This window comes from Mesorhizobium montanum, assembly GCF_033977145.1.
GTDB classification, from domain to species: Bacteria; Pseudomonadota; Alphaproteobacteria; order Rhizobiales; family Rhizobiaceae; genus Mesorhizobium; species Mesorhizobium montanum.
Genome location: NZ_JAVIJF010000007.1, coordinates 109916 through 166906 on the forward strand (window position 1 = coordinate 109916; position 56991 = coordinate 166906).

Consider the following 56991-nt stretch of genomic DNA (forward strand, 5'->3'; position numbering starts at 1 on the left):
AAAAATTCATCGAAGAACATGGCGGGCGGCGGCACGACATCGCCGTCTATGGACAGGAAATCAACCATACCACATGGCGGCTGGCCAAGATGAACCTTGCCGTGCAGGGGATCGATGCCGATATCCGCTGGAACAACGAGGGCAGCTTCCATCGCGACGAACTGCCTGACCTGAAAGCTGATTTCATACTCGCCAATCCGCCCTTCAACATCTCGGACTGGGGCGGTGAGCGATTGGCGGACGATGTCCGCTGGAGATACGGCACGCCGCCGAAGGGCAATGCCAATTTCGCCTGGCTCCAGCACATTCTGCACCATCTGGCCCCGCGCGGCACGGGCGGAGTGGTGCTGGCCAACGGCTCCATGTCGTCTCAGCAGTCTGGCGAGGGCGACATTCGCAGGGCGATGATGGAGGCCGACGTGGTGGACTGCATGGTCGCGCTGCCGGGGCAGTTGTTCTTCTCGACGCAAATCCCGGCTTGCCTGTGGATATTGGCGCGCGACAAGAGCGCCAACGGCCATCGCGACCGGCGCGGCGAAATCCTGTTCATCGACGCTCGCAAACTCGGCTTCATGGTAGACCGGGTGCGCCGCGAGTTCAGCGCCGACGATATCGACAAGATCGCTGGGGCCTATCACAGATGGCGCAACAACACAGGTGCCCATGCCGACGAGCCGGGTTTCTGTAAATCGGCCACGCTCGCCGAGGTTCGGGAACATGGATATGTGCTGACACCGGGACGCTATGTTGGCGCGGCGGATGCCGAGGAAGACGGGGTATCATTTGCCGAGAAATTCGCAGCGTTGCGAGAAAAGTTGCAACGGCAATTCGTCGAGGGACGAGCGCTGGAGGAACGTATAGTAGCGGCGCTCGATGTGGTGGCCGCGAATGATTGAGTGGCCAACAGTAAAATTGGGAGACGTGGCGGACTTCCTGACGGGGTTCCCGTTCAAGAGCGCAAGCTATTCCGACGCTGGTTCCGACCCACGGCTTCTTCGAGGGGACAACATCGCTCAAGGAACCCTTCGGTGGGATAATGCAAAGCGGTGGCCCCTGACTTTGACCGACGATGTCTCATCCTATCGCCTAGAACGGGGGGATATCGTCTTGGCAATGGACCGGCCTTGGATCGACGCTGGGCTAAAATACGCGACGGTTATGCCGGACGATCTGCCAAGTTTTCTTGTTCAGCGAGTTGCAAGGCTGCGCGGTACGCGACATCTCCGCACCCGCTTTTTGAGATACGTCATCGGCAGCAGGGCTTTCACCGACTACATTCTCGGCGTCCAGACCGGGACTGCCGTTCCGCATATCAGTGGCGGTCAAATCAAGGGGTATCAATTCCGACTGCCTCCTATCCCGGAACAGGAGCAGATTGCCGAAGTCCTCGGCTCTCTCGACGATAAGATCGAACTGAACAGGCGGATGAACCAAACTTTGGAGGGGATGGCGCAGGCGATCTTCCGCGACTGGTTCGTCGATTTCGGCCCAACCCGGCGCAAGATCGGGGGCGCAACCGATCCGGTCGAGATCATGGGCGGACTTGTCACCGATCCCGACCGAGCACGGACGCTGGCTGATTTTTTTCCGGCGGCGTTATCGGACAATGGGCTGCCGGAGGGGTGGCGGGAGAAAGGGCTGGACGAGATTGCGGAGTTCCTAAACGGCTTGGCACTCCAAAAATATCCGGCGAAGGACGATACTGACAGCCTGCCCGTCATAAAGATTGCGGAGTTGCGAAACGGCGTATCGGCCAACACTGGCCGGGCCTCGCGTGATGTTCCCTCGAAGTATGTCGTGCGCGACGGCGATTTTCTATTTTCTTGGTCGGGCAGTCTTCTCGCAAAATTCTGGACTGAAGGCGAAGGCGCTTTGAACCAGCACTTGTTCAAGGTGTCGTCCGACCAATACCCGGCGTGGTTCTTTTCCCTGTGGGTCCATCATCACATGGAGAGTTTTCGGCACACTGCTGCCTCCAAGGCCACGACGATGGGGCACATTCAACGAAGTCATCTCAGAGCCGCCAAGACAGCCTGTCCCCCGGACCATGTCGTAAGCGCGATGACTGCTACCCTCGGCCCGATTTCCGAGAAGGCAGTGCAGAACAGCCTAGAGAACCGCACCCTCACGGCAACCCGCGACCTTCTCCTGCCCAAGCTGATGTCAGGTGAACTTCGGTTGCGCGACGCCGAGGTAGAACTGGAGGCCGCCCAATGAATGTCGCCCCTCTTGGTCGCCTAGAAAAGGTCAGCGTGCGCGACGTCTGGCAGACAGAGGCCCAGCATTTCACCCCCTGGCTAGCGCGACCCGACAACCTCGCCGTTCTTGCCGAAGCGCTCAACATGGAATTGGAAATCGAGGCACAGGAGAAGAATGTCGGTCCATTTCGCGCCGACATACTGTGCAAGGACGCTGCCGATGGTTCCTGGGTTCTCATTGAAAACCAGCTTGAGCGAACGGACCACGGACACCTTGGGCAACTACTGACCTACGCGTCCGGGCTCCAGACTGTAACGATTGTTTGGATCGCCACCGAGTTCACCGAGGAGCACCGGGCGGCACTTGATTGGCTGAACGTGATTACCGACGAGAAGTTCAAGTTCTTCGGTTTGGAGGTGGAACTTTGGCGTATCGGCGACAGCCCGGCGGCCCCGAAGTTCAATATGGTCTCGCAACCTAACGAATGGTCCCGCTCCGTCGGACAGGCCGCTCGCCGGATTGAAGCGGAAGCGCTTACCGAGACAAAAGCCCTTCAACTCCGGTTCTGGACGCAACTGCAAGAACGGCTCAGAAATCACCCGAGCCTTCGACCCCAGAAGCCGTTGCCGCAGAACTGGTACGTTTTCCGCATTGGTAGGTCGGGTTTCCATCTTGGATCTTCGATCAACACTCGTGAAGAACGGATCGGGGTTGAGCTTTACATCCATCACGACAGCGCGAAGGCGTTTTTTGGTCTGCTCAAAAAAGACAAGGAAAGGATCGACGCGGAGATCGGCTTGGAGCTGGAATGGCAGGAGCTTCCGAACCGGGCGGCGTGCAGAATTGCCCATTATCGGAACGAGATCGATCCATTCGATGAAGCTAGATGGCCTGAGTATCTGGATTGGATGATCCATACGCTAGAGCGGTTTCATGCTGTATTCGTGGCGCGTGTTCGGGCTCTTGACGCGGATCAGTTCGATCCTGAAGCACCGGGGCTCTGATGGCCGATCTCGATATTGTTTATCAGAAGATAGAGACCGACTACTCGCGATCCGGCTTCCGCGAGGAGATCATCGAGGATGCCGCCATCGGCATTTTCGAGGAGCTTGGCTACATCTACGCCCCCGCTGGCCAGATTGCACCCGACGGCTCCGCTCCGCAGCGTGACGCGTACTCCGACACGATCCTGACATCGCGGCTGACGGCTGCGGTCGAACACATCAATCCAGCCATTCCTGCCGAGGCCCGGGCGTCCGCCATCAGGCAGTTGTTCGTGACGGAAACGCCGTCGTTGGTCGAGGAGAACCGGCGCATCCACCGGCTGCTCACGGAGGGCGTCGATGTCGAGTTCGTCGTGGCCGATGGCGAGATCAAGGGCGACAAGGTCTGGCTGATCGACCTCGACAACGTCGACAACAATGACTGGCTGGTGACCAACCAGTTCACGGTGGTCGAGGGGCGTCACAAGCGCCGCCCTGACATGGTCGTGTTCGTCAACGGCCTGCCGCTCGCCATTATCGAGTTGAAGAACGCGGGGGCGGAGGCTGCCGACATCGGCGCTGCCTTCAACCAACTTCAGACCTACAAGGCGCAGGTGCCGTCGCTGTTCCGAGCGAATGCCGTCCTAATCGCCTCTGACGGCGTGCTGGCGCGCATCGGCTCGCTGACGGCGGACGAGGAGCGCTTCATGCCCTGGCGCACGGTGACGGGCGCGGACGGCGATTTCACGCCGCATGGTCCGCGCGAGATGGCGACGCTGCTGCGCGGCGTGTTCGACCGGCAGCGGTTCCTCTCCCTTCTGCGCGACTTCATCGTCTTCGGTGACATGGGCGAGGGGCCGTTCAAGATCATCGCCGGCTACCATCAGTTCCACGGCGCGACCAAGGCGCTTGCCAGCGCCATTGACGCGGCTCGCCCCGGTGGCGACCGCAAGATCGGCGTCATCTGGCATACGCAGGGTTCGGGCAAGAGCTTGCTGATGGCGTTCTTCGGCGGCCTCATCGTACGGTCGAAGGAGTTGCAGAACCCGACGGTGGTCGTGCTGACCGACCGCAACGACCTCGACGATCAGTTGTTCTCCACCTTCAGCCTGTGCCGCGACTTGATCCGTCAGAAGCCGGAACAGGCCGACAGCCGCGACGAACTGCGCCGCCTGCTCAATCGAGCGTCAGGCGGCGTGATCTTCACCACGGTGCAGAAGTTCTCGCCCGAGGCCGGGGAGGAGAGCTTCCCGATGCTGACCGACCGGCGCAACGTCATCGTGATCGCCGACGAGGCGCACCGTAGCCAGTATGGCTTCGACGCCAAGCTCGATAAGGCGACGGGCAAGCGCCGCTACGGCTATGCGCACTACATCCGGCAGGCCATGCCCAACGCCTCCTTCATCGGCTTCACCGGCACCCCGATTGAGGCCGATGACGTGAACACCCCGGCGATCTTCGGCGAGTATATCGACGTTTACGACATCAGCCGGGCGGTGGAGGACGGCGCGACTGTTCCGATCTTCTACGAGAGCCGTCTCGCGCGCATCGAACTGGACGAAGACGAGAAGCCGCGCATCGACGCCGAGATCGAGGCAATCCTCGAAGACGACACGCTGTCGGAGCAAGAGAAGCAGAAGGCGAAGTGGACGACGGTCGAGCGGCTGGTCGGGTCCGAGAAACGGTTGTCGCAGATCGCTGTCGACTTGGTCGAGCACCTCGAAGCCCGTACCGCCGGGATGAACGGCAAGGCGATGGCCGTCTGCATGAGCCGCCGCATCTGCGTCGACCTCTACAGGCAGATTGCCGCGCTGCGGCCCGAGTGGCATTCCGACGATGACGACAAGGGCGCAATCAAGATCGTCATGACCGGCTCCGCGTCCGACCCGGTCGATTGGCAGCCGCATATCGGCAACAAAAAGCGGCGCGACGATCTCGCCAAGCGAGCACGCGACCCCGATGATCCACTCAAGCTGGTGATCGTGCGTGACATGTGGCTGACCGGCTTCGACGCGCCCTGCATGCACACAATGTACATCGACAAGCCGATGCGCGGCCACGGGCTGATGCAGGCCATCGCCCGCGTGAACCGGGTGTTCAAGGACAAGCCGGGCGGCCTGATCGTGGACTATATCGGCATCGCCCAGAACCTGAAGAACGCGCTCGGCCAGTACACCAAGTCCGATCAGGAAAAGACCGGCATCGACGAGGAGGAGGCCGTTGCCGTCCTGATGGAAAAGTACGAGGTGGTGCGCGGCATGTTCCATGGCCACGACTACAGCCTCGGGATTAGCGGCCAGCCCCAGCAGCGGCTCGTCGCCCTGGCCGACGCCATAGACTGGATCTTGAAATGGCAAGAGCAGGAAGCGGCCAAGGCTACAAGTATGGACGATAAGAAGAGGGCTCACAGGCGCTTTTCCGACGCGGTGCTCGAACTCAGTAAAGCCTATGCGCTTGCGTCGGCCAGCGACAAGGCACGCACCATTCGTGACGAGGTCGGCTTCTTTCAGGCGGTTCGGGCGGCATTGGTCAAGACCACGGCCACCGGCAAGATGTCGGACCGGGCTAAGAGCTTTGCGGTCGAGCAGTTGCTGAACGAAGCCGTCGCCAATGCCGAGATCGTCGACATACTGAAGGCGGCAGGCATACAGTCGCCGGACATCTCGATCCTGTCGGACGAGTTCCTTGCTGACATCCAGAAGCTGGAGAGGAAGAACCTCGCTCTGGAGGCCTTGAAGAAGCTCCTCAACGGCGAAATCAAGAGCCGTTCTCGGTCCAACGTGGTGGAGGCAAGATCGTTCTCGCAGCGGCTGGAAGAGGCCGTCTCGCGCTATCATGCCAACGCCATCTCGACGGTCGAAATGATCCAAGAACTGATCGCGTTGGCGAAGGAGATCAAAGCGTCGGCGGCGCGGGGCGAAGAGCAAGGCCTGTCCCCGGAGGAGGTGGCCTTCTATGATGCTCTCGCGGAGAATGAGAGTGCTATCGAAGCGATGGGCAGCGAGCAATTGCGCGTCATCGCCCATGAGCTTGTCGAGCAGATGAGAGGGTCAGCGACTGTCGACTGGCAGCATAAGGCGACGGCCCGCGCTCGCATGCGCGTGCTCGTCAAGCGCATCTTGAAGAAATACGGCTACCCCCCGGACCTAGAGCAGGAGGCAGTACAGACGGTACTGGCCCAGGCCGAGGTGCTGCTGCGTGAAATTGCGTAGAAGCCCATCCCCTGCGCCGCCTCGCAATCGCGTCTACTCATCCCGCCAGATGACCCGTTTCTCCCAGCGGATTTCGACGAGCCGTCTGTAACGGATGGTGTGCGCCTGCTCGCCCGTGGGATGGAAGAGCTGGGCGCTCATCCACTCTCTGCTCTTGCACTCTTGGCAGCGTACCTTCTCCCGCACCTCGTCAATCGTGACGTTCCCGATCACCTCCCGAAGTTCCGCCGGCTTGTAGTAGCGCGTGACGTTACAGCGGGCGCAACGGATGCCGGCCGCCTGCCCTGCGTCGTGGGCATGCGTCAGGGTCCATGCGGCACCTCTCGGCCACTTCTCGGGTTGCTCGGGCATGACCTGAAATGAGGAACGGCGGAGGCTCCGGTCAAGGGGGCACTTGACAGTTTTGTTCTCATTTCGTTCACTGTTGCGGATGAGCGACGAAATTCGACTGCCGAAACCTGAATATGGCACCCCGCCCGGTGTCCAGCATCATGTCTGCGAGCACGACCGCTGCGCTAAGGACGCCGGCTGGGGCTTTGCCAAGCCGAAGCAGGCACCGCACTGGTTCTGCTTTGAGCACAGGGCCGAGGGCGAGCACTGCCTATAGCTGGAGGGCCGACCATGAGCCGTCATGACATCGCCGCCGATCTGGAAAGCGCGGCCAATCAAATCGCCGAGGTGTCCCGCGCGGACCTTCAGGTGATGCTCCGACGAGCAGCCTTGATGCTCCGCAACGTAAGCGGGCTGGCTCTTGAGCCGAGCGTCCAAGAGCCCTTGTCGTACGTAGCGGAAGAAATGGGGCTCACGAGAGCTGATCTCATACGAACCATCGTGAGCGATTGGCTTGTGGCAAATGCCTATCTGCCGGTTCCGCATGCATTGGACGAGGACAGCACAGTGGAAGGCAACGCATGATCAGCGCACCACGCCATGACCGCGACTACCCCGACCGCGAGATTGACTGTCAGGAGGCGATGGAACCGGGCTTTCAGGCTGTTGTGGATTGCATGCGAGAGGCTGGGTGGCAGCGCGGCGAGGTGATGCGTTCACTTCGAGGTCGAGGCCGAGTTGGCGTTTGCGCGAGCAATGATCCGGGCCGGAAGATGATCATCCGGGTTGGGGGCTTATTCCAGACCCTTGGCCCGTGCGTAAGGCGAATGGCCGTGGGGCGTGTTGGCCAGATAGCACGTGAACTGGTGCTCTAGCTGAACCATGGCTAAGCCCTTGTCATGTTCACGGCCGCGCGGACCCTCGTCGTTGCGCCATCGACCGTCGTTGGTCGAGATCGACCAGCGCCAAGTGCCCTCCCTCAAGCCCCTCAACTTGTCGCGGTGGATGCGGCCAATGCTATTGGAGCCGAGGAAACTGGCGGAGAAACCGCTTTCGGCCGGGTCAACGGTCCAGTCGAGCCAGAACCGCGCCGCGAAACTGCGCACATACTGGGCCGCGTGGACTATGGTGGCACAAATGGCGATGGGCTGTCCGTCGTAGTCGAGGACTTCATAGCCCTCACCGCCGGCATCGCGAACTCTCAATCGTTCGGCTGTCATGACCTTCTCCAATTCGTCCTTGAGGCCGCAAACGCCCGTAGAGCGGGCGGCGAGCCGGATTGTTGAGTAAGGAGTTATGTCGGGCAGCCGTGCTGCTTCTTACTTCTCTTCGACGTAAGGGCTCACCCGTCGTCGGTTATCACGCGGCTTATCCAAAACGTGCCAAGGGCCGCTTCTCTCAAGGCACTTGCGAAGGGTGGCGTAGAGCCTTCGCGCAGTCAAGAGACTGTCACACGCTCAATCTTCCTCGCGAAAGTCCCTCAAGGACGCATGGCGCAGCTTTTCCTCGCCCTTCAGAAACTTGACCCGACCCACGAGACCCGGCTTGAGCCACTCGGCCTTTTCTTTGGCGAGCCCTTCAGGTGGCGGAGCGCCGGCCTTGCCCTGAACGCGGTCCCATAGGGCCTGCCGCTTGTCGGCTTTGAATGTGACGAATGCCCCGCCCATGTAGTGGCCCTTATCAGCCATAAGCACCATGGCCGGCTTTCCGGTCTCCCGCTTCACCCCGATGATTTCCATCTCCTTCTCAACGTAGCACTTTATCTTGCGCCAGTTCATGGTCGAGCCGCTGCGGTAGAGGCTGTCGAGACGCTTCGACACGATGCCTTCAAGGCCAGCTTCACAGGCGAGATGGTAGACGGCTTCGCCAGTGCCAGGCAGCGTCTCACTGAACTGGATACGACCCCCGGCCGGGATCACCGCTTGCAAGATTTCGCGCCTGTCCTTGAGCGGCATGTCGCGCAGATCATGGCCGTTGAGGTCCAGAAGGTCGAAGGCCACGAGGTAGAGGTCTTGGGGCCGTTTCGTGATGGCCGAGCGCAGTGCGTGGAAGTCGGAAAGTCCGGCCTCGTTGGTGACGATTGTTTCGCCCTCGATGATGAAGCTTTCCGCGTCTATCTCCTTGGCCTCGTCGGCGAGTGGCCGGTACTTGGTCGTCCAGTCGAAGCCGTTCTTGGTGTAGAAGCGAATGCCCTCAGCGTCCTTGATGACTTGGGTCCGGTAACCGTCGAACTTGATCTCATGGCCCCATTCGCCACCCTTAGGCGGCTGTTCGACGAGCTCGGGCTCCATAGGGCGGATGAACGACAGCCGAACGTGGCCGGAAGGCTTACGCATAGGCACTCCATGCAACTCGCATTTTATTCAATATGGCACACCCGTAAGTGTTCCGTTAGCTGGCGCTTATGGAACAATCGAGCGCGGACGCTGTTCTCCTTGGCCAAGGAGGAGGAAACGAGCATGGCAGACGACAAGAGCAAGCGCGGGGGCCGCGACCGGGACAAGGTGTCGGCGGAAGAGGACTACGAGGTCCGGCACTTCGCCAACAAGGTGGGCCTGACGGTTCAACAGGTCCGTGAACTGATCAAGCAGCACGGCAACGACCGCAAGATGCTGGAACGCGAAGCCGACAAGCTTAGAGGATGACCAAGCTATCGGATCTTGGGCCGCCCATCATAGGCCGGCAGCACGGCGGGATGTTGAAGGAAGGTGACCAATTCTACGCCTGCCCCGCGTGTGGTCAGGTGGTTGACAAGCGCGACCTTCGACAAGTGCTCTGGCATGAGCAGCCGGGACACCAGCGGCTCGAAATGGACGCGTGAACAATTGAACCACACACTGGCCCCCAGGCTGGCGTTCCATTTAGGTGTATACAAATCTGACTACGCCCCGGCCAAGTGCGGGGACTTTCTTCTGCGTTGTCGTCTAGCGCATCCTCAACGGCTACCCACCGGACATCTGAACAGGCGGCCTTCCAAACGGTACTGGCGCAAGCCGAAGACCCGCTGGGAGAGGTGACGCGGACCGCTCCTTCCCGGCGCAGCGATAGGATGCCACGGCGCCGGGAGAGGGCACGGATCAGCTTCAGAGCATGACCACAGCGTGAGACGCGACGCCCCAAATATCCCATTCCGCCGGGACTTTCACCTCCGCACGAATGACGAGCCGCCTGAGCATATCGATCATCGTTGCGTCCTTCTGGCGCGCGCCATCGAGGAGCAACTCAAAGCCGAGGTCGATGTCGCCTTGGCGTGCACGATCAACGTGCTGCTCGGTTGGGTCCGGAAACACCATCATTGTTGGCACTGCCATTCCCGACCTATCTGGGCTCTCGGTTAACAACGTCACGATCAAAAGACGCTCACTGACAGATGACGCCCCACCATGTGGGGCTGACGAAGAAAATCCCCGTTCGCCGGCCGATGCAGTCAGGCCATCCAGAAACGTTTTGCGGTCAATCACCCGGTAGCGGAAGGGCAAATGGCGGTTCCTGGCGAACCAGCCCGCGTCCTCCAGCAGCAGGTCGTTGATCGACGTGACTGGTTGGCAATCTTCGCTGCGTGCGATGCGCGTTGGCATTTCAACTTCTCCTTCTCCCCTCATACACTTGCGGCGACAATCGCCGCAGCGCCGGGTGATAAATTCAAAAGTTGGCAATCTCCTTTCTCGTGGTTGCGGGTGGACCCATTCCAGGACCGCCAAGGCGTTTGTCTCACCTGAACAACGAATTCCTGGAAACGCTGAGCGAGTGATCAGCGCCGCCGTGCAGAGAACATTCCCGGCTGCTTCCGCATTCTTTTCTGGGCCAGATATCTACCTTCCCGGATACCGAGCTAGTCAAGTGAGACATTTGAGACATATTCTTAAAAACCCCTTTCGTTTCATCTACTTGAGATGCCTCACCTGACGAGGATGTCAGATGAGCGCGTCACAGTGCCGGATGAGACGCGGGAACATATTCAGTCGACATCGCACGGCTTCGTCTCGGCTGCCGGAGCCGGCGTCTCGGGCCAAACCGGCATTTGCCTCGCCCGAGCCGAGACGACCTCCTGCCGGTGCAGGTCTCCCTGTTCTTTCGGTGTTAGGCCGACAAGCGCGGCGCGACGGGTTGGCGGTACATTCGCGCCGATCCAGAGACGTGCCCGTTCGCGGCCGCCGATACGCACCTGGCCAATGCTGGTGCATCCTGCGGCGTTCATGCCGTCGCGGACCGCCCTCGTCGTGATCTGCTGCCGGACCCGGTTGCTATCGCTGCCGCTACCCGCTGCCAAAACTTCCTCGATCGTAAGGAGTTCGCGATCCTTGAATTGCCCTTCACGGCATTCGTCGTAGGTCCAGCGCGCTGGCTCGGCGAGTGTTTCGGCGATCATCGAGGCTTTGGTTCCCGCGAAATCTGGAGCCGGGGCGCTTGGGTTGTAGTCGCGAATATCAAGGCGGGCCAGAAGCCCGTGGACCCGTTCAATCTCGGCACGGTCTGTCAGGTGTTTGGCCGTCTCGCTATAGAAGGCGATGGACCCAGCAACCTTTGGGCCAGCGTTCGGGTCCGGATGCCGGGCGGCGTCCGAATGATACATGGCCCAGCGCCGGTCGTCGCCTTCGACACCGACGATGGCGTCGGCATGATTTGACATCGCGATAAAGTTGATCCGTGGCCGGATCATATAGGGGCGTTTGTTCTTTTCGTTGATGGGGATCAGACGCTCGTCGACCGACGATGCGTCCTTCAGGCGGTTGTAGGCCCGTGCATCCCCAGTCAATTTGAGTTCGGAAAGAACGACGATCTTTGACCGCATCCAGTCGTTGAAGGGCGATGCCAGCCGTTCTGGCGTGACGGTCTCGACGTTGTGCCGTCCCATGATCTGGATAAACGGTCCCAGCGACATGTCCTTGCCGGTGCCTTGGCCCCCAATGGTAAGCGGGATTTGGGACGTGCGCTTTTCTGGATGCTGCACATTGAACGCCATCCAGCGGATCAGGAACCGGCGAAACTCGCGATTGGGATACACGAAGCGCATGAGGCGCAACCATGCGCGCGGGATGCCGTGACTTTGCCCGACATCAGAGCCAACCCAGATGTTGACGCACGGAACGCGCCTGCCATGCTCGTCCTCGTCGTCCACCACCGCCGATGAGTTCCCTGGCACATAGGCGATGCCATACACGCGCCGCACGATACCGTGGTTCAGAAGGTAGTTAGACGCGCGACGGTAGCCGGTCCCTCCGGCGGGAAACAAGGAAACCACTGCCTCATGGCGATCAAGTTGCTTGTCGGACAAGAACACGCGGGCCAGTAGGTCGTAGAACTCGTCGCGGGATGCGACATAGATGAACCGCAGGCCTAAGGCCGTGATCGCCGCAGCCTTGGCCGCGTCGTGTTTTTGGTCTCGGTCCGAAAGCTCCTGCGCCTCACGGGCGATCCGCTCCTGCACTTCCTCGACCGGCACGCCCAGCGCTTCCGCTTGGACCTGCTCGCTCGCGAGGAACACCTGCCGGGCGATGAAATTCGCGCCGGTGACTGGCACAGGCTCCCCGGTGAACACGTCCGCCAGATGCCCGGACCCGTCATCGACCAGCGCGCCGGACTTGCGCCGGTCCTCGACCTGGCGCTCGTACTCTGCGTACATCAGGCCGTGCATGTCCTTGACGGTCAGGTGGCCGCATTCGCCGTGCTGGCACTTCACGATCCCGCCGCCGAGGAAGGCGAACCCGCTCTCCGGCCGCTGCGAGTGTGCCGCCATGTTCGGGCAGTTGGCGTCCACCTTACCGGGGCCGGAGCCGCGCCGAGGATCGCCGCCGACTTCCGCCCAAAGCTTGATGAGCGGGTCTGAAAAATCCGCGGTGCCGGACCCGTCACGGACGTTCGCCATGGACAGGAAGTTGCCAGACCTAGCGATCGTCCAGAAGTCCGGCCCGAGCAGGCGCTCGCCAAGGGCCTCAAGGTCAATCGTGTTGGTGGGGTTCCACTCGATCAGGCCGCAGGACGGGAACGAGCCGTCGAACGGGTTCTGATAGGCTTCCTTGGTGTTGGTCCCCACGTACAGGCGAATGAGCCGGACCGGATCGGCGGTGCCGGGATCGGTCAGGTTGTGGTGCTTCATGTAGTCACGGCTCGCGGCGAGCAACTGCACGCCGTCCGTGTCGGTGGGATCGACGGGCTTGTTCAAGACCCAGCCCCACGTCTGATTGCCGGGGGAAGTCTCAATCTTGAAGGTGGGCGGGCAACCCATCGCCTGCATCAGCTTGATCGGATCGACCTTGGTCCCCACGTCGTCCGCGACGATGAGGACGTGGCGCATTACCGCGCCGAGGGTCCGCCCCATGCCGGGCTTGAGCGGGGCAATCGTGAAATAGTTGTTGAAGCCGGGATCGAACGGAATGCCATTCCAGCGCCGGCCGAACCACTTGGCTTGTCCAAGCCCCGGCTCCGGGCCGAAGGTCACGACATGGATTGAACTCCGGTCCACGCGCGGCCCAAAGATGGTTTCGAAAAACCGTTCAATGCTGAGCACGGCGGAAGGCGCCGACGGGTTGTTTTCATTGGCGGGCTTGGAAATGATGGCGCCCGCGACCAAAGCGCGAGCTTGATTTGCCAAAGCGGTCAAGGTATTAATTCCTATCCAAATTTTCTTCGCTGGCGCTCGTGTGGGGTTGCCTGCGTCGAAGAGAATGAATGTTTCAGCGGCCTGCCATCGTTTGGCGGGCCGTTCTCGTTCTAGGCGGCGATGTTTGAGACCTGCAGCGCGATCCACGCCTGAACATGGGCGCGTGACCAGCGCACCGCTTTGCCGATCCTCGCGGGTTTTGGAAACCTATCTTCTTTCATCAGGCGATATATCGTCGTCTTTCCCAAGCCAGTGTCGGTAGCAACCTCTTGGCAAGAGATAAGCTGGTCACGGTCGTTCTGGTTCGCGGGCGGGTGGGGCATAGCGTTCTCCTTGGTTCGATGGGGCTGTAGCGAACACCACATGAACCTGCCCGGCGGACAGAGGCAAGCAAAATTTTGGTAAGCTTTTGATTTAGTTGACAAAACAGGCAGATTTGCGCTGCGAACCGCAGCACAAGCAGCCGGCAAGGCCATGCAAATAAAAGCCCGACCTCTCCCCTAGCAAGGGAGAAGTCGAACGTTCTGAATATGAGGAAATCGCTTAGGCGGCCAAGGCGATTGGAACAACATTTGCCGGCTTCGAAGGCGGCAAGCAGAATTCTGCCCATGCTGACATGAGCGCTGCGCGCTTCTTGATGGCAGTGTTGCGACGGTAGGCGGCAACCGTTTTGTCGCGAATGACGTGCGCCAATGAAGCCTCGATCGTCTCGTGAGTGAACTCGGTCTCGTCGCCGGCCCAATCGCGGAACGTCGAGCGGAAACCATGCGCTGTAATATCTGCACGCTTCATCCGGCGCAGAACGGCTGTCAGCGTCATGTCGGAAAGCGGCCTGCTCTCGCCCTTGGCTGCTGGCTTGCCCGGAAAGACAAGGCCGTGCCTTTGATCGGGGTCGGGTTGCGTGCGCCGCAAGAGTTCGACCGCTTGCGTGGACAACGGTACGATATGCTCGCGAGCGGACTTGGTGCGCTCGGCGGGCATTGTCCAAGTCGGGATCGCAGCATCAAGATCGAATTCCGCCCAGACCGCGCCCCGAACCTCGCCGGACCTCGCGGCGGTCAGGATCAGTAGTTCCAGCGCACGCGCGGCGGTTCCCTCTCGGGCGCGCAGCGCGGTCATGAACGCAGGCAGCTTGTCGTGGTCGAGACGGGCGAAATGGCCTTTGCTGGGTTTGACGCTGTCGTTGAGGCGATCCAACCGCACGGAGAGGTCTTTGGATAGTGCAGCCGGGTTCTCGCCCGTCCGATAACCGTCAGCCTTTGCATGAGCGAGGATGTCTTCCAGCCTCCCACGCAGCCGACGCGCGGTTTCTGGCACCGCCGCCCACAAGACGCGACTGCCGCCGCGCTTCGCTTCGGACTTCGGCACCTGCTTGAAAACCGTCAAGATGTCATCCTGGGTGATATCCGCAAGCGGGATACCGCTTAGGGGCTTGGCATAGTCGCGCAGGGTCATTTCCCATTGCTTCTGATGCTTCGTGTTCTTGAACTGGCGTTTGATATCGGCCAAGACCTTGTCCGCGTAGTCGCCGAACGTCATCGAGGCCTTGGCTTGTTCCTCCTGCTGGACTTGTTGTGCCACAGCAGCGGCCTTCTCAGCCTCGATGGGATCAATGCCTGCGCGGACCTGGCGCATGATGTCTTCGGCCCTTTCGCGCGCCTCCAGTAGGCTCAGACTGCCTGCCTTCTCCTTGTCCGCGCTGCCAACGCCCATTACGCGCCGCTTTTTCGTTGTCGGCGACGTGAACCGAACGGTCCAACTGCGGGCGCCTATCGGATTGCCCTTGGTGGGCTGGCCGACCGTCAGATAGAGGCCGTTGCGATTGTCGCTATGCTCGCCGCTTCCCAATGTTTCGACTTCCCTTGCGGTCAGCGGGCGGCGGTTCCTTGATCGAGTGGTGTTCATGGTGCGCTCTCTCGTTGCGAGTTGATGTCGCCATCACCTCCCTTGCCCTTCCCACCAGTTTTCCCACCACCTTCGGTGGGATCGCAAAGACCTACTGGGTCCAATGGCGAACCGGCATGAACGGGCACGTGAAATTCTAACTCACCCAACTACCTGAATTCAAAAGATAAATTTGGTAGATTTGGGCCTGTCAGACACCACAGGGAACTCTGGCGAACGCAACGAGTGTTAACGCCTCCCTCTCCGCCATCCTGCTTCGCGCTTCGCGCTGCGCAGGACAAGTCTGGCGAATTCTTCTCAGCGCCAAGCAAAATGCCCTCCGAAGCCTTGGCGAAGGCGGGCGGCTCCGTGGAAGACCTATCCCAGCGTCGCCAGGCGTTCGATGAAACGGCCTTTGCCGGCATGGCGATCCCGGATCGATTGAAGCCGGAGGCGGAATTCCTCGCCACGGCCCTGTTTTTCGGCGAGCGCCAGGAGATCTGAAAGCAGGGCCGCCGCCTTGTCATATCCGGCGGGATTGCGCCGCCCGATTTCATCCTCGACGTCTGTCCAAACGCTTTCGCCCCGCCGGCGGATGTCCTCAAGCCGTACTTCACGTGCCTTCTCGGCCGCCTCCGCCTCCAGTCGCCGCCGCGCTTCCGCCAGTTCGGCCTCGGCGCGATCCCGGGCAAGGCGGATCTCGCGGGCGCGGGTCAGCAGATCGGCAGCTGTGCGCGGAGCTCCGGGCGAGGTTGCCGCCTGGGGTTCGGAGCGCGCCCGAACCAAGGCCCGCAACTCGGCGGACACATGCGGCTCGCTATTGAAAACCCGCACAAGCATGCTGCTTTTCTCAGCATCACTCATCGCCCCGATGACCCGCTCAGGCATCTCGGGAAGCGCCTCGTCCGTTGCCGCGCTTCGCTCCGCAGCAGCCCGGAGGAGATCCTGGTTGATGCAGAAGAAGTCGGCGAACGCTTCGAGCGCGTCGGTCAACGGTCCTATTCCGGGCATCGGCTCCGGTTCGTCCGGCTCGATCGCTTCGGCTTCAACGTCCAGGAGCCAAATCAGATAAAACAGCCTGAGGTCGCCCTCGAGCACATCGGCCCGAAGCGGCGACAGCATCGCTAGCCAACTCTCGCCGTCATCCCAATCACCGGGCTCCAGCTCGTCGCGCCAGATGCTCAAGATGACGTTCTCACCGGCAGTCCTGAGCGTGGAATAGTCGTTATTCCCGAGGAATGCGCCGAGGCGCTCCCCGTCGACCAACCGGGTCGGCAGCTTCATCATCAGGCGGCGCGAGCCCCAATTCGCCAGATAGAGATGGAGATCGAACCAGCGCTCCATGAGTTCGTCCGGATCGCCTTTGAAATCGCCCCACTCGTAGGAATTGGTGAAGCTGGTGGCCGTGATCCGCGCCCGTGACGACAGCTCGCGCAGGGCCCGGCGATCCGCGTCGCCAAGGGGCCGGTCGATCGCCTGGAATTCGTAGTATTGATATTCGCTCATTGCCGCTCGCACCGGATGCAGGAGACCGTCTGCTTCAAGGATTCGCAGGGCTTCAGCAAGACTTTTGATCTACGACGCCGCGGTCGCGCACCAGATTATTCTCACGCGAGCGAGAGACCTGCAGGGCCCACGGGTCGCCGTGAACGCCAACCGTTCGCCCCCTTCAAAAGCATGGCTTAAACGCAAAAACTGCTTGAAAGGCGGACCGTCCCAGGTAGCTTTGGCAGGCAAGAAGCGCGCGAGGATGACATGAGGAAGGAAGAAGTCGAGAGGCTTTTTGGCGGCGGCAGGGACGATTTCGACCTTGGTCCGATCGAAGACTACCTGCATGCCGTGGCGACCGAGCGTGAGGTGCCCGACGCCGCAATCGGGCTCTGCACGATGAGGATCGAGGAATCCGCACCTCCGCTGCGCGCGGTCCTTGAACGCGCGGCCGACGCACAGCCTTTGTCGGACGATGAAGAGATGCTGCTCTTCAGGGGCCTGTATATTCTCGGCGGCGCCCGGGACAGCCAGGCATGCCAACCCTTGCTGCGTCTGTTGCGCCGCCCGGGAAAGGAAGCCGACCGGCTGCTTGGCGATGCCATAACCGAAACCCTGTCGCGCATCATCGTAGGCGTCTTCGACGGCGACGCCGACGCGCTGTTCGGCATCATTGCCGACCGCTCCGTCGATGAATTCATCCGCGACGGTGTATTTGGCGCGGTGACCTTCTTGACCTGGGAAGGGCGCATCGAGCGCGACCGGACACGGGATTTCGTGGAGCGGTTCTACAAGGAGAGGCTTGCCGACGACTGGGATTATGCGTGGGTCGGCTGGCTGCAGGCCATCGCGATGCTTGCCCTGCGAGACCTCGTTCCGCTTGTCTACAGCGCCTGGGACGAGGGCCGGATTCCGGAAGATGTGCTTGAACGCAGCGATTTCGAAAGCGACCTGCGGGAAGCCGAGCAGCAACCCGGCGACATTGGCCGGTTCGACCGCGCCAGTCTGAGTTACATCGAGGATGTCATTGTGGCGCTGGATTGGACCCGCGGCCTTGGCGACGACGACGGCTTCGAGCTTGACGAGGACGATTTGGAACTTGGCGACGATGATTTCGAGCTCGGCGAGGACGATGGCTGGCAGCCCTCATTGCCAGACTCGGTCTGGTCGAACGCAACGCCGGTCACGAACCCGTGGCGCGATGTCGGACGCAACGATCCGTGCCCTTGTGGCAGCGGCAAGAAATTCAAGAAATGCTGCCTCGTCGACTGAGGCGCCGAATTTCCAAGACAGTTCGATCTGATATTGCCGTGTCATTCGGTGGCGTGCGCGGCGATCGCGCTCAGAAAACCTGGCCGAATTCCTTGAGCTTGGCGCCCTACTCATGCATGTCGCCCAAAAGTGCGCAGCGGTTTTGGGACAACGACATGCATCAAAACAAAAACTTAAAGCGCGTCGCCTGAATCCGTTTCATCGCGACGCGCTTTCGTCCCGCGAGCAGCCGTGCAGGCATGGCTGCGGCTACGGCGTGGCGACCTGGACAGAGCGCGGTCGGCGGGGCTGCTGCTGGCACTGCCGCCTGGCTTCGGTAAATTCAATACAACACGCCTGGCCGTGAGGCCTGGCTCAGGTCGCCCATGGTGAACCAACCCGAGGACTACGCGCTCGGCAGTTGGCCGGTCCGCCGGACATTGCGTGCTACCAGCTGATACCGACCTTCGCCTTGCCGGCATAGCTCTGGACATTGCCCGAGAATTCGCCCTGGAAGCCCAGCGAAGCAAACAGGCCGGAGCCGGATGTGTACGTCGCGCTGGCCTTGAGAAGGGCGGCGTTGGTGTCCGGCTCGGCCCCGTCGATGGTGAATGTCGCGCCGGGCAGGCTCTGGAACGTCGCTGTCACCTTGCGACCGGTGCTGCCGTTGATCGCCCAGGCGGCGCGGCCCGACAGCGTCAGCTTCGCTCCGTCCTGCAGCGCTATGTCCCTGTCGAGATTGAGGCCCAGCTCGAAGCGCGTGGCGGTGGTCGTCTGGGATCCGTAGCCGAGCGCGAAATCGCCGGAACCGGCGCTGGTTTCGGAATAGCCCGGCAGGCGATAGGCCGTGGCCTGGAAGGCGGCGTAGGGCGTCAGCGCCGCGACCGGTGTGTCGAACCGGTAGCCGCCCTCGACGCGTCCCGACCAGGTCTGCGCGTTGAAGGAAGCCTTCGGCGTATCGCCCGGCACCACCCGGCTGGTGTTGGTGTCGTTGAACCCGTAGGCCAGCACGCCGGCGATATAGGCATCGCCAAAACCCTGCCGGCCGAACACGCCGACATTGAAACTGTTGGCATGGCCGGAGCCGAGATCATCCGACAGCGAGAAGCTGGATGAGCCGCCGCCGATGGCGATGCCGAGGCGGCTGTCGCCCCAGTTCCTGACGATGCCTCCGGCGACGCCAAAAGTGTCCGAATTCGTATCGTGCGAGCCGACGCCGGCATCTCCGCCGATCTTCTCCGCACCGCCATAGACGGCGCCCCATGCCTGCCAGCGGCTGGCAAAGACTGATCCCACCAGGTCGGCGTCGTGGCTGGCCTTCATGCCGAGCGAGGCGAACTGGTCTTTGCCACCGGCCGCCTCGTCTTCGGCGTAAGCCGTCGCCGTGCCGCCACCGGCCGTCGCCGCCCCACCCTGACCTGCCTGGACATCGAGCGCATCGACGAACTGGTCGGCGCTCTCGATGCCGGCATTGATCGCGCCACCCGCCACCTCGCCGGAGAGTTGTGTCAGCCCCGCCGCCGTCAGGCCGCCAAACACCAGCGGAATGCTGCCATTGGTGTTGAAGGCGTCGATGATGGCGTTGCCGACGGCTTGCTGGTTGTTGGAAAGCCCCGTACCGGGTGGCGGAATGAACACGAGCGACAGATCGAGATAGGCGTGGGTGCCGTCGTAGCTCAAATCCGTCTTGAACCCAGATGGCAGGTTGGTGTTGACGAGCGAGTCAAAGGCCCCGCTGACATTGGTTGCGGTCAGGATGGTGTATTGCTTGGCGACATAACTGCCATTGGCGTAGGAGGCATTCACCGTCGCACCGACGAGCGTCGCCTTGCCGGTGACGTCGGCGAACGACGAGGTCGCGGGATTGAGCTGCACCACATATTGCGAGCCGGACTGGAACGCGAGATCGCCCGATATCGTCATCGACGTGCCCGGCGTGCCGTTGCCGGGTGCCAGTGTGCCGCCGGACGCGATGGTCACGGTGTTCGGAGGATCGACAAGGCCGGTGCCGGTCAGGGTGCCGCCGTCGTTCACGGTCACGCTCGAGGAGCTGGTGATCGCGCCATCGACTTCCAGCACGCCGCCGTTGATCGTGGTCGCACCGGTATAGGTGTTGGTGCCGGAAAGAATGAGCGTGCCGGTGCCGGTCTTGGTCAGCGAGCCGCCGGCGCCGCCAAAGGAGCCACCGTCCTGGATCGCGCCGGAAAAAATGGTCGAGAGATTGTTGCCGCCGACCGAGAGATTTTTCGCGCCAAGAAAGACATTGCCGTTACCTTCGATCGAGCCGGCGGTGCCGCCGGTCGTGAGACCTGAGATATCCAGCAACCCGCTGCCGTTCAGGATGAAGCGCGCGGCTCCGCCGCTGGCACTGCTGGTTATATAGGTCCCGCCGCCGCTGTTGGTGGTGATGGTGGCGCTGCCGGCCGTGCTGGCGTCGCTGAAGATTGTCGCACCGCCGGCGCTGTTGGTGATGTGGACGCTGCCGGCGCTTGTCGCGTTTAAGAAGGCCGTCGTGCTGTTATTGGTGATCGAGGTGATGCCTGACGTGTCTGCATTGAAGATGTAGAATGAGGCGTTGTTGACCACGGCGCCGTCGATTTTGCCCGTATTGCCGGCGTCGCCGAGCTGCAGGGTGCCGGCCGAGATCGTCGTGCCGCCGGTGTAGGTGCTGGTCCCGGTAAAGATCGTGGTGCCGATGCCGTTTTGCCCAACCGCACCGGTTCCCGAGATCGCGCCGGCGAAGGTGTAGGCGTCAGACCGTTTGAACGCCAGCACGCCGTTGTCGAGCACATTGCCGACGATCGACCCGCCGGCCCCGCCATTGCCGATCTGCAGCGTTCCGGCAGCGATCGTCGTGCCGCCGATGTAGGTGTTGGTCCCGGTGAGGATCGTCGTGCCGGTGCCGTTTTGCGCAACCGTCCCGGCGCCGGCAATGGCGCCGGCGAACACATAGCTGTCCGACCGGTTGAAGATCAGCGCCCCATTGTCGGCGACGTCCCCAACAATCGACCCGCCGGCGCCGCCATTGCCGAGTTCCAGCGCGCCGGCAGCAATCGTCGTCCCACCCGAATACGTATTGGCACCGGTGAGGATCGTGGTGCCGGTGCCGTTTTGCGCAACCGTCCCGGCGCCGGTAATGGCGCCGGCGAACGTATAGCTGTCGGACCGGTTGAACGCCAGCAGGCCGTTGTCGAGCACGTCGCCGACAATCGAGCCGCCGGCCCCGCCGATGCCGAGTTGCAGTCCGGCCCCGGCATCGATCGTGGTGCCGCCGGTGTAGGTATCGGCGCCCGAGAGTATCTGCGTCTGTGCGCTGGGAAACACGTGGACCGCGCCGGTTCCGGTGATGGTGCCGGCGAAATTGGCCCCCCCGCTCAGGTTCAGCGTTGCGCCCCCGGTTGTGACCGTGCCGCTGCCGAAGAGAGTGTTCACGCCTGTGTCGAAGCCGTTCAGGTCGAGCGTGGCGCCGCTGTCGAGCGTCGTCGAAGCTCCGTTGAGAAGGAAGTCGCCCAAGAGGGAATTGCCGGCGCGCAAGGTGCCGCCGACCACCTCATAGGTCTGGCTTCCAAATATGTAGATCCCGCCGGTCGCCGGCGCGAAGACCACGGTGCCGGTGTCCGTCGCCGAGCCGATCTTGAAGCCCGATCCGACGCCGACGCTAAAAAGTGAAGCATTTAACGTCAGCGTCTGTCCTGCCGCCGCGCCAAACGTTGCGGTCACGCCATCGTTTATGACGATGCTGTTCGTCAGCGTCGCCGTGGCATCCGCGCCGAGCGTAGCGTTGCCGGTGAACGTCACATCGCCCGTTCCGAGCGCCCCGCTGGCTCCGATGCGCAGCGCGCCTGCATCAATGATCCAGGGCTGCGCGGCAGTGCTGGTCCCGGTCAACGTCCAGGTGCTGCTGCCGGTCTTCTGAAATATGCCAAAACCCTGATACTGCGCGCTGGCGCCGATCTGCGACACGTCAAAGCTGCCGTTGGCAGTCCCACTGAGCCGTAGGGTGTCGGCAGCACTGAACGCAACCACGTTGCCGAGGATGTTGGTGCCCGCCTGCAGTTCCAGGGTGTTGATCCCGCCGGTGAAGCTGATCGCATTGGCGCGCGTCACTCCATCGCCAGAAAGCCCGCCCGAGATCGTGCCGCTGTTGACGATGGTCAGACCGGCGCCGCGGATACCGACGCCGCCCAAGCCTGCCGCGCCGCTCTGAGTAAAGCTATTCACACTGCGGACGACGCCACTTGCCCCGCCCGCGCCGCCTGCGATCGTGCCGGTGTTCACCAGGGAATTGGATGTGCCGGTGAGATCGAGCCCGATCCCGCCGCTGCCGCCGTCGCCAGGGCTGCCGCCGCCGGAGCCACCGTCACCGCCATTGCCACCGTTGCCGCCTGCCACGGTCCCGCTGCTGGTCAGCGACAGGCCGCTCCCGGTGACCACCGCTCCGTAACCGCCTGCGCCACCGCCACCGCCGCCGCCAATGAGGCCGGATCCACCGGGGCCGGGCGGTCCATTTCCACCGTTTCCGCCGTCTCCGCCGACGCTGGAAAGCGCCCCCGAGGTCGAAACGACCGCGCCATGGGCACCACCGCCGCCGCCCCCACCGCCCGATCCGCCGCTGCTGGCGTTGCTGCCATCGCCGCCATTGGCACCTGCGGTGGTGCCGCCCGCGCCGCCGGCGGCGGCCGGGCCAGTAACGAAGAATCCATCCCCGCCGCGTCCGCCCGTCACCCCGGCGCCGCCGCCGCCGCCGCCGGAGCCGACGGTCCCGTCGACAATGCCGGTGCTCCCATCGCCGCCGGCACCGGTCGCGCTATCCGCACCACCGGACACGCCCTTTGTCCCGCCGCCTCCAGTGCCGCCTCCCCTGCCGCCATCAGCAAATGCGGGCACAACCAGCGCCAACGAAAGAGCCAGCCCGACCGGCGCGGCCAGCCTGGTACCGCCGAGCGCCGTCGCAGATTGAAACGCGCGGCAACTTCTGCCCAGCACTCCCAGCATTATTGCTTCCCCAAGCGAAATTCGACGATCGGTCCGCCGACGAGCCGCGCCCGGAAATGTCACGCCAGACATGCCTTGCCCTCATAAAAGACCGTCGCGCGCCCTATCGGCTCAACAACATCGGCCAGATGCGCCGACTGGAACGACCCAAGGCGTGTCTCATCGTGATTATGAAGGCTTTGAACGAGAATCCGTGCGCCACCTGCAGTAGAGTGGCCAACGGCGATGGAGAGCAAGAGCGGCATTCGCGCCGCCGGCTTTTCATCTTGGCTTGTTGCTTGCCTGCAACAGTATCACGAAAGTAACCGAGCAGATGGTGCAAGTCGTGCACAAAAAAGCGGCACCGTCAGCGAAAAATAGCATCGGTCAGGCTTATGATTCGTGCGCGGCGATCGCGCTCAGAAAGATCTCCCCGAACTCCTTGAGCTTCGCCGCACCGACGCCATTCACCTCCGCGAAATCGTCGAGGTCTTGCGGCCGCCGCTCGGCCATGTCGATCAGCGTGCGGTCGGAGAACACCACATAGGCCGGGACCTGGCGTTCCTTGGCGAGCCGAAGCCGCAGCGTCTTGAGCGCGGCCAGCAAGGAAGCGTCCACGCTCTCGCCGCCCGCGGCGGAGCCCTGCGCGGCACGCTTCCTGCCGCGCGCCAGAGGGTCCCGCGTCTCGACGCGATACTGGAACGCAACCTCGCCGCGGCCAAGCGCGCGGCCGCTTTCCGAAATGGCGAGGCTGCCATGGCCGTCGGGATCCGGCATCAGGAAGCCACCGGCGACCAGTTGCCTTATCAGCGACAGCCAGACCGGCTTCCTGTGCATGATGCCGGTCTTGAAGCTGGCGAGCTTCTGATGGCCTCTCGCCAGAACCTTCTCGGTCTCATGGCCAAGCAGGATATCGATGACATGGGCGGCACCGAAGCGCTCGCCGCTCTGCACGACCGCCGCAAGGATGATGCGCGCCTCCGCGCCGCCATCGGCGCGCGGCGCCTGGTCGAGGCAGTTGTCGCAATTGCCGCAAGGCCTGGCCTCCTCGCCGAAATAGCCGAGCAGCACCTGGCGCCGGCACTGCGCCGTCTCGCAATAACCGATCAGCGTGTCGAGCCGGCGATGCGCCCGTTTCTTGTGCTCGGGTGAGGTATCCTCGTCGTCGATGAACATCCGGCGCGTGCGGATGTCGCCGAGGCCGTAGAGCATATGCGCTTCCGCCGACCGTCCGTCGCGCCCGGCACGGCCGATCTCCTGGTAATAGGCCTCCAGGCTGCCGGGCAGATCGGTGTGGAAGACATAGGCGACATCGGGCTTGTCGATGCCCATGCCGAAAGCGATGGTCGCCACCATGACGACGCCGGACAGGCTCATGAAGGTATTCTGATTGGCCTCACGCGTCTCCTTGCTCATGCCGGCATGGTAGGCGAGCGCCCGCACGCCGTTCTTCTCCAGGAAAGCCGCCATTTCCTCCGTCTTGCGGCGCGACAGGCAGTAGATGATGCCGCTCTTGCCCTGGTGGCGCTCGATGAAGCGCAGCAGCTGGCGCTTGCTGTCCTGCTTGGGCTCTATCGCCAGCTTGATGTTGGGCCGGTCGAAGCCCAGCACCAGGGTTTCGGCGCGCCCGGCAAACAGCCGCGCTTCGATGTCGGCGCGCGTGGCCTCGTCGGCCGTCGCCGTCAGCGCGATGATCGGCACGCCGGCAAACAGCCCGCGCAGCCGCGACAGGTCCTCATATTCGCGCCGGAAGGCCGGGCCCCACTGCGAGATGCAATGCGCCTCGTCGATGGCGATCAGGCTGACATCGAGCCGGGACAGCGCCTCCAGCATCCGCTCCGTCATCAGTCGCTCCGGCGCCAGATAGAGCAACCGTGTCTGCCCGGACGCCACGCGGCGCCAGGCCGCGACATTGGCCTCGCGGTCGAGCGAGGAGTTGATCGTGTCGGCGGCCACCCCGGCAAGCCGCAAGGCGGCGACCTGATCCTGCATCAGCGCCACCAGCGGCGAAACCACGATGGTGAGCCCGCCCCGGACCAGCGCCGGAACCTGATAGCAAAGCGACTTGCCGGCACCCGTCGGCATGACCGCCAGCACATGGCGCCCGGCGAGCAACGCCTCGATGACGGCGGCCTGCCCAGGGCGGAAATCGTCGAAGCCGAAGACATCTTTCAGCACGCGCCGCTGATGATCCTCGGCCCGCAGGCCGGCTGCCTGTGCCGGCATCAGGCGGACACCGGACAGGGGTTCGTTTTCGAAAGGATGTGGAGACCAGCCAAGTGATTCACCGCGTGATGCCTTGAAGTAGCGCAGCCGCCATCCGGCCACAACGGCGCCTTGCGCGAAACCTGTCGCCCGCACCAATGCCGTCATCGAAAAACGATCACCTGGCATATCGATTGGAGAGTTCCGCCGGCGCGTTCTCCAGTGCTATGATTTGGAGCCGTCGGCTGCCGACAGCAGCCGACGCAAAGGAGCCTTCACATGATCGACCCCGCCACGCTCGTCACCTACATCGCGGTGGTGCTCGGCTTCGTCTTCATCCCGGGGCCGGCGACGCTGCTTACGGTCGCGCGGGCGACGAGCTCGGGCACCAAGGTCGGCATTGCCACCGGCGCCGGTGTCGCGGCGGGCGATGTGATCCACACCATCATGGCCATTGTCGGCATCTCGGCCATCATCGCCGCCTCGGCGATGCTGTTCAGCATCATCAAATATATCGGCGCGGCCTATCTCGTTTACCTCGGCATCCGCGCCATTCTCGAAAAGGCGCCGGCCGATCTGGCGGGCAGGACGCTGCCCATCTCGGCGGGCAAAGCCTTCCGGCAGGCGATCCTGACCGAGGTGCTCAATCCGAAGACCGCTTTGTTCTTCCTCGCGTTCCTGCCGCAATTCGTGCACCCGCAAGGCGGTTTCGTCGTCCTGCAGCTGATGATCCTGGGCACCATCTTTGTCCTGCTCGGGCTCTTCAGCACGGTTGTCTTCGCCGTCAGCGCGGGCGGCCTGGGCTCCTTCCTGCGCCGCAATCCGGCAGTGCTGAAATGGCAGGGCAAGGCGGTCGGCGGCATCTATTGCGCGCTCGGCATACGCCTGGCGCTGCAGCAGCGGTGAGACGTGCCCGCCTGTCGCAGCCGTTAAACTAATCTTTACCCTGCTGCGGCACCGTTGCCCTCCTGCGGCGATGTTTGAGTACCGCGGCTTAGGCAACAAGCCCGCGCTTTACGGCGCGGGCTTTTCCTTTGAAAGGCGGATAACTCAGCCGAGGAAATCGGCCCGATGAGGCGCAAAGCTGTCGACCAGCCGTCCGGCCTCCAGCGCCCTGACGCCGTGCACGAGGTTGGACGGCACGATGAAGCTGCCGCCCGTCTCCAGGATCTCCGATCGGCCGTCGATGGTCACCTCGAAGCGCCCCTCGGCGACATAGCTTGCCTGGACATGCGGATGCGAATGCAGCGCCCCGACACCGCCCTTTTCGAAGGCGAACTCGACCATCATCAATTCATCGGTGTGCACCAGCATGCGCCGCCTGTTGCCGTCCGGCGTCGGCTCCCAGGCTTTTTCGCCTGCATGGGAAAAAATGTCGGTCATCGCTCAACGTCCGTTCGAAATTGGCGGGAAGCGGTCACCGCGCCAGCCAGCCGCCATCGACCGGCACCACCGCGCCATGCATGTAGTCCGACGCCGGCGCCAGCAAAAACACCGCCGCGTCGCCGATGTCGGCGGGCGCTCCCCAGCGGCCGGCGGGAATGCGGCCGAGGATGGCGGCACTGCGGTCGGGATCGGCGCGCAGCGCCTCGGTGTTGTTGGTCTCGATATAGCCCGGCGCGATGCCGTTGACGTTGATGCCCTTTTGCGCCCACTCGCAGGCGAGCAGACGGGTGAGGCCGAGCACGCCATGCTTCGAGGCGGTGTAGGAGGCGACACGAATGCCGCCCTGGAAGCTCAGCACCGAGCCGATGTTGACGATCTTGCCGCGCCGTTCCGGTTCGGCAAGCACGCGTCTTGCGAAACCCTGGCAGAGGCGAAAGACCGTCTTCAAATTGATGTCGATAACATCATCCCAATCGGCTTCGCTAAGGTCGACCGCATCGGCGCGCCGGATGATGCCGGCATTGTTGACCAGGCCGTCAAGCGGGCCGCTTTCGTCCCAGACCCGGCCGAGCATCTCGGAGGCCCCGGCGGGATCGCCAAGATCGGCGGCCACCGCTTCGAAGCTGCCGCCCACGGCCGCGACTTTCCCGGCCGTGTCATCCATCGCCGAGCGGCCGACGCCGATGACGAGGCCGCCGGCGCGCGCAACCGACACGGCTATGCCCTGGCCGATACCGGTGTTGGCGCCGGTGACGAGGATGCGCTTGCCCGTGAGGCTGAAGGTGGAAAGATCGCTCATCTGAGCTGGTCCATCGTCACCTGGTCGACGTCGGTGTAGTCGACATTGTCGCCGGCCATTGCCCATATGAAGGCGTAATTGGATGTGCCGGCGCCCGAATGGATCGACCAGCCCGGCGACAGCACCGCCTCCTCGTTGCGCATGACGATGTGGCGCGTCTCGTCCGGCTCGCCCATGAAGTGGAAGACCCGCTGGCCTTCGGCAAGGTCGAAATAGAGATAGGCCTCCATGCGCCGGTCATGCACATGGCAGGGCATGGTGTTCCACACCGATCCAGGCGCCAGCTGCGTCATGCCGACGACGAGCTGGCAGGTCTTCACGCCATCGGAATGGATGAACTGGAAGATCGAGCGCTCGTTGCTGGTCGCCTGGCTGCCGAGGTCGAGCCGCTTGGCGTCGCCGATGCGGATCAGCTGGCTGGGATAGGTCTGATGCGCCGGCGCGCTCAGCAGGTAGAATTTCGCCGGCTTGTCCGGATCCGCCGAGGCGAACGACACCGCCTGCGTGGCCATGCCGAGATAAACCATGTCGCGCGCCGCCATTTCGTAAGGCAGACCGTCGGCGGTGACGGTGCCGGCGCCGCCGATGTTGACGGCGATCAGCTCGCGGCGGTCGAGGAACGCCCTGGTGCCGGTCGATTTGATCGCCTCGAGCGGCAGGACCTTGTCCACCGGCATGGCGCCGCCGACGATCATGCGGTCGTAATGCGTGTAGGTCAGGCTGACGAGGCCGGGCTGGAAAAGCCTCTCGATGTGGAAATGGTGGCGCAGCTCGTCCGTCCCCATGGCCGAGGCGGCGACGGGATCGATGGCAAAGCGCGACGAAAACTCGGTGTGTTTATGGTCCATGTCTACCCTTGGCTGACGGTCAGTCGGTCGATGCGGCTTTCAGCGAATTGGCATAATAGGCCTGCCTTGCCTGCAACCGCTCGCGATAGCGCTGCTGGCTGTGGGTCAGATGCGCGCGCATTGCCTCGCGCGCGGCTTCGGCATCGCCCGCCGAGATCGCATTGAGGATGACGAGATGCTCGCGCTGCAGGCCGCGCTGGTATTCGTCGGACTGGGCGATCTCGGTCGACCAGGGCGAGGTCACGTCGCAGGGAATGGCGCGGCGTCCCAGCACGTCGAGCATCTCGACATAGAACGGATTGTTGGTGGCGCTGGCGATCGCCCGGTGAAAGGCGAGATCGGCCGGGCCGGTCGGCTGACTGGCAAGCAGGAGCCGCTCGAACTCGAAGAAGGCCTCCTGGATCGCCGCCTCCTGCGCGGCGTTGCGACGGATGGCGGCAAGCCCGGCCGATTCGATCTCGATGGCGAGCCGCACCTCGAGCACGTTGAGCGCGATGGAATCCTTGCTGCCCATGTCGGCGGCGAGCACGCCGAAGCTCGTCGAGATATGCTCGGTGACGAAGACGCCGGCGCCTTGCCGCGGCTCGACCAGGCCGTCGGCGGCAAGCTTGGCCAGCGCCTCGCGGATGACCGTGCGGCTGACGCCGAAGGTTTCGGTCAGCTGGCCCTCGGTCGGCAGTTTGTGCCCGGGCATGATCTCGCCCGCCTGAAGCTGCCTGCGGATCGCCACCACGACGGTTTCCGACAGCTTGGGTTTTCTCTCGACCCTGAGGTCGTTTGCGGTATCGGACACCTGGGGTGACCTCCTAGTGGAACAGGCTTGGCAGCCACAATGAAATTTCCGGCACATAGGTGACAAGCATCAGCACCGCGAAGGCAGCTCCGTAGAATGGCCAGATAGAGCGCATTGCCGTCCAGATCGGAATGCGGCCGATGGCACAGCTGACGAACAGCACCGCTCCCACCGGCGGCGTGCAAAGGCCGATGCCGAGATTGAGGATCAGGATGACGCCGAAATGCACCGGATCGACGCCATAAGCCATGACCACCGGCAGGAAGATGGGCGTGGTGATGATGATGAGCGGCGACATGTCCATGAACGTGCCGAGGATCAAAAGCACCACATTGATCAGCAGCAGGATGACGAGCTTGTCACTGGAGATCGCCTGCAGGAAAGCGACCAGCGCCGCCGGCACCCGCAGATAGGCAAGCAGCCAGCCGAAGGCCGCCGCGCAGCCGATGATCATAAGCACCATCGCCGTCGTGCGCACCGCGGCGGTGGTGGCGGCGACGAAGTCGTTCCAGCTCATCGACCGGTAGATGATGAGCGTCACCAGGCACGCGTAGACGATGGCGATGCAGGAGCTTTCCGTGGCGGTGAAGATGCCGGAGCGCACGCCGCCGAAGATGATGGCGATCAGGATGAGGCCGGGAATAGCGGCGACGAGCAGTTGCAGCGCCCGGCCGAAGCCAGCAAAGGGCTCCGTCGGATAGCCGCGCCGGCTCGCCACCCAATAGGCGGTTATCATCAGCGAAAGTGCCAGAAGCAGGCCCGGTATGACGCCGGCGGTGAAAAGGTCGGCGATCGAGATGCGGCCGCCGGCCGAGATCGAATAGATGATCATGTTGTGCGAGGGCGGTATCAGTAGCGCGATGATGGAGCCGACCGAGGTGATGTTGACGGCATAGTCGATGCCGTAGCCGCGCGCTTTCATCTGCGGGATCATCAGCCCGCCGACGGCGGACGCGTCGGCCACGGCCGAGCCAGAGATGCCGCCGAACATCGTCGATGCCGCGATGTTGACCTGTCCGAGCCCGCCGCGCAGATGCCCGACCAACGATCCGGCGAGCGCCACCAGCCGGGCGGCGATGCCGCCGCGCACCATTAGGTCGCCGGCGAAGATGAAGAACGGGATGGCCATGAGCGAAAAGACGCTGACGCCCGAGTTGAGCCGCTGGAACACGACCACCGGCGGCAAGCCAAGCGCGATGATCGTCGCGAAGCTCGCCACGCCAAGGCAGAAAGCAATCGGCGTGCCGATGATCAGCAGGAAGACGAACGTGCCGAAGAGTACGGTCAGCGCCACGGCTTACATCTCCTCGCCGGTTGCATGGATGTCGACGTCGACCGGGAGCCCGGCGAAACGCCCCGCGAGCCGCTCGAGCGAGAACAGGCAGACCAGCGCGCCGCCGAGGATGACCGGCAGGAAGCTCACGCCGCCGGGCAGAAGCAGCGACGGCATGACCGTGTTCCAGGTCAGCCTGGCGAGCTGGACACCGTAAACGATCATTCCGCCCCCGAACGCCAGCACGACGACATCGGAAATCGTGCGCAGAACCGCCTTGGCCGGCTTCGGTAGAAAATAGAGCAGCACGTCGAATCCGAGATGCGTGCGCTCGCGCACACCGACCGCGGCTCCGAGAAAGATGAACCAGCCCATCAGCAGCACAGCGGAGGCTTCGGTCCAGCTTGGCGAGCGGTTGAGCACATAGCGCGAGAACACCTGCCAGGCGATGATGATGGTCATCAATGTCAGTCCGGCGCCGCTGACCCAGAGCGCCACGCGGGCAACGCCCGAGAGCAGTCGCTCCACGCCCAGCCAGAACCGCCTCGAAGCCGATTGGCGCGAAGGCAGCGCGGAAGTCCCCGCGCCGCCAGATGTACTGCCCGTTCCGGTCATTTCGTGGCCTGTATCCGCGCCGCCAGCTCCTTGAGCTCCGGCGTCGCCAGATATTTGTCGTAGACCGGCTTCATGGCATCGATCAGCGGCTGCTTGTCGATCTCGCTGACCTTGACGCCGGCCTTCTCGACGATGTCGCGCGACTTCTTCTCCTGCGCGTCCCACAGCTCGCGCATCTTGACGACGCTGTCCTTGGCCGCCTGCCTTACGATCGCCTGATCTTCCGGCGACAGCTTGTCCCAGCTCGCCTTCGACATCACCAGCACTTCCGGCACGATCTGGTGCTCGTCCAGTGTATAATGCTTGGCGACTTCGTAGTGCTTGGCGGATTCGAAGCTTGGCCAGTTGTTTTCGGCGCCATCGATGACGCCGGTCTGCAGCGCCGAATAGACCTCGCCATAGGCCATCGGCGTGGCGTTGGCGCCGAGCGCGTTGACCATGTCGACGAAGACATCCGACTGGATGACCCGGAACTTCATGCCCTTCATGTCAGCCATCGAGGCGATGTCCTTCTTGGTGTTGTAGAAGGAGCGCGCGCCGGAATCGTAGAAGGCGAGACCAACGAGGTTGTGCGCCTCGAACGCCTTCAGGATCTGGTCGCCGATCGGCCCGTCCATGACGTGGCGCATATGCTCGACCGAACGGAACATGTAGGGCAGCGAGGGGACCGCCGTCTCCGGCACGATGCCGTTGAACGGACCCATCGAGACGCGGTCAAGGTCGATGACGCCGGACTGCGTCTGCTCGATCGTGTCTTTCTCCTCGCCAAGCTGCGCCGAGTGATAGACCTCGATCGAATAGCGGCCATTGGTCCGCTGCTTGATCAGCTCGCCCATATATTTGACCGCTTCGACGGTCGGATAGCCGTCGGGGTGGGTGTCGGACGACCGCAGCACCGTCTCGGCCGCGGCGGCCCCGACCATCAAGGATCCGATGGCGAATGTCGCCGCCAGCAATTTCGAAATACGCAACATGACTTCCTCCCTTTTAAATCATGGGCGCCGGCTCAGAGCCGGTACGCCTTCTTGGCAAGCGTGTAGGCAAGCTCCCGCGCCAGCTCGTGCGCCTCCTCCTCCCGCAGGCGATGCTCAGCGACCAGCCGCGCCAGGAACGCGCAGTCGACGCGGCGCGCGATATCGTGGCGCGCCGGTATCGACGGGAAAGCGCGCGTGTCGTCGTTGAAGCCGACCGTGTTGTAAAAGCCCGCCGTCTCGGTGGTCATCTCACGGAAGCGGCGCATGCCTTCCGGGCTGTCGTGGAACCACCAGGCCGGCCCGAGCTTCAGCGCCGGATAGACGCCGGCAAGCGGCGCCAGCTCGCGGGCGTAGCTTGTCTCGTCGAGCGTGAACAGGATGATTGTGAGGTCGCGCTCCAGCCCGACGCAGTCGAGCAGCGGCTTCAGCGCCGTCACATAATCGGTTCTGGTCGGGATATCGAAACCTTTGTCGCGGCCGAATTTCTGAAAAATAGCCGGCGAATGATTGCGCCAGGAGCCCGGGTGGATCTGCATCACCAGGCCGTCGTCCCGGCTCATCTTGGCCATCTCGGTCAGCATTTGCGCTCGGAACAGCCGCCGTTCGCGTTCATCGTCGGAGCCGTGCCGGATGCGGTTGAACAGCTCCCCGGCCGCCGCTTCGGAAAGATTGGCGGTCTCGGCGGTCGGGTGGCCGTGATCCGACGAGGTCGCGCCGAATTCCTTGAAATAGGCGCGGCGCTTTCGATGCGCGTCGAGATAGCCCTCCCAGGTTCCGGTATCGCATCCGGTGATTTCGCCGAGGCGATCGAGATTGGCCGGGAAACCTTCGAAATCGGGATCGACCACGGCATCCGGCCGGTAGGCGGTGACGACACGGCCGTTCCAGCCGCTGTCGCGGATCGCCCGGTGCCATTTTAGGTCGTCGAGCGCGCCCTCGGTGGTGGCGATCACCTCGATGTTGAAGCGGTCGAACAGCGCGCGCGGGCGATAGTCGTCGCGTTGCAGCAGCGTGGCGATCGTGTCGTAATGGCGGTCTGCGGTAACCGGGTTGAGCGGCTCGCCGATGCCGAACAGGTGCTCGAACACATGGTCGAGCCAGAGCCGCGTCGGCGTGCCGCGAAACAGATAATAATGCTCGGCGAAGCGCCGCCAGATCGTCCTGCCGTCGGTCTCGACCGGCGCCCCATTGAGCGTCGGGAAGTCGAGCGTCGGAACGCCGAGCTCTTCCAGCCGCACGCCCTGGCTGAACAGCATGCGGAAAATGTAATGGTCGGGCACGATCAGCAACTGCGCCGGATCGGGAAACGGCTCGTTGAGCGCGTACCAGCGCGGATCGGTGTGACCATGCGGGCTGACGATCGGCAGGTCCTTCACACCCGCGTAAAGGGCGCGGCACAATGATCGCGTTTCCGGCGCGAACAGCAGGTCCGGATCGGTCAGTGGCGCCACTCGGCTCCTCCCAGGCTGGCCTATTGGTAGATCGGTCGGAGATAATGTCAACATACAAAAATCGCCAAGTTGTATGATGACTTTTGCACAGAGCGCGGCCATTGTACGGGGCGGCGACGGGTGCTACGCCGCTGCCGTCCCATTGCGGCCCAGCGAGCGGCCGATGCGCCGATCGGAGACTTCAAACGCCAATGACCAGCCGTCTTTCCAACGCCACAATCGCGAAACTGCCGGGCGCAATTGCCATTCCGCGCTACGATCGCGGCGCCGTGACGCCCGGCATCGTCCATCTTGGCGTCGGCGCCTTTCACCGCGCCCATCAGGCGGCTTATGTCGATGCCTGCCTGGCCGACGGCGAGACCGATTGGGGCATCGTCGGCGTCTCGCTGCGCAGCCCCGACACACGCGATGCGCTGACGCCGCAGGACGGGCTCTACACGCTGGCGATCAGGGCCAGCGCCGGCGAACGATTGCAGGTGATCGGCTCGATCCAGTCCTTGCTCGTCGCCCCGGAGGACCCTTGCGCGGTGCTTGCGGCGCTGACCGATCCGCGCATCCGCATCGTCACCCTGACCATCACCGAAAAGGCTTATCTCAGGGCAGCCGACGGCACACTCGACAGCGCGCACCCCGATATTGTGCACGACCTCGCCAACCCCGGATCGCCGAAGACGGCGCATGGATTTCTCGCCGAATCGCTCGCGCGCCGACGCGCGGCCGGCGCGCCGGCTTTCACCGTGCTCTGCTGCGACAACCTGCCGGCCAACGGCGCCACGCTGCACCGGCTGCTGATCGAGTTCGCGAAGCTGCGCGATTCACGGCTCGTCCGCAAGGATGATGCCGGGCTCGCCCGACAGGGCGATGCCGAGGCCGCCCGCCAGGGCGATGCCGCCCATGGCAGCGCTGGCGAGAGGACATTAGCCGGCTATGTCGCCGATGATGTGGCCTTCCCGTCGAGCATGGTCGACCGTATCGTGCCGGCAACCACGGATACCGACCGCAAGCGCATTGCGCAACAGCTCGGGACCGAAGACGCCTGGCCGGTGATGACCGAGCCGTTCTGCCAATGGGTGATCGAGGATCGTTTCCCGGCCGGCCGGCCGGCCTGGGAAAAATTCGGGGTCACTATGGTCGAGGATGTCGGCCCTTTCGAGGATATGAAGCTCAGACTGCTCAACGGCGCGCATTCCGGCATCGCCTATCTTGGCCTGCTCAGCGGCCACGCCACCGTCGACCGCGCTTTTGCCGATCCGGCGATCCGGCAGTTCGTGGACTGGCTTTGGGCCGAGGCCATTCCAACATTACCGCAGGATGCCGGGCTCGACACAATCGCCTACACGGCCGAGCTCGCCGCGCGCTTTTCCAATACCGCACTTGCCCACCGCACGGCGCAGATCGCCAACGACGGCAGCCAGAAACTGCCGCAGCGCATCGTCGCCTCCGCCCTTGCCCGGCTGGAGGCGGGCCTGCTTCCGGAACATTTGTCGCTGGTTGTCGCCGCCTGGATCGCCGCATGCGCCGCGCGCGGCGGAACCTTGCCCGAGGGCCATTTCACCGACCCGCTCGATGCCGCCCTCAACGACCTGTTCGGACGCAACCTGCCGACGGCAGAAATGGCGGCAGCCGTCTTCGATCTCGCCGGCTTTGCCAAGGGTCATCCGGAACGACAGAAATTGATCGAGTTTGTCGCCACCCACCTTGTTCATCTCAAACAGGGCGGTCCGAAACTGGCCCTCGCCGCGCTCGGCATCGGCGCCGAACCCGGATCGACTGGTTAGCGCGGAGGGTACGGCAAGCTAGTTGCCCGCCGACCCGTTCACGACCTGCCACGGAAGCATGCCCGCGACCGGGTTATCGTGCTTCGACAGCCACCACCGGGTTCAGTGCACGATCTGCCGGAGTGAATAGTCGGTTCCCTTGGAATTCCAGTACAGGCGCACGACTTTGCTTCCCAGATTTTCATAGGGAACAAACCCGACCGTAAACCGGCTATCGGAGGAATTGTCGCGATTGTCCCCGAGCATGAAATAGTGCCCCTCGGGCACTTCGAAGACGCGCGTGTTGTCACCTATTGAATTGTCGGTGAGGTTGACCACTGAATAGGAAACGCCGTTGGGCAGGGTCTCGCGCTGCAATCTAGCGGTTCCGGAAGCCTCGGATGCATACGGACCGATATCCTCAAGCTCGACCGGCACGCCATTGATGTGCAGGACCCCCTCGACCATCTGGATTTTTTCGCCCGGCAGGCCGACGACGCGCTTGATGTAGTCGATACTCGGATCCGGCGGAAATTTGAACACCACGACGTCGCCGCGCTGGGGTTCGGCGCCCCACACCCGGCCCTCGAAAGTCGACAGTCCGAAAGGATCGCTGTAGCGGCTGTAACCATAGGCGAATTTGGCGGCAAAGAAATAGTCCCCTTCCAGCAGCGTCGGCACCATGCTGCCGGCCGGCGTCGAGAAGGACTGGAACAGAAACGTGCGGACGATAAACCCGGCCACGATGGTGGCGTAAAACGCCATCACGAATACCGAAACGCCTTGCGCATACCATTTGTCCGGCTTGAACCAGCGCGCCAGGGGGCCAACGATCGCTGCCCACACGATCATCAAGCCGAAGCCTGAGTATCTGCCGATCATGGCAAGATCGATGCCCGGCAACACCGGGAAGCCGATGTAGCAAATCGCAATGCTGGCGGCAGTGACAGCGATAAGGCTGATGACGGCAAGCCTGCCGGCGCCGATCCACAGGAAGCCGGCGAACGGGCCGCCAAAGGCCGCTATCAGGGCAGACGACCACATCGATCGCGAGGCCGCTTCTGGTTGCGTTACCTGTTCCGTCATCGGTACCCCCCAAGGCAGCCGGACTGTCCATCAAACGAGAAAACGGGGCAAATAAAAAAGCGGGGCAGGCCCCGCTTTTTCAATCTCGTGCCTTGGGCGCGATCAGGCCGGCAGCAGCGCGCCTTCCAGCGTGGTGAGCTGGCCGAGGAACTGCTCGGCGCGGCTGCGTGCCATGTCGTCCTTGGCGTCGGCGGCGTCTTCCTTGGCGTCCTGGATGCGGCGGGCTAGGTCGGCGCGATCGATGTCGTTCACATGAACGGCCGATTCGGCAAGCAGCGTGCAGCCGGACGGCAGGATGTCGGCGAAGCCGCCGAACACCACATAGCGGTCTTCCTTGCCGGAAGCCGCCTTCACGGTGACCACGCCGGGCTGGATCGTCGTCATGACCGGCGCATGCTGCGCCATCACCGTCATCTCGCCTTCGGCGCCCGGGATGACGACGGACTCGACCTGCTCGGAAACGAGCAGCCGTTCCGGCGAGACCAGTTCGAACTTGAAAGCTTCAGCCATCATCAAATTAGCGAGTAGGGAATAGCGAGTAGCGAGAACAAACTCGCTGCGCCCGTATTTCCCTATTCGCTACTCCCTATTCGCTATTCGCTTCTTTACGCCGCTTCAGCCGCCAGGCGCTGCGCCTTCTCGACCGCTTCATCGATGCCGCCGACCATGTAGAAGGCGGCTTCCGGCAGGTGGTCGTAGTCGCCGGCGCAGAGGCCCTTGAAGCCCTTGATGGTGTCGGCGAGGTCGACCAGCTTGCCCGGCGCGCCCGTGAACACTTCGGCGACGAAGAACGGCTGCGACAGGAAGCGCTCGATCTTGCGGGCGCGGGCAACGGTCTGCTTGTCCTCTTCCGACAGCTCGTCCATGCCAAGGATGGCGATGATGTCCTGCAGCGACTTGTAGCGCTGCAGGATCGACTGCACCTGGCGGGCGACCTGGTAGTGCTCTTCGCCGACGACCATCGGGTCGAGCATGCGCGAGGTGGAATCCAGCGGGTCGACGGCCGGATAGATGCCCTTTTCCGAGATCGCGCGATTGAGCACGGTGGTGGCGTCTAGGTGGGCGAACGAGGTCGCCGGCGCCGGGTCGGTCAGATCGTCAGCCGGAACGTAGATCGCCTGCACCGAGGTGATCGAGCCCTTGGTCGTCGTGGTGATGCGTTCCTGCAGCGCGCCCATGTCGGTGGCCAAAGTCGGCTGGTAACCCACGGCGGAAGGGATACGGCCGAGCAGCGCCGACACTTCCGAGCCCGCCTGGGTGAAGCGGAAGATGTTGTCGACGAAGAACAGCACGTCCTGGCCCTGGTCGCGGAAGTACTCGGCGACCGTCAGGCCGGTCAGGCCGACGCGGGCGCGCGCGCCCGGCGGTTCGTTCATCTGGCCATAAACCAGTGCTGCCTTCGAGCCCTGGCCGCCGCCCTTCTTGTTGACGCCCGATTCGATGAACTCGTGATAGAGGTCGTTGCCCTCGCGGGTGCGCTCGCCGACGCCGGCGAACACCGAGAAGCCGCCATGCGCCTTGGCGACGTTGTTGATCAGTTCCTGGATCAGCACGGTCTTGCCGACGCCGGCGCCGCCGAACAGGCCGATCTTGCCGCCGCGGGCATAGGGTGCAAGCAGGTCCAGAACCTTGATGCCGGTGACCAGGATCTGCGCTTCCGTCGACTGATCGACATAGGCGGGGGCCGGCTGGTGAATGGCGCGCATCTCGACGCCGTCGACCGGGCCTTCCTCGTCGACCGGCTCGCCGATGACGTTGATAATGCGGCCGAGCATGCCCGGACCGACCGGCACGGTGATCGGAGCGCCGGTGTCATAGACATCCTGGCCGCGCACCAGGCCTTCGGTCGAGTCCATGGCGATGCAGCGCACTGTGTTCTCGCCGAGATGCTGGGCAACCTCGAGCACGAGGCGGTTGCCGACATTGGTTGTCTCGATCGCGTTCAAAATGGCCGGCAGATGATCTTCGAACTGCACGTCGACGACAGCGCCGATGACCTGGCGAACCTTGCCGGCGGCGCCGACCCTCTTCGTCGCAACGCTCACCGACTTCGCAGCGGCTGGCTTGGCCGGTGCTGCCGCCTTCGCGGGGGCCGCTGCCTTCTTCGCCGGAGCGGCCTTCACGGCTGCTGCCGCTTCCTTGGCGGCCGGTGCCGCCTTGGCGGCGGTCTTCGGGGTAGCTGCTTTCGCCATCGTCTTTGCCCTTTTCGTCTATCCGTTGTTCACGCAGCTCGTCGGGGTATGACCCCGCGCGGCGCTTAGAGCGCCTCGGCGCCCGAAATGATTTCGATCAGTTCCTTGGTGATCTGCGCCTGCCGCTGGCGGTTGTAGGTGATCGACAGCCTGTTGATCATGTCGCCGGCATTGCGCGTCGCATTGTCCATCGCGCTCATCTTGGCGCCCATCTCGCCGGCTGCGTTTTCCAGCAGCGCCCGGAAGATCTGCACCGCGATGTTGCGCGGTATGAGGTCGGAGAGGATCTCGCCCGGCTCCGGCTCGTATTCGTAGACGGCGTTGCCGCTGCCGCTACTGGTCGTCTCGGGAGCAGTCGCGGCTGCGGTCGCCGCCGGAATGATCTGCTGTGCTGTCGGGATCTGGCTGATCACCGACTTGAACTGCGAATAAAACAGCGTGCAGATGTCGAAGCCGCCCTCGTTGAAGAGGTGGATGACTTTTCGCGCGATTGCGTCGGCGTTGACGAAGCCCAGCGTCTTGACCTCGCGCAGATCGACGCGCTCGAGGATCATCGAGGCATAGTCGCGGCGCAGGATGTCGTAACCCTTCTTGCCGACGCAGATGATCTTGACCTGCTTGCCGTCGGCCAGAAGCCTGCGGATATGGTCGCGGGCAAGACGGGCGATCTGCGAGTTGAAGCCGCCGCACAGGCCGCGCTCGGCGGTGCAGACGATGAGCAGATGCACGTCGTCCCTGCCGGTGCCGGTCATCAGCGCTGGAGCATCGCCGCCGCCGCCGATCGCCTGGGTGATGTTGGCCAGAACCGCGCCCATGCGCTCGGAATAGGGACGCGCCGCTTCCGCCGCTTCCTGAGCGCGACGCAGCTTCGCCGCGGCGACCATCTGCATCGCCTTGGTGATCTTCTGCGTCGCCTTGACCGAGGCGATACGGTTACGAAGGTCTTTTAGTGAAGGCATGCTTCAAACCTGATCCCGTGCGTCCGGCTTGTTGTTAGGCGAAGGTCTTGGCGAAAGCGTCGATCTCGGCCTTGAGCTTGGCGCGCAAATCGTCCGACAGCGCCTTCTCCTTGCGGATGCCGTCGAGCACGTCCTTGCCGGCCGAGCGCATGTGGCTGAGCAGGCCATGCTCGAACTTGCTCACCTGGTTGAGGGGCAGCTTGTCGAGATAGCCATTGACGCCGGCGAAGATCACCGCGACCTGCTCTTCGGTCTTCAGCGGCGAGAACTGCGGCTGCTTCAGAAGCTCGGTCAGGCGCGAGCCGCGATTGAGCAGGCGCTGCGTGGCGGCGTCGAGATCGGAGCCGAACTGCGCGAAGGCAGCCATTTCGCGGTACTGAGCGAGCTCGCCCTTGATCGAGCCGGCGACCTGCTTCATTGCCTTGATCTGAGCCGATGAGCCGACACGCGACACCGACAGGCCGACATTGACGGCCGGACGAACGCCCTGGAAGAACAGGTTGGTCTCGAGGAAGATCTGGCCGTCGGTGATCGAGATCACGTTGGTCGGGATGTAGGCCGACACGTCGTTGGCCTGCGTCTCGATGATCGGCAGCGCGGTCAGCGAGCCGTTGCCATTGTCGTCATTGAGCTTGGCGGCGCGCTCGAGCAGGCGCGAGTGCAGATAGAAGACGTCGCCCGGATAGGCTTCGCGGCCCGGCGGGCGGCGCAGCAAGAGCGACATCTGGCGATAGGCGACGGCCTGCTTCGACAGATCGTCGTAGCTGATCAGCGCGTGCATGCCGTTGTCGCGGAAATATTCGCCCATGGTGCAGGCGGTGAACGGCGCCAGGAACTGCATCGGCGCCGGATCGGAGGCGGTAGCGGCAACGATGATCGAATACTCAAGCGCGCCGCGCTCTTCGAGAACCTTCACGAACTGCGCGACGGTCGAGCGCTTCTGGCCGACGGCAACGTAGACGCAGTAGAGCTTTTCCTTCTCCGGTCCGTTGTCGTGCACCGCCTTCTGGTTGAGCATCGTGTCGAGAATGATGGCGGTCTTGCCGGTCTGGCGGTCGCCGATGACCAGCTCGCGCTGGCCGCGACCGACCGGGATCAGCGCATCGATGGCCTTGAGGCCGGTCGACATCGGCTCGTTGACCGACTTGCGCGGGATGATGCCGGGCGCCTTGACGTCGACGCGCTTGCGTTCGGTCGCCTTGATCGGGCCCTTGCCGTCGATCGGGTTGCCGAGCGCGTCGACGACGCGGCCGAGCAGGCCCATGCCGACAGGCGCATCCACGATGGCGCCGGTGCGCTTGACGGTGTCGCCTTCCTTGATGTCGCGGTCGGCGCCGAAGATGACGACGCCGACATTGTCGGCTTCGAGGTTGAGCGCCATGCCGCGGATGCCGCCGGGGAACTCGACCATTTCGCCGGCCTGGACATTGTCGAGGCCGTAGACGCGGGCGATGCCGTCACCGACGGACAGAACCTGACCGACTTCGGAGACTTCCGCCTCCTTGCCGAAATTCTTGATCTGGTCTTTCAGAATTGCGGAAATTTCCGCGGCGCGGATGTCCATCAGCCGACCTCTTTCAGTGCAAGCTTGAGCGAATTGAGTTTGGTTTTGAGCGACGTATCGATCTGGCGCGAGCCGATCTTGACGATCAGGCCGCCGAGCAGCGACGGATCGACGGTCACGGCGATGGCCACGTCCTTGCCGGCGATGCTCTTCAGCGCCGCCTTGAGTTCAGTCTGCTGCGCCGCTGTCAGTTCATGCGCCGAGGTGACCTCGGCGGAAGCCTCGCCGCGATGCTCGGCGGCGATCTGGCGGAACGCCTTGATCATGCCGGGCACCGCGAACAGGCGGCGGTTCTTGGCCACGACGCGCAGGAAATTGCCGACCAGGCCGGTGATATTGGCCTTGTCGGCGATGGCGGCGATGGCCCTTGCCTGGTCCTCGCTGGAAAACACCGGGCTGTTGATCAGCCGGGAAAGATCGTCGCTGCCATTGAGCATCGCCTCGAAGCTGGCGAGGTCGGCCTCGACCTTGGCGACGGAATTGTCCTGCAGCGCGAGCTCGAACAGCGAGCCTGCATAGCGTTCTGCGACAGCTGAGATTGGCGATGACGATTGGGCCACGGACCGTCTTTTCTCTTGTCTGACAGGCCGCAGATTGTTGGCGCGAGCGAAAACTCTGGCTAAATCTTTGACCTTACTGCATTTTTCCAAGCACGGAGGCGCGGCTTCCGCTATCCCCGGTCGAAAGTCGATTGCCGTCTAGCACAGGCTTTTTAAGACCGCAATGCATCGTCCGGCATGCTTTTCAGGCACTTTTGTCGCATCGGGCGGCGGAGGCCAACCCTTAGTTCCAGATTCAGGCTTCAAAGCCGAAGGCAAGGGCGAGCGGTGCGGACGCCAATACCAGTTCGACAACCACCGAGACCCAGTTGTAAGGCGTATTGGCTCCGTCCGACATCATGGCCAGCAAGCGGCCGAATGCCGTAAACAGCCATGAGAACCCGAGGGCCATGAATAAAAAGAGTTGCGGCCCCAAAATAAGGCAGCACAAGCTGACACCGAGATAGAAGCCTGCCATGGTGGCGCGACCTTCAGCGATCGCTTCCGGCTTTTCCCCAACGGGTTGCAGTCGCCTGATCCTGAAGCCGATCCGCGGCGCCAGAAACATCAGCAGGCCGAACACAAACGTGATGGCTGCGCTTGACCACGCTCCCCATTGGACCTGATTGATCGGCCACAGAATCGAAAATTCCATAACTTTCTCTTTGAAATGAACGTCGCAGAAATCCGGGGCATTCTAGCCAAGCTAAAGACATGCGCCAGATGGGCGTCAGCTATTTTCGAGCAGCCGAGTGTCAGCCAAGCGCGAAATCGACCGCGGCCTCGGCATGGATGCGCGTTGTGTCGAACACCGGAACGTCGAAATCGCCTTGGCCGATCAGCATGGTGATCTCGGTGCAGCCCATGATGACGCCGTCCACCTGATCGGTGCGCCGCATCCGGCCGACTTCGTCGAGGTAGGCGGATTTCGATTCGGATCTGACGACACCCTGGCAGAGCTCGTCATAGATCACCTTGTGCACCATGTCGCGGCCGGCCTGGTCCGGCACGACCGGCTGCAGCCCGTATTTGTCCGCGAGCCGGCCCTTGTAGAAATCCTGCTCCATGGTGAAGCGTGTCGCGAGCAGCGCCGGTCGTTTCACGCCCGCATCGACAACGGCGCGCCCGGTTGCGTCGGCGATGTGGATGAGCGGCGCAGATATGGCCGCCTGCACCGCATCGGCCAGCTTGTGCATGGTGTTGGTGCAGATCACCAGGCCCTCGGCGCCGCCCGCCTCCAGCCTGCGCGCGGCTTCCACCAGGAGAACGGCGGCGCCTTCCCAGTCGCCGGCATGCTGCCGCTCGGCGATCTCGGCGAAATCGAACGACCACAGCAAGAGCTTCGCCGAATGCAGCCCGCCCAGCCGCTCGCGCACGATCTCGTTGAGCAGGCGGTAATAGATCGCCGTCGATTCCCAGCTCATGCCGCCGATGAGGCCGAGGGTTTTCATGAGGACTTGTTCCTTTCCGATGCGATCGCCATATTGTGACTACATGAGACTACAAGCGAGGTCGCCATGAAAACCGTCCAGCTTCGGGAGGCCAAGGCAGGGCTCTCGGCACTTGTCGCGGCCGCGGAGAGCGGTAAGCCCACCATTATCACAAAGCATGGTGAGCCAGCGGCGGCTATCGTTTCGGTCGAGGACTTGCAAAAGCTTTATCCGGCCAAGCATCGAAACTTTGGAGAGTTCCTTCTGACCTATCCGGGGGGAATCGAACTTGAAAGGAACGAGTCACCGTCGCGGGATGTCGACCTTTGAGTGGCTATCTTATCGATACTTCCATCTTATCGGCATTCGCGCCTGGAAGGCCGCCGCTTGCAAGAGACATCGCCAACTGGATCGTGAGCCAAGGCGCAAAGCAAACACTCTTCATACCGGTTATGGCGATCACCGAAATCGAGAAAAGCATATGCAAGCTGGCTCGCGCCGGGGCCACAAAACGCGCCGAGGGTCTCAATGCTTGGCTTAACGAAACTATCGAAGACTTTGCCGATCAAATTCTAGCGGTCAACGCCGATATAGGGCGAAGAGCGGGTCAAATGGAGGAAGCTGCCTCCGCACAAGGAAAGAATCCGGGTCTGGCGGACATATTGATCGCGGCTACGGCGGCAACCAACGAACTCACTGTGATAACGGCAAACATCAGGCATTTTGAGGCGCTTGGCGTTTGGTGCTGGAATATCCTGCAAGACCCACCGAACCCCGAGTAGTCATCCCATTCTCACAAAAAACTCTGCGGGTCGATGTCAACCTGCACCCGCACCGAGCCGCGCAGCTTTGGTCCATCCGCCAGCATGGCGCGGATGAAACCCTGCATGTCGGCGCGCCGCTCGCCCTGCACCAGCAGGCGGAAGCGGTGGCGGCCGCCGATCAGCGACAGCGGCGCCTCGGCCGGGCCGAGCACGAAGAGATCGGAGGCGGTGGGCGCGGCGCGCCTTAAGGCCCTCGCATGGCTTTCGGCCTCGCCACGGGTCGCGGCGCTGATGATGATGCCTGCGAGTCGACCGAACGGCGGCAGCGCCGCGCGTTCACGCTCGGCGATCTCACGTTCGTAGAAGGCTTCCGAATCGCCCGAGACGATCGCCCGCATCACCGGATGGTCGGGCTGGTAGGTCTGCAGCAGGCCAAGGCTCTTCTTGCCGGTGCGGCCGGCGCGACCCGTCACCTGGCTGAGCAGTTGGAAGGTGCGCTCGGCGGCGCGCGGATCGCCATTGGCCAATCCCAGATCGGCATCGACGACACCGACCAGGGTCATGCCGGGAAAATTGTGGCCCTTGGCGACAAGCTGCGTGCCGATGACGATGTCGGCCTCACCATTGGCCACCGCTTCCAGTTCGAGCCTCAGCCGGCGCACGCCGCCCAGAAGGTCGGACGACAGCACGATGGTGCGGGCATCCGGAAAATGCCCCACCACTTCCTCGGCGATGCGCTCGACACCCGGCCCGCAGGCCACCAGGTGATCGAGCGTGCCGCATTCCGGGCAGGCTTCCGGCCGCCGTTCATTGTGACCGCAATGGTGGCAGACGAGCTGGCCGCGAAAGCGATGCTCGACCAGCCAGGCCGAACAGACAGGACAGCCGAAGCGGTGGCCGCAGACGCGGCAGAGCGTCAGCGGCGCATAACCGCGGCGGTTGAGGAACAGCAGCGACTGCTCTTGTCTCTCAAGCGTGCGCTGCATCTGTTCCACCAGGACCGGCGACAGGAAGCCGCCGCGCGCCGGCGGCGAGCGCCGCATGTCGATCGACTTCAGGTCGGGGAGCGCCGCTTCGGCGAAACGCGACGACAGCACGGCCCGGTCGTAGCGGCCCTGGCTGGCATTGACCCGGCTTTCCACCGACGGCGTCGCCGAGGCAAGCACGACCGGGAAGCCGCCGATATGGCCGCGCACCACCGCCATGTCGCGCGCATTGTAGAACACGCGGTCTTCCTGCTTGTAGGCGGGGTCGTGCTCCTCGTCGACGACGATCAGGCCGAGTTGCTTGAACGGCAGGAACAGCGCCGAGCGCGCGCCGGCGACGACGCGCACGCCGCCTTCCGCCACCTGCCGCCAGACGCGTTCGCGCATCCGGGGCGGCAGGTCGGAATGCCATTCCGCCGGCTTGGCGCCGAAGCGATCCTGGAAGCGTTCGAGGAAAGCATGCGTCAGCGCGATCTCGGGCAACAGGATCAGCACCTGCCTGCCCTTGTCGAGCGCCGCCGCCACCGCTTCGAAATAGACTTCCGTCTTGCCGGATCCGGTGACGCCGTCGAGAAGGGTGACATTGAAGGCATCGGCCGCGATGGCCGCGCGCAGCTTCTCTGCCGCAACGTTCTGATCCGGCATCAGCTCCGGCATGGCGTGGCCTGTATCGGGTGCAGCCACCACCGGACGCGGCGGGATCATCACCGTCTCGAACACGCCCTGTGCCCTTAGGCCGTCGATCACGGTCGAGGAGACGCCCGCCGCATGCGCCAGCCCCGAGCGCGTCCAGGCCAGCCCGCCTTTGGCAGTCTCCAGCACGCGTCGCCGCGCATCCGTCAATCGGTCCGGTTCGGCCAGCGTTCGCTGCAATCCTTCGATCCAGGGCTCCGGATCGAAAGCCTCCGGCGCCCTCAGCAGCATGCGCGCCACCATGCCGGGGGCCGACAGCGTGTATTGCGCGATCCAGTCGACGAAGCGGCGCATGCCCCTGTCGATCGGCGGGCAGTCGAAGACCTCTTCGATCGGTCGCAGTTTCTTCGGGTTGACCGTCTCGACCGCGCCGTCCCAGACGATGCCCGCGACCTGGCGCGGCCCCAGCGGCACGCGCACGATCGAGCCCGGCACCACGCGCATGCCTGCCGGCACGGCATAGGTGTAGGGCCGTTCGGCCGGCATCGGCACCAGCACAGGCGCGGCCGCGACAAAGGGCGAATCTTCGATCATCGGGCGTGACCTTGCCCCGACTTTGCTCTAGATCAAAGGGGACCCTCGCATCTGCCTGGCCGGCGCCGGGCAATCCCCAAGGAGACAGCCATGAAGTTTTTTGTCGATACCGCTGACATCAAGGAAATTAAGGAGCTGCACGATCTGGGGCTGCTCGATGGCGTCACCACCAACCCGTCGCTGATCCTGAAATCGGGCGGCAAGATTTCCGAAGTCACCAAGCAGATCTGCGACATCGTCGAAGGCCCGGTCTCGGCCGAGGTCGTGGCGACCGAATTCAAGGACATGATGGCCGAGGCGAAGATTCTGGCCAAGATCGCGCCGAATGTCGTCATCAAGGTGCCGCTGACACTGGACGGCCTGAAGGCCTGCAAGACCATCCGCACCGAGATGAACCGCATGGTCAATGTCACGCTCTGCTTCTCGGCCAACCAGGCGCTGCTCGCCGCCAAGGCCGGCGCCTCCTTCATCTCGCCCTTCGTCGGCCGCATCGACGACACCGGCTCGGACGGCATGGAGGTGATCTCCGAGATCCGCACCATCTACGACAATTACGATTTCAAGACCGAGATCCTGACCGCCTCGGTGCGCACGGTGAACCACGTCAAGCAGGCCGCGCTGATCGGCGCCGATATCATCACCGCGCCGCCGGCGACGCTGAAGGCGCTGGTCAATCACCCGCTGACCGACAAGGGCCTCGCCGCCTTCCTCGCCGACTGGGCCAAGACCGGCCAGAAGATCAGCTGAAGCCGGAGCAATTCCAGGAAAAGTGTATAACGATTTTCCGTCCGGGAATTGCGCAAGGCAAAAAGCTACTGAGTAGCGAAGCAGGCCGGGCGACCGGCCTTCTGCGTGGCAAAGTGCCTATGCCTTGGCAGGTGGCATGCCTTGGCGATTGGCCGGAACGCCCATCGTGATCGTCATCCACGGGCGGAGCAAGGAGCGAAGCGACGCGCGCAGACCCGAGGATCCATTCCGTGAAATACGAGCGTTGCAACGGTGCAGAATTCTGCTCCGCGGCACCCTTCGATCAAGGTCACGGAATGGATCCCAGGGTCTCCGCGACGCCGCTTCGCGGCTGCTCCGCCCAGGGATGACGAGGTTGGGGAGGCTTCAGCCAATCCCCGGCGAGGAACTAAGCATTCTTGCCGTGCTTGACCAGGTCCTGGGCGATCGAAAGCCGCAGCAGATCGGCAAGCTCTCGCGCGGCGCGGTTCTCGGCGTCGATCTGCGCGCGGTAGGCCGCGTATTCCTGGCGCGGCCGGTCGAAGGACGACGGGATCGAGCGCTTGCCGACGGCAACCACCGCGCCGGTGGTGTCCCTCAGCACATAGTTGGCCGTCAGCGTCACCGTACCCGCCGTCGGCTCGTCTTCCTCGGTCTGCACCTGGACGATGGCCGCCGATTCGACCAGTTCTGCAACGCCGAGATCGAGCGTATAGGCCGGCGAGGCCGGCTCGCCCGAGCCTTGCCCGAAGGCGAAGATCAGATTGTTGCGCACCTGCTGGGCGTAACGGGTGTTGACCGGCTTGATCGAGATCGAGGCCAGTTCGGCTGATGGGCTGAGCTGCGATCCGGGCGACAGCGGCTGGCTGGAATAAAGCGGCCGCACCGTGCAGGCCGAGACCAGCGCCAGCGCGGCGACCATGCCGCAAACCGCCAAGCGGCCGCGCAGGAGGGCCGCTTGTGACTTCACCGGATCAGGCAACGACATTGACGATCCTTTGCGGCACGATGATCACCTTGCGCGGGGCCTTACCTTCCAGCGCTTTTTGCACGAAGTCGAGGGCCAGCACCGCTTTTTCGACGGCACCTTGATCCGCGTCGCGGGCAATTGTCAAATCCCCGCGCTTCTTGCCGTTGACCTGCACCGGCAGCACGATCTCGTCGTCGACGACCAGCGCCGGATCGTAGACCGGCCAGGGCCGTTCGGCGACCATCTCGGTGCCGCCCAGCGTCTGCCAGCATTCCTCCGCCAGATGCGGCATGATCGGCGCGATGACGTGCACCATGATCTCCACCGCCTCGCGGCAGGCCCCCTTCAGCGCAGCATCGGCCTTGCCTTCGGCGACGTCGTTGAGCGGCGTCGCCAGCGCATTGGCGAGCTCATAGATGCGGGCGATCGCGCGATTGAAGCCGAGCTTCTCGATGTCCTCGCCGATCGCCTTCAGGATCCTGTGCGCGGTCTTGGAAACGGCGCCCGCCTCGCCATCCTTCGCTGTCACCGGCTTGACGCCGGGAAGCTGCTCGGCCGCGATCTGCACCAGGCGCCAGATGCGCTGCACGAAGCGGTGCGCGCCGGCCGCACCGTCATCGGTCCATTCGACGTCGCGCTCCGGCGGTGAGTCCGACAGCATGAACCAGCGTGCCGTATCGGCGCCGTAGCCGTCGGTGATCTCTTCCGGGCTCACCGTGTTCTTCTTCGACTTCGACATCTTCTCCAGCGCGCCGATCGTCGCTTCCTCGCCGGTGGAGATTTCGACGGCGCGGCGCTTGCCGCCCAAATCCTCGAGCCTGACCTCGCTCGGCGATAGCCAGCGTCCATTGTTGGACGGGCCGCCGACCCGATAGGTCTCGTGCACCACCATGCCTTGCGTGAACAGGCCCTTGAACGGTTCGGCAAGGTTCAGGTGGCCGGTCTCGCGCATGGCGCGGGTGAAGAAGCGCGAATAGAGCAGATGCAGGATCGCGTGCTCGATGCCGCCGATATACTGGTCGACCGCCAGCCATTCGTCGGCCGCTTTCGGCTCGGTCGGCTCGTTTGCCCACGGCGCGGTGAAGCGCGCGAAATACCACGACGAATCGACGAAAGTGTCCATCGTGTCGGTCTCGCGCCGCGCATCGCGGCCGCATTGCGGGCATTTCACATGCCGCCAGGTCGGATGGCGGTCGAGCGGATTGCCGGGACGGTCGAACTCGATGTCGTCGGGCAGTTTTACCGGCAGGTCGGCCTTCGGCACAGGCACCACGCCGCAGGCTTCGCAATGGATCATCGGGATCGGGCAGCCCCAATAGCGCTGGCGCGAAATACCCCAGTCGCGCAGGCGGAAATTCACCTTGCGCTCCGCCATCGGCCGGCCACCGATCGTCTTTTGCTCCAGGAGCTTCGCCACCTCGTCGAACGCCCGCTCCGGCTTCATGCCGTCGAGGAAGCGCGAATTGATCATCACGCCGTCGTCGACATAGGCCTCCTCGATGATCTGGAAGCTTCCTTGATTTTCGCCTTCCGGCATCACTACGGGGATCACCGGCAGGCCGTATTTGTTGGCGAAGTCGAGGTCGCGCTGGTCGCCCGACGGGCAGCCGAAAATGGCGCCGGTGCCGTATTCCATCAGCACGAAATTGGCGACATAGACGGGCAGCGTCCAGTTCTCGTCGAACGGGTGGACGACGCGGATGCCGGTGTCGAAACCTTTCTTCTCGGCCGTCTCGAGCGCGGCCACCGAGGTGCCCATATGGCGCACCTCCTCGATGAACTTGGCCAGCTCGACATTGCTCTCGGCGGCCTTCCTGGCCAGCGGGTGGTCGGCGGCGACCGCCATGAAGGAGGCGCCGAAGATGGTGTCGGGCCGGGTCGTGTAGACTTCCAGTTCATGCGTGTCGCCAACCGGTGCGGCCAGCGGCCAGCGGATCAGCAGCCCCTCCGAACGGCCGATCCAGTTGTGCTGCATCAGCTTGACCTTCTCCGGCCATTCGTCGAGCCGGTCGAGCGAGTCCAGCAGGTCCTGCGCAAAGTCGGTGATCTTGAAGAACCACTGCGTCAGCTCGCGCTGCTCGACCAGCGCGCCCGAGCGCCAGCCGCGGCCATCGATGACCTGCTCGTTGGCGAGCACGGTCATGTCCTCCGGGTCCCAGTTGACCTTGGAGGATTTGCGCGTCACCAGCCCCTTCTCGACAAAGTCGAGGAACAGCATCTGCTGGCGATGATAGTAGTCGACGTCGCAGGTCGCGAACTCGCGCGCCCAGTCGAGCGACAGGCCCATCATCTTGAGCTGCTCGCGCATGACGGCGATGTTCTCGTAGGTCCAGTCCTTGGGGTGGACCTTGTTTTGCATGGCGGCGTTTTCGGCCGGCATGCCGAAAGCGTCCCAGCCCATCGGATGCAGGACGTTGAAGCCCTTGGCGCGCTTGTAGCGTGCAACCACGTCGCCCATCGTGTAGTTGCGGGTATGGCCGATATGGATCTTGCCCGACGGATAGGGGAACATCTCGAGCACGTAGTATTTCGGCTTCGGATCGTCGTTCCTGGCCTCGAACAGCTTCTTTTCGGCCCAGGCCTTCTGCCATTTGGGCTCTGACGTGCGCGGATTGTAACGTTCGGTTGCCATCGGATGTTTTTCACTTAAAAGCAGGCACTGGGCGCCGGACACGGCCGGCAGCCGGGAAATGTCGACGCGGTGTTCACCATGGATTGCCAGACCCGTCAACTGCGGCAGGCCGGCATGACCATGAAAACATAGGCAGGATATAAGGCATGACGAGCGCGGTTGAGCAGCTTCACGCGGTCGAAGCGAAGATCGCGAGTGCCGAACGCGAGGCAAGGCGCAAGCCGGGCGCCGTCACGTTGGTCGCGGTGTCGAAGACCTTCGCGGCTGAGGATATCCGCCCGGTCATCGAGACCGGCCAGCGGGTCTTCGGCGAGAACCGCGTGCAGGAAGCGCAAGGCAAATGGCCGGCGCTGAGGGAAGCATTTCCCGATATCGAGCTGCACCTGATCGGACCGCTGCAGTCCAACAAGGCCAAGGAAGCCGTCGCGCTGTTCGATGTCATCGAGACTGTCGACCGCGAGAAGATCGCCGCCGAGCTCGCCAAGGAGATCGCCAGGCAGGGCCGGTCGCCAAAACTCTATGTCCAGGTCAACACCGGCTCCGAGCCGCAGAAGGCCGGCATCGAACCGCGCGAAGCGGTCGCCTTCGTCGAACGCTGCCGCGGCGTGCACGGCCTCGCCATCGAAGGGCTGATGTGCATCCCGCCGGCCGAAGAGAATCCAGGCCCGCATTTCGCGCTGCTGGAAAAGATCGCCCGCGAGGCCAGCCTCGAAAAACTGTCGATGGGCATGTCCGGCGATTACGAGATGGCGATCGCCTTCGGCGCGACCAGCGTAAGGGTTGGCTCGGCGATCTTCGGCAGCCGCTGACATCCACACTGCCGCTCCAAAAGCACCTTTGTTGCTAATCCCTGGCGCCACCTATATACCTAGCCAAGCTAGCTAGGTGGTTCCAATGAACTGGCATCTGCAGGACGCAAAAAACAATCTTTCGAAGCTGGTTCAACAGGCGCGCGAGAAAGGGCCGCAGATCATCACCCTGCGCGGAAAGCCCGCCGCTGTTGTCCTGGCCGCTGAAGAATATGAAAGGCTGGTTGGATCCAAGCCTTCGTTGGTAGAGTATCTTCTGTCTGGCCCTGAATGGGACGACGAATTCGCTGAGGAGGTTAATCGCCGCTCCAAAGGTCCCGGCAGAGACGTTGACCTTTGATGTTTCTTTTGGACACAAATGTCGTCTCGGCCGCTCGAAAGCACAAAGCTTCAGTGGCGGATTGGCTGGTCCGGCAGGACAGGCAGTCTTTCTTTCTGAGCGTAATTACACTCGGCGAAATCGCCCGCGGAATCGAAATGAAGCGGCGAAACGATTTGGACGCGGCAAACCATCTTGCGACGTGGTTTCATGGCTTGCGCCACAGCTACGGGAATCGAATTCTCGATATCGACGAGAAAACAGCGGCTGAATGGGGCCGTATCTCAGCCCTGCGCACGCGCGGCGACGCGGATGGTCTGATTGCCGCTACGGCCCTCGTCCATGATCTCATCTTGGTGACACGCAACGTTGCCGATTTCGAAGACACCGGTGTTACGATCTTCAATCCGTGGGAAAGCTCATCCTGAGGCTCGCCGCATCGCTGGCGGCAAAGGCGAGCGCGTCATACCACCGCATTGTCGCGTCGCACCACCACGTTAGCTGCGTGCGCAGGAAGCAAGTGGCTCCTTTCAACGCCAAGGAGGCTCCCATGACCACCACACGCCACGACCAGCAGACCATGCACGACCGCCGGGTCTCCCGCGGACTGCACCGATGGGTCTATTTCGCCATGATAGGACTTGCAGCCTGTTACGCGCTTTCGGCCTGGATCGGCTTCGCCGGCAGCGGCTCTGACGACTATCTGCTGTTCGTCGTGACGGGATTCATCGTGATGTCGGTGGCTTTGCCGGCCATCGCCGGCCGTGTCTGGCGTCATCACCGAATTAGCGCTCCTGGCAGGAGCAAAGCCCTCGCCGACTGGTTGGCAGGCGAATTCGATGCCGGCGAGCGTCCGGTGAAGGCCAGCACTGCGACGATCGAAATCCTGCTGCCGCTTGCCGCAGTGGCCCTCGGCATGACGGCATTCGCGATCCTTGCCCTGGTGGAAGGCTGAGCCCCCGGCAATCGTCACGATCTCGTTACCGGCCCGCCTGCAGGACGATATCGTTGAGCCAGCGCTTGAAACGAAACGGACCGTTCCTATTTCCCCTGTGCCATTTCAATCCTTCTCCCGGGGAAGCTCACCATGCGCTATAATCAACTCGGCAACACCGGCCTGTTCGTTTCCGAACTCTGCCTCGGCACAATGACCTTCGGCGCCGCCGGCGAGAATGCCCAATGGGGCCTCATCGCCAGCCTTGACCAGAAAGGCGTGAACGAGATCGTAAGCCGCTCGATCGCCGCCGGCGTCAATTTCTTCGACACGGCCGATGTCTATTCGGTCGGCCAGTCCGAGCAGTTGCTCGGCCAGTCGCTCAAGGATCTCGGCATCAAGCGTTCGGACATTATCATCGCCACCAAGGTGCATGGCGCCATGGGCAGCGGGCCAAACGAGCGCGGCTCCTCGCGCGGCCACATCATGGATTCGGTCGACGGCAGCCTGGAGCGGCTGCAGCTCGAACATATCGACCTTTACCAATTGCACGGCACCGACACGGTGACGCCGATCGACGAGACGCTGCGCGCGCTCGACGATCTCGTCGTCAGCGGCAAGGTACGCTATGTCGGCGTCTCCAACTGGCAGGCCTGGCGCATAGCCAAGGCGCTGGGCATTGCCGATCGCAAAGGCTTTGCCCGCTTCGAGACCATTCAGTCCTATTACTCGATCGCCGGCCGCGATCTCGAGCGTGAGATCGTGCCGCTCATCAATGAAGATAAGCTTGGCCTGATGGTGTGGTCGCCGATGGCCGGCGGCCTGCTCTCCGGCAAATACGGCCCAGGCGCTCCCGGCAATGGCGAGGGCCGCCGTGCCTCTTTCAACTTTCCGCCGGTGAACGAAGACCGCGCCTGGGCGGCGGTCGCGATCATGCGCGAGATCGCCAGGAAGCACGATGTCAGCGTCGCCACGGTGGCGCTGGGCTACGTGCTGGCCAAGCCATTCGTGATGAGCGTCATCATCGGCGCCAGCCGCATGGACCAGCTTGAGCAGAACCTTGCCGCGACTGGTTTGAAGCTCGACGCCGACGACCTCGCCAGGCTCGATGAGGTGAGCGCGCTGCCTGCCGAATATCCCGGCTGGATGCTGGAGCGGCAAGGCGCCGGCCGGCGGCCGGCGCCGTTCGTGCCGAAGGCGTGATCCATCAATAAGCCGGCTTTTTCGGGAGCCGCGTGTCCTTGGACGCGCGGCTTTCCCTTTTCAAAGACGAACGGTTTCCGCGAGAAAGTCGAGAAAGGCCCGCACCCGCGCCGGCAGATGCTTGCCCTGGCCGACATAGACGGCGTGCGTCTGCTCCTCGTCGCCGGGATTGAACGCTTCCAGCAACTGCACGAGCCGCCCAGTGGCGATGTCGGGCTCGACGTGCCAGCGTGCCAGCCGTGCGATGCCCGCTCCCGCCAATGTCGTCAGCCGCATAGCTTCGCCGTCGCTCAAGATCGCGTTGCCGGCGATCGGAACCATGACCGGCGCGCCTTTTGCGTCCAGGAATGGCACGCCGTCGATATGCCGCACGAAGCCGAAGGCGAGCAGGTTATGACTGGTCAATTCGGCAGGCGTCCGCGGCACGCCGCGTGCTTCGAGATAAGCGGGCGCGGCGACGACCACCATCCGGCTCTGGCCGAGCTTGCGCGCTACCAGGCGTGATTCGCGCAGCGGGCCGGCGCGGATCGCAACGTCGGCGCGCTCCTCCATCAGGTCGATGACGCTGTCGGTCAGCACCGCCTCGACGGAGATTTCCGGATAGCGTTCGAGGAAGCGCGGCAACAGCGGCATCAGGCGGTGCTGGCCGAACGGCACATAGGAGTTGACCCTCAGCCTGCCGCGCGGCGCCGCGCCCGCCGCTGCCTCACGCTCGGCCGCGTCGAGATCGGCGAGGATCCGCATGCCGCTGTCGTGGAAGGCCGCCCCCTCGGGCGTCAGTTGCAGCCGGCGTGTCGAGCGGCTGATGAGCCGGGCGCCAAGCCGCGCCTCCAGTCGTGCGATCAGCTTGCTCACCGCCGACGGCGTCATGCGAAACGCCCGCGCCGCGGCCGAGAAGCTGCCCGCCTCGACCACGCGGACGAACACTTCGATCTCGCCGGAGCGATTGATTTCGGGTCTCGCCATCCGTGAATCTATTTCACAGACAATATGCCTGATGCAAGGCTGGTTCACAGCTTGGCGGATCACGATCTTCCGGTCGATGCATGATCCCGAAAAGTGGAAACCGGTTTTCGGGATCATGCATCGACAAAGAATCAGATCAGGGCGATGCTCGACGAAGCGTCGTCCTGATCTGGGGGCGCGGGACCGAAGCGTCCTCTCCAGATCAAACGGACCATCGCCATGCCTCTTGCTCTTTATGCCCTCACCGCCGGCGCCTTCGGTATCGGCGTCACCGAATTCGTCATCATGGGCCTGCTGCTCGATGTCAGCGCCGATCTCGGCGTCTCGATCTCGGCGGCGGGCCTGCTCATTTCCGGCTATGCGCTGGGCGTCGTCGTCGGCGCACCGCTGCTTGGCGCATTGACCGGTCGTCTGCCGCGCAAGACTTTGCTGCTTGCCCTGATGGTGGTCTTCACCATCGGCAATCTCGCCTGTGCGCTGGCGCCCGACTACTGGACGCTGATGGCGGCGCGCGTGCTCACCGCCTTCGCCCACGCCTCCTTCTTCGGTGTCGGATCGGTCGTCGCCACCGGGCTGGTCGCGCCCAACCGGAAGGCCTCGGCGATCGCGCTGATGTTCACCGGCCTCACCGTCGCCAACATCCTCGGCGTGCCGTTCGGCACCTGGCTCGGTCAGGCTTATGGCTGGCGCTCGACCTTTCTCGCCGTCACGCTGGTCGGCGTCGTCGCCTTTGCCGTGATCGCGCTGCTGGTGCCGCGCGACGAGCCGGCCGCGGTGGACGTGGAGGCGAACTCCGAGGGCACGCTCGCCGTGCTCGGCCGCCGGCCTGTGCTGCTCGGCCTTCTCACCACCGTGCTGAGCTGGGTCGGCGTCTTTGCCGCCTTCACCTATCTGGCGCCGATCCTCACCCGCGTCAGCGGCTTTTCCGAAGCGTCGGTGTCGCCGATCCTGCTTGTCTTCGGCGGCGGGCTGGTCGCCGGCAACCTGCTTGGCGGACGCCTGGCCGACCGCCATCTGGTGCCGACGGTCGTCGGCACGCTGGTCGCGCTCTCGGCGGTGCTGTTCGTCATGACCGCGGCAATCCATCAGCCCATCGCCGCGATCGTCGCCGTCGGCCTGCTCGGCGCCGCCGCCTTCGCCACCGTCGCGCCGCTGCAGATGTGGGTGCTGGAGAAGGCCGAGGGCGCCGGCCAGGGCCTGGCTTCCTCCTTCAACATCGCCGCCTTCAATCTCGGCAACGCCATCGGCGCCTGGCTCGGCGGCTTCGTCATCGATCACGGGCCCGGCCTCGGCGCCGTCACCTTCGTTGCCGGCCTGGTGCCGCTCGCCGCGCTCGGCGTCGTGCTCATGGCGCTGCGTCTCGAACGTGGCCGGGCGATCGGCGCAGCCGCGCCGGCGCAGTGCTGATTGCCGATCCTTTCGACTAATCAGGAGAAAAAAGATGGAATATCGACGTCTCGGCGCTTCCGGTCTGAAAGTGCCTGCACTTTCCTTCGGCGCCGGAACCTTCGGCGGCTCCGGCCCGCTGTTCAGCCACTGGGGCAACAGCGACGCGCAGGAAGCGCGCCGCCTTGTCGACATCTGCCTGGAGGCAGGCGTCAACCTCTTCGACACCGCCGATGTCTATTCGAACGGCGCTTCCGAGGAAGTGCTTGGCGAGGCGATCAAGGGCCGCCGCGACGCGGTGCTGATCTCGACCAAGACGTCCCTACCGATGGGCGACGGCCCGGCCGACTGGGGCTCGTCGCGGTCGCGCCTGATCCGCTCTATCGACGCGGCGCTGAAGCGCCTCGGCACCGACTATATCGACCTGCTGCAACTTCACGCCTTCGACGCCTCGACGCCGATCGAGGAAGTGCTGTCGACGCTTGACCACCTCGTGCGCTCCGGCAAGCTGCGCTATGTCGGCGTCTCCAACTTCTCCGGCTGGCAGGTGATGAAGTCGCTCGGCCTGGCCGACAGGCACGGCTACCCGCGCTACGTCGCGCATCAGGTCTATTACTCGCTGGTCGGCCGCGACTATGAGTGGGAGCTGATGCCGCTCGGTATCGACCAGGGCGTCGGCGCGCTGGTCTGGAGCCCGCTCGGCTGGGGCCGGCTGACCGGCAAGATCCGTCGCGGACAACCCTTGCCGGAGAAGAGCCGGCTGCATGACACCGCTGATTTCGGCCCGCCGGTCGAGGACGAGCATCTCTTTAACGTGGTCGATGCGCTGGAAGCGGTTGCGGCCGAGACCGACAAGACCGTGCCGCAAATCGCCATCAACTGGCTCTTGCAGCGGCCGACCGTGTCGTCGGTGATCATCGGCGCCCGCAACGAGGAGCAGTTGCGGCAGAACCTCGGCGCCGTCGGCTGGAGCTTGACGTCGGAGCAGATGAAGAAACTCGACGCGGCAAGCGAGGTCACCGCACCCTATCCGTATTTCCCCTATCGGCGCCAGGAAGGTTTCGCCCGGCTGAATCCGCCGGCGGTGTGATTGGAGATTGGCGAAAGCCGTAAGGAGAGAGCTCAATCTCCTCCCTTAAGGGGGGAGATGGCCGGCAGGGGTGTGAAGGATCGCGACGTTCAGCCCTTATTCGTTCACAGGGCTTCCCACGATCCCGTCTCGGCAAACCTTCTCAGCACTGGCGCCGGCCCGAAAATCGCGCGACCTGTGCGCCCG

50 protein-coding genes (2 of these 50 only partly in view) are annotated in these 56991 nt (G+C 63.3%); 19 read left to right on the top strand and 31 right to left on the bottom strand.

Features of this window, described 5'->3' with window-relative positions; translation table 11 throughout:
* The 4 genes in view from RFM68_RS11495 to RFM68_RS11510 are tightly spaced (each overlapping or abutting the next) and all read left to right on the top strand, a layout consistent with a single transcriptional unit that may run on beyond the window.
* A protein-coding gene (locus RFM68_RS11495) for a class I SAM-dependent DNA methyltransferase (protein ID WP_320233038.1) crosses the window boundary here: on the top strand, positions 1-896 show its 3' portion. The gene continues 643 nt to the left of window position 1, outside the view; only the last 896 of its 1539 coding nucleotides appear in the window; its start codon lies beyond the left edge, outside the window; its stop codon occupies positions 894-896.
* Positions 889-2217 (top strand): restriction endonuclease subunit S, encoded by a 1329-nt coding sequence (locus RFM68_RS11500; RefSeq protein ID WP_320233040.1) that lies wholly within the window; start codon positions 889-891, stop codon positions 2215-2217. Before RFM68_RS11495 ends, RFM68_RS11500 begins: the two co-directional genes overlap by 8 nt.
* Positions 2214-3203 carry a DUF4268 domain-containing protein gene (locus tag RFM68_RS11505; RefSeq protein ID WP_320233042.1) on the top strand — a complete coding sequence of 330 codons (990 nt, stop codon included), beginning with the start codon at positions 2214-2216 and terminating at the stop codon, positions 3201-3203. Before RFM68_RS11500 ends, RFM68_RS11505 begins: the two co-directional genes overlap by 4 nt.
* A complete protein-coding gene (locus RFM68_RS11510) occupies positions 3203-6394 on the top strand; it encodes a type I restriction endonuclease subunit R (RefSeq protein ID WP_320233044.1) in 3192 nt (1063 codons plus the stop codon). Before RFM68_RS11505 ends, RFM68_RS11510 begins: the two co-directional genes overlap by 1 nt.
* Before the next feature lie 33 nt (positions 6395-6427).
* Here the strand turns inward: RFM68_RS11510 and RFM68_RS11515 are convergent, their stop codons facing one another.
* Positions 6428-6745, bottom strand: a complete 318-nt coding sequence (locus RFM68_RS11515; RefSeq protein WP_320233050.1) for a hypothetical protein — start codon at positions 6743-6745, stop codon at positions 6428-6430.
* 270 nt (positions 6746-7015) lie between these two features.
* On the opposite strand from RFM68_RS11515, the gene RFM68_RS11520 reads away from it, so the two are divergent.
* Entirely contained in the window at positions 7016-7309 is a 294-nt protein-coding gene (locus tag RFM68_RS11520) for a hypothetical protein (RefSeq protein WP_320233052.1), read from the top strand.
* Between the two features lie 209 nt (positions 7310-7518).
* Here RFM68_RS11520 and RFM68_RS11525 read toward each other — a convergent pair whose 3' ends face one another.
* On the bottom strand, positions 7519-7944 hold the full coding sequence (locus RFM68_RS11525; RefSeq protein WP_320233054.1) for a hypothetical protein: 426 nt from the start codon (positions 7942-7944) through the stop codon (positions 7519-7521).
* A 237-nt stretch (positions 7945-8181) separates the two neighbouring features.
* Entirely contained in the window at positions 8182-9060 is an 879-nt protein-coding gene (locus tag RFM68_RS11530; protein ID WP_320233056.1) for an ATP-dependent DNA ligase, read from the bottom strand.
* Positions 9061-9183: 123 nt separating this feature from the next.
* On the opposite strand from RFM68_RS11530, the gene RFM68_RS11535 reads away from it, so the two are divergent.
* Entirely contained in the window at positions 9184-9369 is a 186-nt protein-coding gene (locus RFM68_RS11535; protein WP_320233058.1) for a DUF3606 domain-containing protein, read from the top strand.
* Positions 9370-9807: 438 nt separating this feature from the next.
* On the opposite strand, the gene RFM68_RS11540 is transcribed toward RFM68_RS11535, so the two are convergent.
* From RFM68_RS11540 to RFM68_RS11560, 5 genes are all read right to left on the bottom strand, one after another.
* The gene (locus RFM68_RS11540) at positions 9808-10302 is read right to left on the bottom strand and encodes a hypothetical protein (protein ID WP_320233059.1); all 495 of its coding nucleotides are present in this window, start codon (positions 10300-10302) and stop codon (positions 9808-9810) included.
* Between the two features lie 380 nt (positions 10303-10682).
* Entirely contained in the window at positions 10683-13325 is a 2643-nt protein-coding gene (locus RFM68_RS11545) for a primase-helicase family protein (RefSeq protein ID WP_320233060.1), read from the bottom strand.
* 110 nt (positions 13326-13435) lie between these two features.
* On the bottom strand, positions 13436-13648 hold the full coding sequence (locus RFM68_RS11550; RefSeq protein WP_320233062.1) for a helix-turn-helix transcriptional regulator: 213 nt from the start codon (positions 13646-13648) through the stop codon (positions 13436-13438).
* A gap of 220 nt (positions 13649-13868) precedes the next feature.
* Entirely contained in the window at positions 13869-15230 is a 1362-nt protein-coding gene (locus tag RFM68_RS11555) for a tyrosine-type recombinase/integrase (RefSeq protein WP_320233064.1), read from the bottom strand.
* 357 nt (positions 15231-15587) lie between these two features.
* Positions 15588-16715, bottom strand: a complete 1128-nt coding sequence (locus tag RFM68_RS11560) for a hypothetical protein (RefSeq protein ID WP_320233253.1) — start codon at positions 16713-16715, stop codon at positions 15588-15590.
* 249 nt (positions 16716-16964) lie between these two features.
* Between RFM68_RS11560 and RFM68_RS11565 the strand changes: the two genes are divergently transcribed.
* Positions 16965-17969, top strand: a complete 1005-nt coding sequence (locus RFM68_RS11565; protein WP_320233066.1) for a DUF1186 domain-containing protein — start codon at positions 16965-16967, stop codon at positions 17967-17969.
* Between the two features lie 426 nt (positions 17970-18395).
* Here RFM68_RS11565 and RFM68_RS11570 read toward each other — a convergent pair whose 3' ends face one another.
* Together RFM68_RS11570 and recQ are read right to left on the bottom strand one after the other, a co-directional pair.
* Positions 18396-22943 carry an autotransporter-associated beta strand repeat-containing protein gene (locus RFM68_RS11570; RefSeq protein ID WP_320233068.1) on the bottom strand — a complete coding sequence of 1516 codons (4548 nt, stop codon included), beginning with the start codon at positions 22941-22943 and terminating at the stop codon, positions 18396-18398.
* Between the two features lie 372 nt (positions 22944-23315).
* Positions 23316-25148, bottom strand: coding sequence for a DNA helicase RecQ (recQ, locus tag RFM68_RS11575; RefSeq protein WP_320233070.1), 1833 nt, complete (start codon positions 25146-25148; stop codon positions 23316-23318).
* Positions 25149-25406: 258 nt separating this feature from the next.
* On the opposite strand from recQ, the gene RFM68_RS11580 reads away from it, so the two are divergent.
* Positions 25407-26033: a LysE family translocator gene (locus RFM68_RS11580; RefSeq protein ID WP_320233072.1), complete on the top strand. Its 627-nt coding sequence runs from the start codon at positions 25407-25409 to the stop codon at positions 26031-26033.
* Between the two features lie 144 nt (positions 26034-26177).
* On the opposite strand, the gene RFM68_RS11585 is transcribed toward RFM68_RS11580, so the two are convergent.
* The 8 genes from RFM68_RS11585 to uxaC are packed head-to-tail and all read right to left on the bottom strand — an operon-like array spanning position 26178 to position 33266.
* A complete protein-coding gene (locus RFM68_RS11585) occupies positions 26178-26510 on the bottom strand; it encodes a cupin domain-containing protein (protein WP_320233073.1) in 333 nt (110 codons plus the stop codon).
* 34 nt (positions 26511-26544) lie between these two features.
* Positions 26545-27312 (bottom strand): 2-dehydro-3-deoxy-D-gluconate 5-dehydrogenase KduD, encoded by a 768-nt coding sequence (gene kduD / locus RFM68_RS11590; RefSeq protein WP_320233074.1) that lies wholly within the window; start codon positions 27310-27312, stop codon positions 26545-26547.
* Entirely contained in the window at positions 27309-28160 is an 852-nt protein-coding gene (gene kduI / locus RFM68_RS11595; RefSeq protein ID WP_320233076.1) for a 5-dehydro-4-deoxy-D-glucuronate isomerase, read from the bottom strand. Before kduI ends, kduD begins: the two co-directional genes overlap by 4 nt.
* A gap of 19 nt (positions 28161-28179) precedes the next feature.
* Positions 28180-28953: a FadR/GntR family transcriptional regulator gene (locus RFM68_RS11600; protein ID WP_320233078.1), complete on the bottom strand. Its 774-nt coding sequence runs from the start codon at positions 28951-28953 to the stop codon at positions 28180-28182.
* A 13-nt stretch (positions 28954-28966) separates the two neighbouring features.
* Complete coding sequence (locus tag RFM68_RS11605; protein WP_320233080.1) at positions 28967-30247, bottom strand: TRAP transporter large permease; 1281 nt, start codon at positions 30245-30247, stop codon at positions 28967-28969.
* Positions 30248-30250: 3 nt separating this feature from the next.
* Positions 30251-30841 (bottom strand): TRAP transporter small permease, encoded by a 591-nt coding sequence (locus tag RFM68_RS11610; protein ID WP_320233082.1) that lies wholly within the window; start codon positions 30839-30841, stop codon positions 30251-30253.
* Positions 30838-31815 carry a TRAP transporter substrate-binding protein gene (locus tag RFM68_RS11615; RefSeq protein ID WP_320233084.1) on the bottom strand — a complete coding sequence of 326 codons (978 nt, stop codon included), beginning with the start codon at positions 31813-31815 and terminating at the stop codon, positions 30838-30840. Before RFM68_RS11615 ends, RFM68_RS11610 begins: the two co-directional genes overlap by 4 nt.
* Positions 31816-31847: 32 nt before the next feature.
* A complete protein-coding gene (gene uxaC / locus RFM68_RS11620) occupies positions 31848-33266 on the bottom strand; it encodes a glucuronate isomerase (protein ID WP_320233087.1) in 1419 nt (472 codons plus the stop codon).
* Between the two features lie 191 nt (positions 33267-33457).
* Here uxaC and RFM68_RS11625 point away from each other — a divergent pair, with 191 nt between their 5' ends.
* Positions 33458-35044, top strand: a complete 1587-nt coding sequence (locus RFM68_RS11625; RefSeq protein ID WP_320233089.1) for a mannitol dehydrogenase family protein — start codon at positions 33458-33460, stop codon at positions 35042-35044.
* A 102-nt stretch (positions 35045-35146) separates the two neighbouring features.
* On the opposite strand, the gene lepB is transcribed toward RFM68_RS11625, so the two are convergent.
* From lepB to RFM68_RS11665, 8 genes are all read right to left on the bottom strand, one after another.
* Positions 35147-35788 (bottom strand): signal peptidase I, encoded by a 642-nt coding sequence (gene lepB / locus RFM68_RS11630; RefSeq protein ID WP_430694846.1) that lies wholly within the window; start codon positions 35786-35788, stop codon positions 35147-35149.
* A gap of 423 nt (positions 35789-36211) precedes the next feature.
* A complete protein-coding gene (locus tag RFM68_RS11635; protein WP_320233255.1) occupies positions 36212-36619 on the bottom strand; it encodes a F0F1 ATP synthase subunit epsilon in 408 nt (135 codons plus the stop codon).
* Between the two features lie 95 nt (positions 36620-36714).
* Positions 36715-38301 (bottom strand): F0F1 ATP synthase subunit beta, encoded by a 1587-nt coding sequence (atpD, locus tag RFM68_RS11640; RefSeq protein ID WP_320233091.1) that lies wholly within the window; start codon positions 38299-38301, stop codon positions 36715-36717.
* Positions 38302-38366: 65 nt separating this feature from the next.
* On the bottom strand, positions 38367-39260 hold the full coding sequence (locus RFM68_RS11645) for a F0F1 ATP synthase subunit gamma (protein ID WP_320233093.1): 894 nt from the start codon (positions 39258-39260) through the stop codon (positions 38367-38369).
* A 34-nt stretch (positions 39261-39294) separates the two neighbouring features.
* Entirely contained in the window at positions 39295-40824 is a 1530-nt protein-coding gene (gene atpA / locus RFM68_RS11650; RefSeq protein WP_320233095.1) for a F0F1 ATP synthase subunit alpha, read from the bottom strand.
* Complete coding sequence (locus tag RFM68_RS11655; RefSeq protein WP_320233097.1) at positions 40824-41384, bottom strand: F0F1 ATP synthase subunit delta; 561 nt, start codon at positions 41382-41384, stop codon at positions 40824-40826. Before RFM68_RS11655 ends, atpA begins: the two co-directional genes overlap by 1 nt.
* 235 nt (positions 41385-41619) lie before the next feature.
* Positions 41620-42018 carry an AGROH133_08824 family phage infection protein gene (locus RFM68_RS11660; protein ID WP_320233099.1) on the bottom strand — a complete coding sequence of 133 codons (399 nt, stop codon included), beginning with the start codon at positions 42016-42018 and terminating at the stop codon, positions 41620-41622.
* 100 nt (positions 42019-42118) lie between these two features.
* A complete protein-coding gene (locus RFM68_RS11665) occupies positions 42119-42814 on the bottom strand; it encodes an aspartate/glutamate racemase family protein (protein ID WP_320233101.1) in 696 nt (231 codons plus the stop codon).
* A gap of 66 nt (positions 42815-42880) precedes the next feature.
* Here RFM68_RS11665 and RFM68_RS11670 point away from each other — a divergent pair, with 66 nt between their 5' ends.
* A complete protein-coding gene (locus RFM68_RS11670; protein WP_320233103.1) occupies positions 42881-43123 on the top strand; it encodes a type II toxin-antitoxin system Phd/YefM family antitoxin in 243 nt (80 codons plus the stop codon).
* Positions 43120-43575 carry a PIN domain-containing protein gene (locus tag RFM68_RS11675; protein ID WP_320233105.1) on the top strand — a complete coding sequence of 152 codons (456 nt, stop codon included), beginning with the start codon at positions 43120-43122 and terminating at the stop codon, positions 43573-43575. Before RFM68_RS11670 ends, RFM68_RS11675 begins: the two co-directional genes overlap by 4 nt.
* An 11-nt stretch (positions 43576-43586) precedes the next feature.
* On the opposite strand, the gene RFM68_RS11680 is transcribed toward RFM68_RS11675, so the two are convergent.
* Positions 43587-45770, bottom strand: coding sequence for a primosomal protein N' (locus RFM68_RS11680; protein ID WP_320233107.1), 2184 nt, complete (start codon positions 45768-45770; stop codon positions 43587-43589).
* Between the two features lie 90 nt (positions 45771-45860).
* Here RFM68_RS11680 and fsa point away from each other — a divergent pair, with 90 nt between their 5' ends.
* Positions 45861-46517 carry a fructose-6-phosphate aldolase gene (gene fsa, locus RFM68_RS11685; protein WP_320233109.1) on the top strand — a complete coding sequence of 219 codons (657 nt, stop codon included), beginning with the start codon at positions 45861-45863 and terminating at the stop codon, positions 46515-46517.
* A 388-nt stretch (positions 46518-46905) separates the two neighbouring features.
* On the opposite strand, the gene lptE is transcribed toward fsa, so the two are convergent.
* Together lptE and leuS are read right to left on the bottom strand one after the other, a co-directional pair.
* Positions 46906-47484, bottom strand: a complete 579-nt coding sequence (gene lptE / locus RFM68_RS11690; RefSeq protein ID WP_320233111.1) for an LPS assembly lipoprotein LptE — start codon at positions 47482-47484, stop codon at positions 46906-46908.
* A complete protein-coding gene (gene leuS, locus RFM68_RS11695; protein ID WP_320233113.1) occupies positions 47471-50098 on the bottom strand; it encodes a leucine--tRNA ligase in 2628 nt (875 codons plus the stop codon). Before leuS ends, lptE begins: the two co-directional genes overlap by 14 nt.
* Positions 50099-50244: 146 nt before the next feature.
* Between leuS and RFM68_RS11700 the strand changes: the two genes are divergently transcribed.
* From RFM68_RS11700 to RFM68_RS11720, 5 genes are all read left to right on the top strand, one after another.
* Complete coding sequence (locus tag RFM68_RS11700) at positions 50245-50907, top strand: YggS family pyridoxal phosphate-dependent enzyme (protein ID WP_320233115.1); 663 nt, start codon at positions 50245-50247, stop codon at positions 50905-50907.
* A gap of 85 nt (positions 50908-50992) precedes the next feature.
* Complete coding sequence (locus tag RFM68_RS11705) at positions 50993-51247, top strand: type II toxin-antitoxin system Phd/YefM family antitoxin (RefSeq protein WP_320233117.1); 255 nt, start codon at positions 50993-50995, stop codon at positions 51245-51247.
* A complete protein-coding gene (locus RFM68_RS11710; RefSeq protein ID WP_320233119.1) occupies positions 51247-51654 on the top strand; it encodes a type II toxin-antitoxin system VapC family toxin in 408 nt (135 codons plus the stop codon). Before RFM68_RS11705 ends, RFM68_RS11710 begins: the two co-directional genes overlap by 1 nt.
* A 122-nt stretch (positions 51655-51776) precedes the next feature.
* Positions 51777-52181, top strand: coding sequence for a hypothetical protein (locus RFM68_RS11715; protein ID WP_320233120.1), 405 nt, complete (start codon positions 51777-51779; stop codon positions 52179-52181).
* A gap of 132 nt (positions 52182-52313) precedes the next feature.
* A complete protein-coding gene (locus RFM68_RS11720) occupies positions 52314-53363 on the top strand; it encodes an aldo/keto reductase (protein WP_320233121.1) in 1050 nt (349 codons plus the stop codon).
* A gap of 60 nt (positions 53364-53423) precedes the next feature.
* Here the strand turns inward: RFM68_RS11720 and RFM68_RS11725 are convergent, their stop codons facing one another.
* Complete coding sequence (locus RFM68_RS11725) at positions 53424-54329, bottom strand: LysR family transcriptional regulator (protein ID WP_320233124.1); 906 nt, start codon at positions 54327-54329, stop codon at positions 53424-53426.
* 219 nt (positions 54330-54548) lie between these two features.
* On the opposite strand from RFM68_RS11725, the gene RFM68_RS11730 reads away from it, so the two are divergent.
* Together RFM68_RS11730 and RFM68_RS11735 are read left to right on the top strand one after the other, a co-directional pair.
* On the top strand, positions 54549-55736 hold the full coding sequence (locus tag RFM68_RS11730; RefSeq protein ID WP_320233126.1) for an MFS transporter: 1188 nt from the start codon (positions 54549-54551) through the stop codon (positions 55734-55736).
* Positions 55737-55770: 34 nt separating this feature from the next.
* A complete protein-coding gene (locus RFM68_RS11735; RefSeq protein ID WP_320233128.1) occupies positions 55771-56805 on the top strand; it encodes an aldo/keto reductase in 1035 nt (344 codons plus the stop codon).
* 104 nt (positions 56806-56909) lie between these two features.
* Here the strand turns inward: RFM68_RS11735 and RFM68_RS11740 are convergent, their stop codons facing one another.
* A protein-coding gene (locus RFM68_RS11740) for a 3-hydroxyacyl-CoA dehydrogenase NAD-binding domain-containing protein (protein WP_320233130.1) crosses the window boundary here: on the bottom strand, positions 56910-56991 show its 3' end. 1982 nt of this gene lie beyond the right edge of the window; the window shows 82 of its 2064 coding nt (coding positions 1983-2064); its start codon lies beyond the right edge, outside the window; it ends in the stop codon at positions 56910-56912.

Excerpts from the sequence above, each read along its gene's own strand:
- RFM68_RS11645 (WP_320233093.1), bottom strand. The coding sequence starts at position 39,260 with ATGCCTTCACTAAAAGACCTTCGTAACCGTATCGCCTCGGTCAAGGCG.
- RFM68_RS11585 (WP_320233073.1), bottom strand. The coding sequence starts at position 26,510 with ATGACCGACATTTTTTCCCATGCAGGCGAAAAAGCCTGGGAGCCGACG.
- RFM68_RS11535 (WP_320233058.1), top strand. The coding sequence starts at position 9,184 with ATGGCAGACGACAAGAGCAAGCGCGGGGGCCGCGACCGGGACAAGGTG.
- RFM68_RS11735 (WP_320233128.1), top strand. The coding sequence starts at position 55,771 with ATGGAATATCGACGTCTCGGCGCTTCCGGTCTGAAAGTGCCTGCACTT.
- recQ (WP_320233070.1), bottom strand. The coding sequence starts at position 25,148 with ATGCCGGCACAGGCAGCCGGCCTGCGGGCCGAGGATCATCAGCGGCGC.
- fsa (WP_320233109.1), top strand. The coding sequence starts at position 45,861 with ATGAAGTTTTTTGTCGATACCGCTGACATCAAGGAAATTAAGGAGCTG.
- RFM68_RS11610 (WP_320233082.1), bottom strand. The coding sequence starts at position 30,841 with ATGACCGGAACGGGCAGTACATCTGGCGGCGCGGGGACTTCCGCGCTG.
- RFM68_RS11555 (WP_320233064.1), bottom strand. The coding sequence starts at position 15,230 with ATGAACACCACTCGATCAAGGAACCGCCGCCCGCTGACCGCAAGGGAA.
- RFM68_RS11635 (WP_320233255.1), bottom strand. The coding sequence starts at position 36,619 with ATGGCTGAAGCTTTCAAGTTCGAACTGGTCTCGCCGGAACGGCTGCTC.
- RFM68_RS11525 (WP_320233054.1), bottom strand. The coding sequence starts at position 7,944 with ATGACAGCCGAACGATTGAGAGTTCGCGATGCCGGCGGTGAGGGCTAT.
- atpA (WP_320233095.1), bottom strand. The coding sequence starts at position 40,824 with ATGGACATCCGCGCCGCGGAAATTTCCGCAATTCTGAAAGACCAGATC.
- RFM68_RS11725 (WP_320233124.1), bottom strand. The coding sequence starts at position 54,329 with ATGGCGAGACCCGAAATCAATCGCTCCGGCGAGATCGAAGTGTTCGTC.
- kduI (WP_320233076.1), bottom strand. The coding sequence starts at position 28,160 with ATGGACCATAAACACACCGAGTTTTCGTCGCGCTTTGCCATCGATCCC.
- RFM68_RS11715 (WP_320233120.1), top strand. The coding sequence starts at position 51,777 with ATGACCACCACACGCCACGACCAGCAGACCATGCACGACCGCCGGGTC.
- RFM68_RS11550 (WP_320233062.1), bottom strand. The coding sequence starts at position 13,648 with ATGCCCCACCCGCCCGCGAACCAGAACGACCGTGACCAGCTTATCTCT.
- RFM68_RS11580 (WP_320233072.1), top strand. The coding sequence starts at position 25,407 with ATGATCGACCCCGCCACGCTCGTCACCTACATCGCGGTGGTGCTCGGC.
- RFM68_RS11705 (WP_320233117.1), top strand. The coding sequence starts at position 50,993 with ATGAACTGGCATCTGCAGGACGCAAAAAACAATCTTTCGAAGCTGGTT.
- RFM68_RS11720 (WP_320233121.1), top strand. The coding sequence starts at position 52,314 with ATGCGCTATAATCAACTCGGCAACACCGGCCTGTTCGTTTCCGAACTC.
- lptE (WP_320233111.1), bottom strand. The coding sequence starts at position 47,484 with ATGTCGTTGCCTGATCCGGTGAAGTCACAAGCGGCCCTCCTGCGCGGC.
- RFM68_RS11530 (WP_320233056.1), bottom strand. The coding sequence starts at position 9,060 with ATGCGTAAGCCTTCCGGCCACGTTCGGCTGTCGTTCATCCGCCCTATG.
- RFM68_RS11505 (WP_320233042.1), top strand. The coding sequence starts at position 2,214 with ATGAATGTCGCCCCTCTTGGTCGCCTAGAAAAGGTCAGCGTGCGCGAC.
- RFM68_RS11565 (WP_320233066.1), top strand. The coding sequence starts at position 16,965 with ATGAGGAAGGAAGAAGTCGAGAGGCTTTTTGGCGGCGGCAGGGACGAT.
- RFM68_RS11710 (WP_320233119.1), top strand. The coding sequence starts at position 51,247 with ATGTTTCTTTTGGACACAAATGTCGTCTCGGCCGCTCGAAAGCACAAA.
- RFM68_RS11680 (WP_320233107.1), bottom strand. The coding sequence starts at position 45,770 with ATGATCGAAGATTCGCCCTTTGTCGCGGCCGCGCCTGTGCTGGTGCCG.
- lepB (WP_430694846.1), bottom strand. The coding sequence starts at position 35,788 with ATGGCGTTTTACGCCACCATCGTGGCCGGGTTTATCGTCCGCACGTTT.
- leuS (WP_320233113.1), bottom strand. The coding sequence starts at position 50,098 with ATGGCAACCGAACGTTACAATCCGCGCACGTCAGAGCCCAAATGGCAG.
- RFM68_RS11665 (WP_320233101.1), bottom strand. The coding sequence starts at position 42,814 with ATGAAAACCCTCGGCCTCATCGGCGGCATGAGCTGGGAATCGACGGCG.
- RFM68_RS11660 (WP_320233099.1), bottom strand. The coding sequence starts at position 42,018 with ATGGAATTTTCGATTCTGTGGCCGATCAATCAGGTCCAATGGGGAGCG.
- RFM68_RS11670 (WP_320233103.1), top strand. The coding sequence starts at position 42,881 with ATGAAAACCGTCCAGCTTCGGGAGGCCAAGGCAGGGCTCTCGGCACTT.
- atpD (WP_320233091.1), bottom strand. The coding sequence starts at position 38,301 with ATGGCGAAAGCAGCTACCCCGAAGACCGCCGCCAAGGCGGCACCGGCC.
- RFM68_RS11560 (WP_320233253.1), bottom strand. The coding sequence starts at position 16,715 with ATGAGCGAATATCAATACTACGAATTCCAGGCGATCGACCGGCCCCTT.
- RFM68_RS11700 (WP_320233115.1), top strand. The coding sequence starts at position 50,245 with ATGACGAGCGCGGTTGAGCAGCTTCACGCGGTCGAAGCGAAGATCGCG.
- RFM68_RS11570 (WP_320233068.1), bottom strand. The coding sequence starts at position 22,943 with ATGCTGGGAGTGCTGGGCAGAAGTTGCCGCGCGTTTCAATCTGCGACG.
- RFM68_RS11515 (WP_320233050.1), bottom strand. The coding sequence starts at position 6,745 with ATGCCCGAGCAACCCGAGAAGTGGCCGAGAGGTGCCGCATGGACCCTG.
- kduD (WP_320233074.1), bottom strand. The coding sequence starts at position 27,312 with ATGAGCGATCTTTCCACCTTCAGCCTCACGGGCAAGCGCATCCTCGTC.
- RFM68_RS11510 (WP_320233044.1), top strand. The coding sequence starts at position 3,203 with ATGGCCGATCTCGATATTGTTTATCAGAAGATAGAGACCGACTACTCG.
- RFM68_RS11615 (WP_320233084.1), bottom strand. The coding sequence starts at position 31,815 with ATGTTGCGTATTTCGAAATTGCTGGCGGCGACATTCGCCATCGGATCC.
- RFM68_RS11500 (WP_320233040.1), top strand. The coding sequence starts at position 889 with ATGATTGAGTGGCCAACAGTAAAATTGGGAGACGTGGCGGACTTCCTG.
- RFM68_RS11625 (WP_320233089.1), top strand. The coding sequence starts at position 33,458 with ATGACCAGCCGTCTTTCCAACGCCACAATCGCGAAACTGCCGGGCGCA.
- RFM68_RS11520 (WP_320233052.1), top strand. The coding sequence starts at position 7,016 with ATGAGCCGTCATGACATCGCCGCCGATCTGGAAAGCGCGGCCAATCAA.
- RFM68_RS11730 (WP_320233126.1), top strand. The coding sequence starts at position 54,549 with ATGCCTCTTGCTCTTTATGCCCTCACCGCCGGCGCCTTCGGTATCGGC.
- RFM68_RS11540 (WP_320233059.1), bottom strand. The coding sequence starts at position 10,302 with ATGCCAACGCGCATCGCACGCAGCGAAGATTGCCAACCAGTCACGTCG.